The sequence below is a fragment of the Mesorhizobium sp. B2-5-4 genome (assembly GCF_006441095.1).
GTDB lineage: Bacteria > Pseudomonadota > Alphaproteobacteria > Rhizobiales > Rhizobiaceae > Mesorhizobium > Mesorhizobium salmacidum.
This window is the reverse complement of the sequence record NZ_VFUR01000004.1, coordinates 1-56820: the sequence shown is the minus strand read 5'-3', so window position 1 is coordinate 56820 and position 56820 is coordinate 1. Positions and strand designations below refer to the sequence as shown.

Annotated in this window: 55 protein-coding genes (1 of these 55 only partly in view); 21 read left to right on the top strand and 34 right to left on the bottom strand. The window is 62.7% G+C overall.

Annotated elements, in window-relative coordinates:
• The 6 genes from FJ492_RS06395 to hutI all read right to left on the bottom strand — a co-directional run.
• Positions 1-186: the start of a glucoamylase family protein gene (locus FJ492_RS06395; protein WP_140769068.1), read on the bottom strand. It extends 8403 nt beyond the left edge of the window; only the first 186 of its 8589 coding nucleotides appear in the window; its start codon is at positions 184-186; its stop codon lies beyond the left edge, outside the window.
• 286 nt (positions 187-472) lie between these two features.
• Positions 473-1051: a HutD family protein gene (locus FJ492_RS06390; protein ID WP_140769066.1), complete on the bottom strand. Its 579-nt coding sequence runs from the start codon at positions 1049-1051 to the stop codon at positions 473-475.
• A gap of 11 nt (positions 1052-1062) precedes the next feature.
• Positions 1063-2736: a urocanate hydratase gene (gene hutU, locus FJ492_RS06385; protein WP_181166591.1), complete on the bottom strand. Its 1674-nt coding sequence runs from the start codon at positions 2734-2736 to the stop codon at positions 1063-1065.
• Positions 2737-2761: 25 nt separating this feature from the next.
• The gene (gene hutG, locus FJ492_RS06380; RefSeq protein ID WP_140769062.1) at positions 2762-3577 is read right to left on the bottom strand and encodes an N-formylglutamate deformylase; all 816 of its coding nucleotides are present in this window, start codon (positions 3575-3577) and stop codon (positions 2762-2764) included.
• A complete protein-coding gene (gene hutH / locus FJ492_RS06375; RefSeq protein WP_140769060.1) occupies positions 3574-5109 on the bottom strand; it encodes a histidine ammonia-lyase in 1536 nt (511 codons plus the stop codon). The genes hutG and hutH overlap by 4 nt, the downstream gene beginning before the upstream one ends.
• Positions 5106-6338 carry an imidazolonepropionase gene (gene hutI / locus FJ492_RS06370; RefSeq protein ID WP_140769058.1) on the bottom strand — a complete coding sequence of 411 codons (1233 nt, stop codon included), beginning with the start codon at positions 6336-6338 and terminating at the stop codon, positions 5106-5108. Before hutI ends, hutH begins: the two co-directional genes overlap by 4 nt.
• 98 nt (positions 6339-6436) lie before the next feature.
• Between hutI and FJ492_RS06365 the strand changes: the two genes are divergently transcribed.
• Positions 6437-7801, top strand: a complete 1365-nt coding sequence (locus FJ492_RS06365; RefSeq protein WP_140769056.1) for a formimidoylglutamate deiminase — start codon at positions 6437-6439, stop codon at positions 7799-7801.
• Positions 7802-7803: 2 nt separating this feature from the next.
• Positions 7804-8544: a histidine utilization repressor gene (hutC, locus tag FJ492_RS06360; RefSeq protein WP_140507494.1), complete on the top strand. Its 741-nt coding sequence runs from the start codon at positions 7804-7806 to the stop codon at positions 8542-8544.
• Positions 8545-8595: 51 nt separating this feature from the next.
• Here the strand turns inward: hutC and FJ492_RS06355 are convergent, their stop codons facing one another.
• A complete protein-coding gene (locus FJ492_RS06355; RefSeq protein WP_027143113.1) occupies positions 8596-8940 on the bottom strand; it encodes a RidA family protein in 345 nt (114 codons plus the stop codon).
• A gap of 229 nt (positions 8941-9169) precedes the next feature.
• Here FJ492_RS06355 and aztA point away from each other — a divergent pair, with 229 nt between their 5' ends.
• From aztA to FJ492_RS06335, 4 genes are all read left to right on the top strand, one after another.
• Positions 9170-9976 (top strand): zinc ABC transporter ATP-binding protein AztA, encoded by an 807-nt coding sequence (gene aztA / locus FJ492_RS06350; RefSeq protein WP_140769053.1) that lies wholly within the window; start codon positions 9170-9172, stop codon positions 9974-9976.
• The gene (gene aztB, locus FJ492_RS06345; RefSeq protein WP_140769051.1) at positions 9976-10851 is read left to right on the top strand and encodes a zinc ABC transporter permease AztB; all 876 of its coding nucleotides are present in this window, start codon (positions 9976-9978) and stop codon (positions 10849-10851) included. The genes aztA and aztB overlap by 1 nt, the downstream gene beginning before the upstream one ends.
• A 27-nt stretch (positions 10852-10878) precedes the next feature.
• Entirely contained in the window at positions 10879-11820 is a 942-nt protein-coding gene (gene aztC, locus FJ492_RS06340) for a zinc ABC transporter substrate-binding protein AztC (protein ID WP_140769049.1), read from the top strand.
• Between the two features lie 150 nt (positions 11821-11970).
• The gene (locus FJ492_RS06335; RefSeq protein ID WP_027143117.1) at positions 11971-12309 is read left to right on the top strand and encodes a TIGR01244 family sulfur transferase; all 339 of its coding nucleotides are present in this window, start codon (positions 11971-11973) and stop codon (positions 12307-12309) included.
• Here FJ492_RS06335 and FJ492_RS06330 read toward each other — a convergent pair.
• Positions 12306-12773: an Lrp/AsnC family transcriptional regulator gene (locus FJ492_RS06330; RefSeq protein WP_140507272.1), complete on the bottom strand. Its 468-nt coding sequence runs from the start codon at positions 12771-12773 to the stop codon at positions 12306-12308. The genes FJ492_RS06335 and FJ492_RS06330 overlap by 4 nt on opposite strands.
• A gap of 133 nt (positions 12774-12906) precedes the next feature.
• Here FJ492_RS06330 and hppD point away from each other — a divergent pair, with 133 nt between their 5' ends.
• On the top strand, positions 12907-14022 hold the full coding sequence (gene hppD / locus FJ492_RS06325; RefSeq protein ID WP_140749080.1) for a 4-hydroxyphenylpyruvate dioxygenase: 1116 nt from the start codon (positions 12907-12909) through the stop codon (positions 14020-14022).
• Between the two features lie 64 nt (positions 14023-14086).
• On the top strand, positions 14087-14320 hold the full coding sequence (locus FJ492_RS06320) for a type II toxin-antitoxin system prevent-host-death family antitoxin (protein ID WP_246675914.1): 234 nt from the start codon (positions 14087-14089) through the stop codon (positions 14318-14320).
• Here FJ492_RS06320 and FJ492_RS06315 read toward each other — a convergent pair.
• The 4 genes from FJ492_RS06315 to hmgA are packed head-to-tail and all read right to left on the bottom strand — an operon-like array spanning position 14317 to position 18091.
• The gene (locus FJ492_RS06315; RefSeq protein ID WP_140769047.1) at positions 14317-14853 is read right to left on the bottom strand and encodes a DinB family protein; all 537 of its coding nucleotides are present in this window, start codon (positions 14851-14853) and stop codon (positions 14317-14319) included. The two genes, FJ492_RS06320 and FJ492_RS06315, sit on opposite strands and share 4 nt — an antisense overlap.
• A gap of 15 nt (positions 14854-14868) precedes the next feature.
• A complete protein-coding gene (locus tag FJ492_RS06310; protein ID WP_140769045.1) occupies positions 14869-15882 on the bottom strand; it encodes a fumarylacetoacetate hydrolase family protein in 1014 nt (337 codons plus the stop codon).
• Complete coding sequence (locus FJ492_RS06305; RefSeq protein WP_181166598.1) at positions 15879-16766, bottom strand: MBL fold metallo-hydrolase; 888 nt, start codon at positions 16764-16766, stop codon at positions 15879-15881. The genes FJ492_RS06310 and FJ492_RS06305 overlap by 4 nt, the downstream gene beginning before the upstream one ends.
• A gap of 11 nt (positions 16767-16777) precedes the next feature.
• On the bottom strand, positions 16778-18091 hold the full coding sequence (hmgA, locus tag FJ492_RS06300) for a homogentisate 1,2-dioxygenase (RefSeq protein ID WP_140769041.1): 1314 nt from the start codon (positions 18089-18091) through the stop codon (positions 16778-16780).
• A gap of 86 nt (positions 18092-18177) precedes the next feature.
• Between hmgA and FJ492_RS06295 the strand changes: the two genes are divergently transcribed.
• Positions 18178-18615, top strand: a complete 438-nt coding sequence (locus FJ492_RS06295) for a MarR family transcriptional regulator (protein WP_181166590.1) — start codon at positions 18178-18180, stop codon at positions 18613-18615.
• Between the two features lie 60 nt (positions 18616-18675).
• On the opposite strand, the gene tdh is transcribed toward FJ492_RS06295, so the two are convergent.
• Together tdh and FJ492_RS06285 are read right to left on the bottom strand one after the other, a co-directional pair.
• Positions 18676-19710 (bottom strand): L-threonine 3-dehydrogenase, encoded by a 1035-nt coding sequence (gene tdh, locus FJ492_RS06290; RefSeq protein ID WP_140507281.1) that lies wholly within the window; start codon positions 19708-19710, stop codon positions 18676-18678.
• A 52-nt stretch (positions 19711-19762) separates the two neighbouring features.
• Positions 19763-20950: a glycine C-acetyltransferase gene (locus FJ492_RS06285; RefSeq protein WP_140769039.1), complete on the bottom strand. Its 1188-nt coding sequence runs from the start codon at positions 20948-20950 to the stop codon at positions 19763-19765.
• Between the two features lie 309 nt (positions 20951-21259).
• On the opposite strand from FJ492_RS06285, the gene FJ492_RS06280 reads away from it, so the two are divergent.
• A complete protein-coding gene (locus FJ492_RS06280) occupies positions 21260-23332 on the top strand; it encodes an EAL domain-containing protein (protein ID WP_140507283.1) in 2073 nt (690 codons plus the stop codon).
• Positions 23333-23406: 74 nt separating this feature from the next.
• Positions 23407-24147, top strand: a complete 741-nt coding sequence (locus FJ492_RS06275) for a polysaccharide deacetylase family protein (protein ID WP_246675913.1) — start codon at positions 23407-23409, stop codon at positions 24145-24147.
• 18 nt (positions 24148-24165) lie between these two features.
• On the opposite strand, the gene FJ492_RS06270 is transcribed toward FJ492_RS06275, so the two are convergent.
• Positions 24166-24564 (bottom strand): MarR family transcriptional regulator, encoded by a 399-nt coding sequence (locus FJ492_RS06270; RefSeq protein ID WP_246673853.1) that lies wholly within the window; start codon positions 24562-24564, stop codon positions 24166-24168.
• Positions 24565-24739: 175 nt separating this feature from the next.
• Between FJ492_RS06270 and FJ492_RS06265 the strand changes: the two genes are divergently transcribed.
• Positions 24740-25147: a hypothetical protein gene (locus FJ492_RS06265; protein WP_140507285.1), complete on the top strand. Its 408-nt coding sequence runs from the start codon at positions 24740-24742 to the stop codon at positions 25145-25147.
• A gap of 100 nt (positions 25148-25247) precedes the next feature.
• Here the strand turns inward: FJ492_RS06265 and FJ492_RS06260 are convergent, their stop codons facing one another.
• Positions 25248-27293, bottom strand: a complete 2046-nt coding sequence (locus FJ492_RS06260; protein ID WP_140507286.1) for an NADH:flavin oxidoreductase — start codon at positions 27291-27293, stop codon at positions 25248-25250.
• Positions 27294-27349: 56 nt separating this feature from the next.
• Here FJ492_RS06260 and queF point away from each other — a divergent pair, with 56 nt between their 5' ends.
• The gene (gene queF, locus FJ492_RS06255; RefSeq protein WP_140507287.1) at positions 27350-27811 is read left to right on the top strand and encodes a preQ(1) synthase; all 462 of its coding nucleotides are present in this window, start codon (positions 27350-27352) and stop codon (positions 27809-27811) included.
• An 8-nt stretch (positions 27812-27819) separates the two neighbouring features.
• On the opposite strand, the gene FJ492_RS06250 is transcribed toward queF, so the two are convergent.
• The 5 genes from FJ492_RS06250 to FJ492_RS06230 all read right to left on the bottom strand — a co-directional run bounded on the left by FJ492_RS06250 (position 27820) and on the right by FJ492_RS06230 (position 34404).
• Positions 27820-28428, bottom strand: coding sequence for a hypothetical protein (locus FJ492_RS06250; protein WP_140749095.1), 609 nt, complete (start codon positions 28426-28428; stop codon positions 27820-27822).
• Positions 28429-28432: 4 nt separating this feature from the next.
• A complete protein-coding gene (locus tag FJ492_RS06245) occupies positions 28433-28912 on the bottom strand; it encodes a DUF3828 domain-containing protein (protein WP_140507289.1) in 480 nt (159 codons plus the stop codon).
• 145 nt (positions 28913-29057) lie between these two features.
• Entirely contained in the window at positions 29058-31040 is a 1983-nt protein-coding gene (locus tag FJ492_RS06240) for an FAD-dependent oxidoreductase (protein WP_140769038.1), read from the bottom strand.
• Positions 31041-31157: 117 nt separating this feature from the next.
• Complete coding sequence (locus FJ492_RS06235; RefSeq protein WP_140714234.1) at positions 31158-32807, bottom strand: ABC transporter substrate-binding protein; 1650 nt, start codon at positions 32805-32807, stop codon at positions 31158-31160.
• 46 nt (positions 32808-32853) lie between these two features.
• Positions 32854-34404: a trimethylamine methyltransferase family protein gene (locus tag FJ492_RS06230; RefSeq protein WP_140749104.1), complete on the bottom strand. Its 1551-nt coding sequence runs from the start codon at positions 34402-34404 to the stop codon at positions 32854-32856.
• A 91-nt stretch (positions 34405-34495) separates the two neighbouring features.
• On the opposite strand from FJ492_RS06230, the gene FJ492_RS06225 reads away from it, so the two are divergent.
• Together FJ492_RS06225 and mutL are read left to right on the top strand one after the other, a co-directional pair.
• The gene (locus FJ492_RS06225; RefSeq protein ID WP_140507295.1) at positions 34496-35398 is read left to right on the top strand and encodes a LysR substrate-binding domain-containing protein; all 903 of its coding nucleotides are present in this window, start codon (positions 34496-34498) and stop codon (positions 35396-35398) included.
• 43 nt (positions 35399-35441) lie between these two features.
• The gene (mutL, locus tag FJ492_RS06220; protein ID WP_140769036.1) at positions 35442-37331 is read left to right on the top strand and encodes a DNA mismatch repair endonuclease MutL; all 1890 of its coding nucleotides are present in this window, start codon (positions 35442-35444) and stop codon (positions 37329-37331) included.
• Positions 37332-37353: 22 nt separating this feature from the next.
• Here mutL and FJ492_RS06215 read toward each other — a convergent pair whose 3' ends face one another.
• On the bottom strand, positions 37354-38061 hold the full coding sequence (locus tag FJ492_RS06215) for a hypothetical protein (protein WP_140769034.1): 708 nt from the start codon (positions 38059-38061) through the stop codon (positions 37354-37356).
• A 159-nt stretch (positions 38062-38220) separates the two neighbouring features.
• Entirely contained in the window at positions 38221-39114 is an 894-nt protein-coding gene (locus tag FJ492_RS06210) for a DMT family transporter (RefSeq protein WP_140769032.1), read from the bottom strand.
• 90 nt (positions 39115-39204) lie between these two features.
• On the opposite strand from FJ492_RS06210, the gene FJ492_RS06205 reads away from it, so the two are divergent.
• Positions 39205-40131 (top strand): LysR substrate-binding domain-containing protein, encoded by a 927-nt coding sequence (locus tag FJ492_RS06205; protein WP_140749116.1) that lies wholly within the window; start codon positions 39205-39207, stop codon positions 40129-40131.
• 63 nt (positions 40132-40194) lie between these two features.
• Here FJ492_RS06205 and FJ492_RS06200 read toward each other — a convergent pair whose 3' ends face one another.
• Complete coding sequence (locus FJ492_RS06200; RefSeq protein ID WP_140769030.1) at positions 40195-40797, bottom strand: hypothetical protein; 603 nt, start codon at positions 40795-40797, stop codon at positions 40195-40197.
• A gap of 114 nt (positions 40798-40911) precedes the next feature.
• On the opposite strand from FJ492_RS06200, the gene FJ492_RS06195 reads away from it, so the two are divergent.
• Positions 40912-41145: a DUF2093 domain-containing protein gene (locus FJ492_RS06195; protein WP_027143200.1), complete on the top strand. Its 234-nt coding sequence runs from the start codon at positions 40912-40914 to the stop codon at positions 41143-41145.
• Here FJ492_RS06195 and lpxK read toward each other — a convergent pair.
• The 6 genes from lpxK to FJ492_RS06165 all read right to left on the bottom strand — a co-directional run bounded on the left by lpxK (position 41142) and on the right by FJ492_RS06165 (position 46734).
• Positions 41142-42167 (bottom strand): tetraacyldisaccharide 4'-kinase, encoded by a 1026-nt coding sequence (gene lpxK / locus FJ492_RS06190; RefSeq protein ID WP_140769028.1) that lies wholly within the window; start codon positions 42165-42167, stop codon positions 41142-41144. The genes FJ492_RS06195 and lpxK overlap by 4 nt on opposite strands.
• A gap of 1 nt (position 42168) precedes the next feature.
• Positions 42169-43485 carry a lipid IV(A) 3-deoxy-D-manno-octulosonic acid transferase gene (waaA, locus tag FJ492_RS06185; RefSeq protein WP_140714219.1) on the bottom strand — a complete coding sequence of 439 codons (1317 nt, stop codon included), beginning with the start codon at positions 43483-43485 and terminating at the stop codon, positions 42169-42171.
• Positions 43482-44273, bottom strand: a complete 792-nt coding sequence (locus FJ492_RS06180; protein WP_140714217.1) for a lysophospholipid acyltransferase family protein — start codon at positions 44271-44273, stop codon at positions 43482-43484. Before FJ492_RS06180 ends, waaA begins: the two co-directional genes overlap by 4 nt.
• A gap of 5 nt (positions 44274-44278) precedes the next feature.
• Positions 44279-44524, bottom strand: coding sequence for a DUF4170 domain-containing protein (locus FJ492_RS06175; RefSeq protein WP_015318348.1), 246 nt, complete (start codon positions 44522-44524; stop codon positions 44279-44281).
• A 76-nt stretch (positions 44525-44600) separates the two neighbouring features.
• A complete protein-coding gene (locus tag FJ492_RS06170) occupies positions 44601-45404 on the bottom strand; it encodes a 3'(2'),5'-bisphosphate nucleotidase CysQ (protein ID WP_140769026.1) in 804 nt (267 codons plus the stop codon).
• A complete protein-coding gene (locus FJ492_RS06165) occupies positions 45391-46734 on the bottom strand; it encodes a TldD/PmbA family protein (protein WP_140507310.1) in 1344 nt (447 codons plus the stop codon). The genes FJ492_RS06170 and FJ492_RS06165 overlap by 14 nt, the downstream gene beginning before the upstream one ends.
• Positions 46735-46907: 173 nt before the next feature.
• Between FJ492_RS06165 and FJ492_RS06160 the strand changes: the two genes are divergently transcribed.
• Entirely contained in the window at positions 46908-47318 is a 411-nt protein-coding gene (locus tag FJ492_RS06160) for a VOC family protein (protein WP_140507312.1), read from the top strand.
• A gap of 25 nt (positions 47319-47343) precedes the next feature.
• Here FJ492_RS06160 and epmA read toward each other — a convergent pair whose 3' ends face one another.
• Positions 47344-48390: an EF-P lysine aminoacylase EpmA gene (epmA, locus tag FJ492_RS06155; RefSeq protein WP_140769023.1), complete on the bottom strand. Its 1047-nt coding sequence runs from the start codon at positions 48388-48390 to the stop codon at positions 47344-47346.
• 198 nt (positions 48391-48588) lie between these two features.
• Between epmA and efp the strand changes: the two genes are divergently transcribed.
• Entirely contained in the window at positions 48589-49158 is a 570-nt protein-coding gene (gene efp / locus FJ492_RS06150; protein ID WP_084636569.1) for an elongation factor P, read from the top strand.
• A gap of 523 nt (positions 49159-49681) precedes the next feature.
• Entirely contained in the window at positions 49682-52819 is a 3138-nt protein-coding gene (locus tag FJ492_RS06145; protein WP_210241525.1) for a DNA methyltransferase, read from the top strand.
• 34 nt (positions 52820-52853) lie between these two features.
• On the opposite strand, the gene FJ492_RS06140 is transcribed toward FJ492_RS06145, so the two are convergent.
• Positions 52854-53753: an HNH endonuclease gene (locus tag FJ492_RS06140; RefSeq protein WP_140749130.1), complete on the bottom strand. Its 900-nt coding sequence runs from the start codon at positions 53751-53753 to the stop codon at positions 52854-52856.
• Between the two features lie 169 nt (positions 53754-53922).
• Between FJ492_RS06140 and FJ492_RS06135 the strand changes: the two genes are divergently transcribed.
• Positions 53923-54465, top strand: a complete 543-nt coding sequence (locus tag FJ492_RS06135) for a dihydrofolate reductase family protein (protein WP_140749133.1) — start codon at positions 53923-53925, stop codon at positions 54463-54465.
• 62 nt (positions 54466-54527) lie between these two features.
• Here the strand turns inward: FJ492_RS06135 and FJ492_RS06130 are convergent, their stop codons facing one another.
• On the bottom strand, positions 54528-55397 hold the full coding sequence (locus tag FJ492_RS06130; protein WP_140749136.1) for a patatin-like phospholipase family protein: 870 nt from the start codon (positions 55395-55397) through the stop codon (positions 54528-54530).
• On the bottom strand, positions 55394-56767 hold the full coding sequence (locus FJ492_RS06125; RefSeq protein WP_140769021.1) for a pitrilysin family protein: 1374 nt from the start codon (positions 56765-56767) through the stop codon (positions 55394-55396). Before FJ492_RS06125 ends, FJ492_RS06130 begins: the two co-directional genes overlap by 4 nt.
• Between the last annotated feature and the right edge of the window lie 53 nt (positions 56768-56820).

Below are 56820 nucleotides of genomic sequence, written 5' to 3'. Positions count from 1 at the left end.
GATACGGGCTTGAAAGTCGAACGGTATCAGGCCGAACAGATCCGTCAGATCGCCCTTGGCCAGGCTTTCGCCGAGCAGCCGGAGCCGTTCCTCCGGCAGGAATGTGGATCTTATCGGCTCTTCCGTGATGACTGGGAAGCTCGCGCTTGTCTTCTCGATCTGGGCTAGGTTCGTCTGAATATTCATTGAAAATTCCGTAAGCGGGCACTCAGCGGCGTCACCGCCACGGCAATGGCCCTAAAACCGGTTCGAATGCAATCGGTTGCATCAACCCTAAGCCGAAAGTTTACTTCCGCACCACGACGGAGCGTCATCTTTCGACCAATCCAAAGACGAGCGCCTCTTGCTCCCGTCGGGATCGATCGACGGAGAGGATTTGGGCTTTTTCGTGATGCCAGTGCCAGCTTACGCTATATTTCGCCAGCGTCGCGATCATGTTTGGAAACAGGCGGTAACCGTTGGGCGAAGCGCGTCAGGCGGCAGCGATTATCCGGATCACGAAAAGGGTCGCATCCGGCGCGGGCTGAACCCGCAAGACAGAGGCGTCCGGCCCGAGCAGCAGGGTGTCGAGCGGTCCGAGACGAACGGGCGCGGCGCCGGGGAAAATGGCATCGCCTCCGTGACAAAGGATGAGGGTGGGACCGGCCTCGGCCGGGATTTCCGCAGGCGTCGAAATCGCCAGACGCTCGACCGAATGCAACATGCGGCCGCGACGGGTCATAACGTTGAGATCGGTGATCGGGCCGGCGATCAGCGCGGCACTCGTCGGCTGGTCGGCTGGAAAGGAAAATGGCTGGGAAGCCGCTGTCACCCGCTCCGGCGGACGGCCCGCGACATCAAGCACGATCCCCTCGCCTTCCAGCACCGACAGCGTGCGGTCGATGCCGGCAAAATTGGAGAATGGCCCGCTGCGTTCGACCCGGGCCATCGAGACGCGCCAGTCGAAATCGTCGAGCCCGGCACCATCGGGCGAGACGGCGATCTCGGTCGTCGTACCGCCGCCGTTCTTCCACGGCATGACGCGGTAATCGGTGGCACGAAGGACACGCATCACGTCAGCCGCTATCCGAGAATGCCTGGCAGGTTGAGCTGGTGCTCCTTGGCGCATTCGATCGCGATGTCATAGCCGGCGTCGGCATGGCGCATGACGCCCGTCGCCGGATCGTTCCATAGAACGCGCTCCAGCCGCCTTGCCGCGTCCGGCGTGCCGTCGGCAACGATGACCATGCCGGCATGCTGGGAGAAGCCCATGCCGACGCCGCCGCCATGGTGCAGCGATACCCAGGTCGCGCCCGAAGCTGTGTTGAGCAGCGCGTTGAGCAGCGGCCAGTCGGACACTGCGTCGGAACCGTCCTTCATCGATTCCGTCTCGCGGTTTGGCGAAGCGACCGAACCCGAATCGAGGTGATCGCGACCGATGACGACCGGCGCCTTGAGTTCGCCCTTGGCCACCATTTCGTTGAAGGCGAGGCCCAATCGGTGGCGATCGCCAAGGCCGACCCAGCAGATGCGCGCCGGCAACCCTTGAAAGGAAATCCGCTCGCGGGCCATGTCCAGCCAATTGTGCAGATGGGTGTTGCCGGGGGTGAGTTCACGCACCTTGGCGTCGGTCTTGTAGATATCCTCTGGATCGCCGGAGAGTGCAGCCCAGCGGAACGGGCCGATGCCGCGGCAGAAGAGCGGACGGATGTAGGCCGGCACGAAGCCGGGGAACGCAAAGGCGTTTTCAAACCCTTCGTCCTTGGCGACCTGGCGGATGTTGTTGCCATAGTCGAGTGTCGGCACGCCGGCGTTCCAGAACGCGACCATCGCCTCGACATGCTCGCGCATGGAGGCGCGCGCCGCCTTCTCGACCGCCCGGGGGTCGCTGACGCGCTTTTCGCGCCACTCGGCCATAGTCCAGCCCTTCGGCAGATAACCATTGATGGGGTCGTGCGCCGAGGTCTGGTCGGTGACCATATCGGGGCGAATGCCGCGCTTGAACATCTCGGGCACGATCTCGGCGGCGTTGCCGAGCAGGGCGACGGACTTCGCCTCGCCGGCCCTGGTCCAGCGCTCGATCATTTCCATGGCCTCGTCGAGCGTCTCGGCCTTCTCGTCGACATAGCGGGTGCGCAAGCGGAAGTCGATCGAATCCGGATTGCATTCGATCGCCAGGCAGCAGGCGCCAGCCATGACGGCGGCCAATGGCTGGGCGCCGCCCATGCCGCCCAGGCCGCCGGTCAGGATCCATTTTCCCTTGAGATTGCCGCCATAATGCTGGCGGCCGGCTTCGACGAAGGTCTCGTAGGTGCCCTGCACGATGCCTTGCGTGCCGATGTAGATCCAGGAGCCGGCCGTCATCTGGCCGTACATCATCAGGCCCTTCTTATCGAGATCGTTGAATTTCTCCCAGGTCGCCCAGTGCGGCACCAGGTTGGAGTTGGCGATCAGCACGCGCGGCGCATCGGGGTGAGTGCGGAACACGCCGACCGGCTTGCCGGACTGCACCAGCAGCGTCTCGTCCTCGCCAAGCGTCTCCAGCGACGCAACGATTTGGTCGAAATCGTTCCAGGTACGCGCCGCCCGGCCGATGCCGCCATAGACGACCAGTTCATTGGGGTTCTCGGCGACATCAGGGTCAAGATTGTTCATCAGCATGCGCAACGGCGCTTCAGTCGTCCAATACCGGGCATTGAGCTTGTCGCCGCGGGGGCTGCGCACTTCGCGGATGTTGTGACGGGGGTCGGTCATCATTGTCCCTTTCGGATGAGGCGGCGCGTCAGCGCCCGGCCCAGTCAATGGCGGTTTGGAGAATCTGCGTCAGCGTGGCGCGGATGGGCGCGGCGAACGCGGCATCGTAGGGCGCGGGCCAATTGTCCGGTGTGCCCTTCCCGTCCGGCTCGCGCATGTAGCCGCGGTTGGAGAGCTCCATCTGCAGCGCATGCACGCCCTGGTGCGGCTGGCCGAAATGGCGCGTGATCCAGCCGCCCTTGAAGCGTCCGTTGACGACAAAGGTCTCACCGGTTTCTGCCATGATCTGGTTGACCATCGCGTGCAACGCCGGATCAGCGCTCCTGCCGTCGTTCGTGCCGAGGTTGAACACCGGCAGCGTGCCTTCGAAGAGGCGTGGCAGCACCGAGCGGATCGAATGGCAGTCGTAGAGGACAATCTTGCCATGCAAGGTCCGCAACCTGTCGATCTCGGCCTGCAAGGCGGCGTGATAGGGTGCAAAGAATTTCTCGCGGCGCTCGTCGATCTCCGACGGTCCCGGCTCTTCGCCCTCGCGATAGAGCGGATCGCCGTCGAAGGTTTCGGCTGGGCATAGGCCGGTGGTTGCCTGGCCGGGATAGAGCGAGGCGCCGGATGGATCGCGGTTGACGTCGATGACTGTGCGCGAGATCGCGGTGTGCACGACCGTAGCGCCGAGACCGCCGGCGAAATCATAGAGATTGTCGATCCACCAGTCGCAATCGCGGCGACCAAGCCATGGCGAGATAAGCCGGTTTTCGAGGCCGGCGAGGTCGACACCGGTGTGCGGGATCGACACCAGAAGCGGCGCCGTGCCTCGTTTTATTGTCAGCCAAGAAGGTGTCATAGCGCAATCCCCGGCAGCGCCACCGCGCTCGCGGCCTTCGCGACTGCACCGCTACGTACCATGGCGATCGCCTTTTCCATGTCGGGGTGGAAGTGCCGGTCATTGTCGAGATGCGGCACCTCGGCGCGAACCAGCTTGCGCACGGCTTCAAGCGCCGCACTCGAGGCGAGTGGTGCATGGAAATCGCACCCTTGCGCGGCGGCTAGCAATTCAATGCCGATAACAGCCGTCGCATTCTCGATCATGCCGATCAGCCGGCGCGCGCCATGCGCGGCCATCGAGACATGGTCTTCCTGGTTGGCCGAGGTCGGGATGGAATCGACGCTGGCCGGATAGGCTTTCTGCTTGTTTTCCGAGACAAGTGCGGCCGCCGTCACCTGTGGGATCATGAAGCCGGAGTTCAGGCCGGGCTTGGGCGTCAGGAAGGCGGGCATGCCTGACAGCGCGGGATCGACCAGCATGGCGATGCGGCGCTCCGACAGCGAGCCGATCTCACAGGCGGCAAGTGCGATCATGTCGGCGGCGAAGGCGACCGGCTCGGCGTGGAAATTGCCGCCGGAGAGCGCCGTGTCGTCCTCGGCGAAGACCAGCGGATTGTCGGTAACGCCATTGGCCTCGGTTTCGAGCGTATCGGCGGCCTTGCGCAGGACATCGAGCACGGCGCCCATGACTTGCGGCTGGCAACGCAGGCAATAGGGATCCTGCACACGCTCGTCGCCGAGCCGGTGCGACTCGCGGATGGCGCTGCCGGCCATCAGATTGCGCAACGCATCCGCGGTCTCGATCTGGCCGCGATGCTTTCTCAACATATGGATGCGCGGGTCGAAGGGGGCATCGGACCCCTTTGCCGCGTCGGTCGAGAGCGCGCCGGCGACAAGCGCCGACTGGTAGAGCACTTCGGCCTCGAACAGGGCGGCCAGCGCATAGGCCGTCGAAAACTGCGTGCCGTTGAGCAGCGCCAGACCTTCCTTGGCGCCCAATGTGACGGGCTCCAGCCCATGCGAGACGAACGCGACCTTGGCCGGGAAGCGGCCATGCGGGGTAAAGCATTCGCCGACACCGATCATCACCGCCGTCATGTGCGACAATGGGGCAAGGTCGCCGGAGGCGCCAACTGAACCTTGCGCCGGCACCACCGGGATGACGTCATTGGCCAGCATCGCTTCGAGCAACTCGATGGTTTGCGGGCGCACACCGGAGGCACCCTGCGCAAGGCTCGCAAGTTTCAGCGCCATCATCAGCCGGGCAATGGCAACAGGCATCGGCTCGCCCACGCCCGCGGCATGCGAAAGCACGATGTTGCGCTGCAGGGTCTCGAGATCCTCGGCGGGAATGCGCACGCTGGCCAGCTTGCCGAAACCGGTATTGATCCCATAGACCGGCTCACCCTTGGCGACGATGCGCGCGACAGCTTCGGCGCTTGCCTTGATTTTCGGGCGACAGGCACCGTCCAGTTTCGGCATGGCGCCACGGTAGATGGCGCGCCAGTCGGCCAGCGTCGCATCGCCGGGCTTCAGCGTCAGTTCTGTCATTGTCCTCTCCAGATGCGGGTATGCAGCGGGTTGAAGCCCATACGGTAGACGAGTTCGGCGGGGCGCTCGATGTCCCAGATCGCCAGGTCGGCGGATTTGCCCGGTTCCAGCGTGCCGGTCTCTTCGAGCAGGCCCAGCGCACGCGCGGCTTCGCGGGTGACGCCGGCAAGACATTCGTCGACCGTCATGCCGAACAGGGTCGCCGCCATGTTCATGGTCAGAAGCAGCGAGGTCAGCGGCGAAGTGCCGGGATTGTTGTCGGTGGCCACCGACATTTTGACGCCAAGCTGGCGGAACAGGGCGATCGGCGGCTTCTTGGTCTCGCGGATGAAGTAGTAGGCGCCGGGCAGGATCGTCGCCACTGTCCCCGCCTTGGCCATCGCCATGGCGCCCGCCTCGTCGGTGTATTCGAGATGATCGGCTGACAATGCACCATAGCGGGCGGCGAATTCAGCGCCATGCAGGTTGGACAGCTGGTCGGCGTGGAGTTTTACGGGCAAGCCGAGCGCCTTGGCCTTGTCGAACACGCGAGACATCTGCTCGGGCGAAAAGGCGATGCCTTCACAGAACCCGTCGACGGCATCGGCCAAGCCTTCCGCGGCGACGCCGGGAAGGATCGTTTTGGCGACGAGATCGATGAAAGCGTCCTTGTCGCCCTTGGCTTCGGGCGGCAGCGCGTGGGCTGCGAGACATGTGGTGCGAACCATCACCGGGCGTACACTGCCCAGTTGCCGCGCGGCGCGCAGCGATTTCTTCTCGTTTTCAAGATCGAGACCATAGCCCGACTTTATTTCAACGGTGGTGACGCCTTCGGCCATCAGCGCATCGAGGCGCGGCAGCGTCTGGGCAACCAGGTCGTCCTCGCTGGCGGCACGCAAGGATTTGACCGAGGAAACGATGCCACCGCCGGCCCTGGCGACCTCTTCATACGTGGCCCCGGCCAGCCGCATCTCGAACTCGTTGGCGCGGTTCCCGGCGTGGACGAGATGGGTGTGGCAGTCGATCAGGCCGGGCGTGATCCAGCGGCCCTCGCAATCGATGATCTCGCCCTGGGCAAACGCCGACGGCATCTCGGATTGCGAACCCGCATAGACAATGCGGCCATCGCGCGCGGCGAGCGCGCCTTGCTCGACGATACCCAGTCCGGCAGAATTTTCAGCCATGGTTGCCAGACGCGCGTTGCGCCACAGGCGAAGTCCCCCTGCCGGGTTTTTGCTCTCTACGGCCATCATCTTTTCCGTTTCAATCGGTGGCGATTATGTATATACATATTGAGACGCACTGCAAGTGTCATCATCGCACACGAGACCGGGAAGCGGAGAGAAAAGTGACCGATATCTTTGCGGAACAGGCGCTTCTTCCCAACGGCTGGCACGACAATGTGCGGATCACTTTCGCCAATGGGCGCATTGCGGCCGTAGAGCCTGGGAGCACCGCGTCTCCTGGTGACGAACGCCATGCCATTCTCCTTCCCGGCATGGCCAATCTGCACAGCCACGCCTTCCAACGCGGCATGGCAGGGCTCGCCGAGTTGCGCGGCCACTCCGCCGACAGTTTCTGGAGCTGGCGCGAGGTGATGTACCGCTTCGCGCTGTGGATGACTCCCGACCAGGTCGAGGCGGTGGCGGCGCAGCTCTACGTCGAAATGCTAGAGGCCGGTTTTTCGCGCGTCGGCGAATTTCATTATCTGCACCATGACCGTGATGGACAACCCTATGCCAACCCAGCCGAGATGGCCGAGCGCATCGCTGCCGCGGCCGGCGAAACGGGTATCGGCCTGACGCTGTTGCCTGTGTTTTACGCACATTCCTCCTTCGGTGGTGCCGCGCCAAACGAGGGCCAGCGCCGATTCATCAACGACGTGAATCGGTTCGCCCGGCTTGTTGAGAAAAGCCGGGAATCTGTCCGCTCTTTGAATCAAGCAATTGTCGGCGTTGCCCCGCACAGTCTACGGGCCGCGACGCCTGAAGAACTCACGGTGATTGCGGCCATGGCGCCAAACGGACCAATCCACATCCATGTCGCCGAGCAGGTGAAAGAAGTCGAAGACTGCCTTGCCTGGTCCGGCGCGCGTCCGGTCGAATTTCTGCTTGGGGCTGCCGATGTCGACCAGCGCTGGTGCCTGATCCATGCCACCCACATGACCGATGCTGAAACCATCGGCATGGCCAGGAGCGGCGCCATTGCCGGCCTTTGCCCGATCACGGAGGCCAATCTCGGCGACGGCACCTTCGCCGCGCCTTTGTTCAGGGAGCATGGCGGCCGCTTCGGTGTCGGCTCCGATTCCAACGTGCTGATCGGCCTGCCCGACGAATTGCGCCAGCTCGAATATTCGCAGCGCCTCGCGCACCGCGCCCGCAATGTGCTGGCCGTGGCTGGCGGCTCGACCGGCCGCGCGCTGTACGACGCAGCGCTTGACGGCGGCAGCGTCGCGCTTGGCGCCGGCGCATCGCAAATCGCGCCTGGTGCATCCGCCGATCTCGTCTCGCTCGACGCCGGCAACCCCTCGCTGGCCGGCAAAACCGGCGATGCAATCCTCGACGCCTGGATTTTCGCCAATGGCAGCAAGGTCGATTGTGTCTGGGTGCATGGCAAGAAACAGGTCAGTGATGGCAGACATGCCAAGCGCAAGGCCATCGCCGAACGGTTTCGCGGCGTGATGACAGCGCTTTCCGAGGGTTCATCCAGATGAGCATGGCTGAACCGACGGAGATAGACGACAGCGAGACCGTCTCGCTTCATCAGCGCATCCTTTCCGATATCCGGGAAAGAATTCTTTCCGGCACCTGGGTGCCCGGCCACCGTATCCCGTTCGAACATGAGCTGACCGCCGAATACAAATGCTCACGCATGACGGTGAACAAGGCTCTGTCCCAGTTGGCCAAGGCAGGTTTGATCGAACGCCGCCGCCGGTCGGGCAGCTTTGTCCGCCAGCCGCAATCGCAGGCAGCCGTGCTGGAACTTCACGACATCAGGATCGAAGTCGAGGCGCTCGGCCTGCCCTATCGCTACAAGCGGCTGGAACGCCTGAAGCGGCGCAGCAATGGGGAGGACAGGACGTTGCTCGAACTGTCCGCCGCAGGTCCAGTGCTATGGCTCGAAGGTCTTCATTTTGCCGGCGAACGGCCATTCGCGCTCGAGCAACGTCTGATCAATCTTTCGGCGGTTTCGGAAGCCGGGGACGAAGAGTTTCTGGAAATCGCTGCCGGGCCTTGGCTGATCGACCGCGTGCCGTGGAGCGAGGCCGAGCATCGGATACGCGCCATGAGCGCTGACGACGCCATCGCCGATGCGCTCGACATCGATCCCGGGGCACCTTGCCTAGTGGTCGAACGCCGCACCTGGAGTGCCGAGCACCCGGTCACCCACGTGCGCTTCATCTATCCGGCGGAAAGCCATACGCTGGTGGCAAGGTTCACGCCGTCGCAGGGGTGAGTGATCTCCCCCTGGTCGTGGGGGGAGATCGGCAGTTCTGACGTCGCGCCTTTACAGCGCCGCGGTGATAATAATCTCGACCAGATATTCCGGGCCGGCGAGCTTTGCTTCGCCGGTGGCGCGGGCGGGCGTGTGGCCCTGCGGCACCCACTTGTCCCATTCGGTATTCATCTCGGCGAAGGTGCCCATGTCGGCCAGCCAGATGATCGCCTGGACGATCTTGGTCTTGTCGGTGCCGGCCTTGGCCAGCAATTCATCGATGGTCGCCAGAATATCGCGGGTCTGCGCGGCGACGTTGCCGCCGGGTTCGCCGACCTGGCCGGCCAGGTAGACGGTGTTGCCGTGGATGACGATCTGGCTCATGCGCGGGCCAACATCGATGCGCCGAATGCTCATTGCGAGTTCCTTCCGTTGTGGTCGCGCCTCTTTAGAGTCGCCGTCCGCTTCGGGCAAGGCCGGCTGAACCGAAACCGCTTGAGCCAATTGCTCCATCCAGGGCCAGGCGCCTACACGGCGAGTTGACCACCGCGACGCAATTCCGCCGGATTGGCTTGTTGACTAATGTAATAACATCACATATCCAAACGGCCGCACCTTAGCCGGATTTGGTTTCCCACGGAACGATATGACCCAGACCTGCCTGACATTCCGTGATCTGACGTTGGGCTACAACAGCCATCCCGCGATCCATCACCTCGATGGCGCGATCCGCAAGGGCTCGCTGACGGCCGTGGTTGGGGCCAACGGCTCTGGCAAGTCGACGCTGATGAAGGGTATTGTCGGGGTGCTGAAGCCGATGGCAGGCGAGGTCATTCGCGCGCCGGCCGTGCGGGCGGCCTACCTGCCGCAGCAATCGGAACTCGATCGCTCCTTTCCCGCCCGCGTTGTCGATCTGGTCTCGCTCGGCCTGTGGCCGAAGCGCGGCATGCTTGGCCGCTATACCGGGGAAGATCGTGAGGCCGTCAGCCAGGCTTTGATGGCCGTCGGCCTCGGCGGCTTCGAGAAGCGGCCGATCGACACGCTGTCGGGTGGCCAGTTGCAGCGCACGCTGTTTGCCCGCGTGCTGTTGCAGGATGCCGACCTGATTCTGCTCGACGAACCGTTCAACGCTGTCGACGCCAAGACGGTCGGTGACCTCATTGCCTTGATCAAGCGTTGGCACGGCGAAGAGCGCACCATCCTGGTGGTGGTCCATGATCTCGATCTGGTGCGCCAGAATTTTCCCGAAACACTGCTGCTTGCCCGTCAGCCGGTTGCCTGGGGCGAGACCCGGGAGACGCTGAAACCGGAGAACCTGCTGCGCGCGCGCCACTTCCACGAAGCCTGGGAAGAGAACGCGCCCTGGTGCGAGCCTGACGAGCACGCTCATGACCATGGTCATCATGGCCACGACCACGATCATCACCACGGCGCCGGACCGAGGGCTGCCTGATGGACGCGCTCTACAGTCTTTTCATCGCCCCTTTCGCCGATTTCGGCTTCATGCAGCGGGCGCTGTTCGGCTCGCTGATGCTGTCGCTCGGCGCCTGCCCCATCGGCGTCTTCCTGATGCTGCGGCGCATGAGCCTGTCGGGCGACGCGATGGCGCATGCCATCCTGCCTGGGGCGGCGGCGGGTTTCCTGTTCTACGGCCTTGAAATCCTGCCGATGACCATTGGCGGCCTGATCGCCGGCGTCATCGTCGCGCTCGGCGCTGGCGCCGTCTCGCGCTTCACCATCCAGCGCGAGGACGCCTCGATGGCCGCTTTCTATCTGATTTCGCTCGCCATCGGTGTGCTGATGGTGTCGATCCGCGGCTCCAGCGTCGACCTCATGCATGTGCTGTTCGGCACGGTGCTGGCGCTCAACAACGAGGCTTTGACGCTGATTGGCGGCATCGTCGCGGTGACGCTGGTCAGTCTTGCCATCTTCTGGCGGGCGCTGGTGGCCGAATGCCTCGACCCGCTGTTCCTGCGTTCGGTCAGCCGCATGGGCAGCCCGGTGCATTTCATCTTCCTCGGTCTCGTCGTGCTCAACCTCGTCGGCGGCTTCCAGGCGCTCGGAACTTTGCTTTCCGTCGGATTGATGATGCTGCCGGCGGCAGCCGCGCGCTTCTGGACGACGCGCGTCGAACCGATGTGCGTGCTGGCCGTGCTGATCGGCTTTGCCTCCTGCATCGCCGGACTGCTCCTGTCCTATCATGCGTCGCTGCCATCCGGCCCTGCCATCATCCTGTCGGCCGGCGTCGTCTATTTCGCCTCGATCCTGTTTGGCACGCGCGGCATCCTGCGCGCCCGCATCATCCATCACCGTCACAGAACGGCCTGATCCCCCGCCCTAAAAGGAGACCCGCTTATGCTCAAATCGATCCGTGCCGCCCTGACGATGAGCGTTATAACATTTGCCGCCTTCAGCGCGTCATCGGCTTTCGCCGCACCGCTGAAAGTGGTCGCCAGCTTCACAGTCGTTGCGGATTTCGCCAAGAATGTCGGCGGCGACCGCATCGCGATCACCACGATCGTCGGCCCAGACGGCGACGCCCATGTCTACGAGCCGAGCCCTGCCGACGCGGTGGCCATGGCCAAGGCCGATATCGTGCTGGTCAACGGCCTGCACTTCGAAGGTTTCCTGCAGCGCCTGGTCGATGCCAGCGCCACCAAGGCCTCCATTGTCACCTTGACCAAGGGCGTGACGCCGATCGACTTCAAACCTGAATTCGCCGACGCCGATGCGGCCGAGGGTGTCGGCACCGGCGGCGGCAAGACCGTCGCCGATCCGCACGCCTTCCAGTCGATCGCCAATGCCAAGATTTATGTGAAGAACATCGCCGAGGCCTTCTGCGCGGCCGACAGCGACGGCTGTGTCAGCTACCAGACCAATGCCGCCGCCTACACCAGGAAGCTCGATGCTCTGGAAGGCGAAGTGAAGGCGGCGATCCAGTCGATCCCCGAGGCAAAGCGCGTCGTCATCACCTCGCATGACGCCTTCGGCTATTTCGAACACGAATACGGCCTGACCTTCCTCGCTCCGCAAGGCATCTCGACTGATTCCGAACCGTCGGCCGCCGATGTCGCCAAGCTGGTCGAGCAGGTGAAGCAGGACAAGGCCGCGGCCATCTTCGTCGAGAACATCACCAACCCGCGCCTGATCGAGCAGATCGCCAGCGAGACCGGTATCAAGGTCGGCGGCACGCTCTACTCGGACGCGCTGTCGCAGCCCGACGGCCCGGGCTCGACCTATATCGACATGATGCGCAACAACATCCGTCAGATCAAAGGCGCCATTCTAGGCAGCTGAATTTGATCCGCACCCAACCGGGCCGTATCGGCTTGGTTGGATTTTCTGGCGCGCCATGTCTATTTGGCAGAGAATTCCGTCGATGCGGATTGCCGTGCCCACCGGGCAATGGCAAGACTGCCGCCAAACCAGATTGCGAGGATATGAGCCATGGAATATCGCCAGATCAGCGAGGACTATTCGGTCTCGGGTCAGATCCAGCCCGAAGATGTCGCCACCATCAAGGAAGCCGGCTTCAAGAGCGTGATCTGCAACCGGCCGGACGATGAGCAGCCCGGCCAACCTTCGGCGGACACGCTCAAGGCAACGGTCGAAGCCGCTGGCCTCGCCTTCCGCTACATCCCGGTGATCAGCGGCCAGATGACCGCCGAGAATGTCGAGGACCAGGCAGAGGCGCTCGACGAGCTCCAAGGCCCGGTGTTTGCTTATTGCCGGTCCGGCGCGCGCTGCACCAATCTGTTCCTGGCGATACAGCAGTCGAAGGGTTAGATCGGCAGCGCCCCGGTTTCCTTCAGCGTCTCCAGCACGATCGCGGTCTTCACATGCTGCACGGATTCATGCGGCAGGAGTACGCCGTTGACGAACTCCGACAACGATTTGAGATCGGGCGTCACCACCTTCAGGATGTAATCCATCTCGCCGGTCAGCGCGTGCGCCTCCTGCACTTCCGGCAGGCGCGCCACCAATTCGCCGAAGCGCCGCGCATTGTCGCGGTTGTGGGTGGCCAGCGTCACTGAAATGACATTGACCAGCGAGAAGCCGAGCCTGTCGCGGTCGAGCACGGCGCGATAGCCCTTGATATAGCCATCCTCCTCCAGCCGCTGCCGGCGGCGCGAGCATTGCGATGCCGACAGGTTCACCCTTTCGGAAAGGTCGTTGTTGGTGAGCCGCGCGTCACCCTGCAAGAGCGCCATTATCTTGCGGTCAAACTGATCAATGCGCCCATTGTCCATGGTTTTCTCCCATATTATGCATGCTTCACGCATGACATCACCATTTCAAGCGTTTGAATGCAAGCACCATGCACAAGCCTCGCGCTATGATGGGATGGCCTTTTTAGGCCAAGCAGCTTCCGGAGGAATTATCATGGGTCCCTTCCCACACGACGCCCCGCCCGCCACGATCAGCAAGGACAACCCTGCCGGCACCGATGGCTTCGAGTTCGTCGAATTCGCGCATCCGGAGCCCAAGAAGCTAGCCGAACTGTTCACCCGCATGGGTTATATGGCGGTAGCCAGGCATCGCACGAAGGACATCACCGTCTGGCGCCAGGGCGACATCAACTATGTCGTCAATGCCGAGCCCGGCTCGCACGCGATGAAGTTCGCCGACAAGCACGGCCCTTGCGCGGCCTCGATGGCCTGGCGGGTGGTTGATGCCAAACATGCTTTCGAGCATGCGGTGTCGAAGGGCGCCACGCCTTATGAAGGCGACGACAAGGCACTCGACGTGCCGGCCATATCAGGCATCGGCGGTTCGCTGCTCTATTTCATCGAGGCCTATGGCAAAAAGGGCTCGGCCTATGACGCCGAGTTCGAATGGCTGGGCGAACGCGACCCGCGACCGCAGGGCGTCGGCTTCTATTACCTCGACCACCTGACCCACAATGTCTATCGCGGCCAGATGGACAAATGGTGGGACTTCTATCGCAATCTGTTCGGTTTCAAGCAGATCCATTTCTTCGACATCGACGGCAGGATTACCGGCCTGGTCAGCCGCGCCATCACCTCGCCCTGCGGCAAGATCCGCATTCCATTGAATGAGTCCAAGGACGAGACCAGCCAGATCGCCGAATACCTGAAGAAGTACAATGGCGAAGGCATCCAGCACGTCGCTGTCGGCACGGACGACATCTACGCCGCCACCGACAAGCTCGCCGAGAACGGGCTGAAATTCATGCCCGGCCCGCCTGAGACCTATTACGACATGTCTTATGACCGCGTGAACGGCCATGACGAGCCGATCGAGCGGATGAAGAAACACGGCATCCTGATCGACGGCGAAGGCGTGGTCGATGGCGGCACGACCAAGATCCTTCTGCAAATCTTCTCGAAGACCGTTATCGGGCCGATCTTTTTCGAGTTCATCCAGCGCAAGGGCGACGAAGGCTTTGGCGAAGGCAATTTCCGAGCGCTGTTCGAATCGATCGAGCAGGACCAGATCAAGCGCGGCGTCATCAAGGTTGACGGCAAGGCGGCGTAAAAGTGAAAGCTCGTTAGCAGTTCGATCAGCGTTGACCTAAGTTCCGGCCATAAGAGGTCGATCTGTGACCGTCTCCACAACTGCAGCCAGAGCCAAACTGTCGGAACTAGTGAGACGCGCGAAAGCTGGCGAGGAGATCGTGCTCACGCGGCGCGCGAAGGCCGTGGCGCGTCTCTTGCCACCGCCGGAGAAGGAAGACCTTTTGCCACGCATCGGCGCTTTGAAGGGCAAATTCGTATCGCCGATGATTTTGACGCCCTCGGCCCTGAATGGGCCGAGTATTCGAGATGACGGCTAGAGCCCCAGCCGCCCGACCTCTTTCTCCCTCAGCTTCATATCATAATCGAGCAGAAACTCGTCCAACTGGGGCGGCGCGACCGAGCTACCCGAGAGCATGGCGTGGACCTGGCCGCGATGATGGATGTCGTGCAGGAAGACGTGCGCCAGGATATCGCCAATGCGTTCTGGGATCATGCCGTCCTCGCGCCGGTCGGTGATGACGCGGCGATCGAGATCGGTCTCCGACAGGCCATCGCAGAAGGCGATCAGCCGCCGGTCGGCCGCCAGCTGAGCCACGCAAAGCTCCGGCGCAGCAGCGAAAGGCACGAAGTCATCGTAGGCAGCGGCACCGACGCCGCCTTCTTCGAGAAAATCGAGATAGAGCTGATCGACCGCGAGGACATGGTTGAGCGTCGCCTTGATCGACGGGAAAAAGCTGGTGCGCTCGGCCTCGAACTCACCGGGCTTCAGCGCAAGCACGGCGCGATAGAGCCGATCGTTCGACCACAAATTGTTGCGCGCCATGCGGCGAAGATGCTCGAGCAGGGTCATTCTTCCTCCTTGCGCTCACCGCTCGTATTTCTCCACCGTCTGCTCGATGGCGCCGAAAATCGAGGCTCCAGTCTTTGACTTCATCTCGATGCGCACCGTGTCGCCGAAGCGCAGGAACGGCGTCTTTGGTTCGCCTGACGCAATCGTCTCGATCATGCGCAGTTCGGCGATGCAGGAATAGCCGGCGCCGCCCGCCGAGACTGGCTTGCCCGGGCCGCCGTCGAGTTTGTTGGATACCGTACCCGAACCAATGATGGTGCCTGATACCAGTGGCCTTGTGCGGGCGGCATGAGCGATCAGGGCCGGGAAATCGAACGTCATGTCGATACCGGCATTGGCGCGGCCGAACGGCTTGCCGTTGATGTCGGCGAGCAGCGGCAGGCTGACCTTGCCGCCATCCCAGGCGTCGCCCAGCTCATCCGGCGTCACCGCGACCGGAGAGAAGGCGGAGGACGGTTTCGATTGGAAGAAGCCGAACCCCTTGGCGAGTTCCGACCCGGTGAGCGCGCGTAGCGTGACATCGTTGACCAGCATGACCAGCCGGATCGCGGCGCGTGCCTGATCGAGGCTGGCGCCCATCGGCACGTCGTCGATGATGACGGCAATTTCGGCCTCCATGTCGATGCCGAAGGCTTCATCCGCCATGCGGATCGGATCACGTGGCGCAACGAAGGAGTCCGAGCCGCCCTGGTAGATCAGCGGGTCGGTCCAGAAACTCGCCGGCATTTCGACGCCACGCGCTTTCCGCACCAGTTCGACATGGTTCACATAGGCGGAGCCGTCGGCCCATTGATAGGCGCGCGGCAGCGGCGAATGCGCATCGTGTTCGTGGAAGCGAGCTGCCGGCATCGCATTGTTCTCCAGCGATTCCGCGATTGTCGCGAGATGCGGCGAGATCCTGCGCCAGTCGTCGAGTGCCGCCTGCAGCGTGCGTGCCAGGAACGAGGCGTCGGTGTATTGCGTCAGGTCGCGCGAAACGACGACGAGTTTCCCGTCGCGCGTTCCGTCCTTCAGCGTGGCAAGCTTCATGTGGTTCCCTCTCCTTGCGCAGCTTTCTCGCTGCTTAGCTCCACAACAAGGCCGTCACGGGCAATCGTCAAGTCGCCGGCCCATGTTTTCCTGACGGCGGCAACCCAGTCCTCCTCGCCGATCCCGACATCATCGGCCGGAATGAGGTGGTTGAGCACCAGCCTTTTGACGCCGGCATCGCTGGCGATACGGCCTGCCTCCTCGGCAAAGCTGTGGCTGGCGAGCAGATGTTCCCTGAGCCGAGCGCCATTGCCGGTCCTGGCAACCAGCCGCTCGATGCCCTCCTCCAGCATGGCTTCATGGACGAGGATATCGGCACTTTCGGCGAAATCGGCGAGCGGTGGGAAGAAGGCCGTGTCGGCCGAGAACACCACGCTTTTTGCGCCATGCTCGAAGCGGAGGGCAAAGCAGTCGGTCACTGGTGGGTGGTCGACGCGCAGCGCCGTCACCTTCAGGCCGCGCTGCTCGACCACATGGCCTTCGTCGAATTCGTCGATCGAAACCAACTCGCGAATATCGGGCCGGCCCTCATCGACGATGCGGATCTCGATGTCGAATTCCATCGCCTGACAAAAGCGCCGCCAATAGTGCCCGACCCCAGGCGGGCCGAACACGGTGACCGGCGTCGCCAAGCCAGCCATCCAGGCGGTGTGGATCAGCGGCCCCAGCTCCAACACATGGTCGGAATGCAGGTGCGTGATGAAGATCAGGTCGAGCGCCTTCAGGCTGATGCCGGCATCGACCAGGCCGCGCGTCACGCCAAGCCCGCAGTCGACGACGATCGCTCGCCCGCCGATCTCGAGCAGCGACGAACTCGGCCACGGTCCGCCCGGCCGCAGCGCCGGACCGCCTTTCGAGCCCAACAACACCAACCGATCCGGCATTGACTTGCCGCTCAAGACCAGTCGCCCTCGGGCGTGCCATTGAAGCGTTTCTTCAGGTCAGCCCAGCAGTCGATGTAATTGTCCTGCCGGGTTTCGAGTTCGGCGCCGTAGCGGGTCAGCATCTGCGGAAAGCGGGTCTCGAACATGAAAGCCATGGTGTTGTCGAGCTTGACCGGTTTCAGGTCGGCGCGCGAGGCTTTTTCGAAGCCAGGCGCATCCGGGCCATGGGCCAGCATCAGATTGTGCAGGCTGATGCCGCCGGGCACGAAGCCTTCTTCCTTGGCATCGTACTGGCCGTGGATCAGCCCCATGAACTCGCTCATGATGTTGCGGTGATACCAGGGCGGCCGAAACGTATTCTCGGCCACCAGCCAGCGCGGCGGGAAGATGACGAAATCGATATTGGCGGTCCCTTCCTCGCCGCTCGGCGCGGTGAGCACGGTGAAGATCGACGGGTCGGGATGGTCGAACAGCAGCGCGCCGACCGGCGAAAAGGTCGCCAGATCATATTTGTAGGGGGCGTAGTTGCCGTGCCATGCCACCACGTCGAGCGGCGAATGGCCGATCTCGGTGACGTGGAAATTGCCGCACCATTTCACGATCAGCCGGCACGGCGTTTCCTTCTCCTCGAACCAGGCGCATGGCGTCTTGAAATCGCGCGGATTGGCCAGGCAATTGGCGCCGATCGGGCCGCGGTCAGGCAGCGTCAGCTTGGCGCCGTAGTTCTCGCAGACATAGCCGCGCACTTCGGTGTCGACCAATTCGACCTTGAAGACGAGGCCGCGCGGCAGCACGCAGATTTCGCCCGGCCGAAGCTCGATGACACCCATCTCGGTGACCAAGCGCAAGCTGCCCACCTGCGGCACGACAAGCAGTTCACCGTCGGCGTTGAAGAGATGGTCGTCGACCATCGAGCGATTGGCGACATAGACATGGGCTGCCATGCCGGTCTGCCCGAGCACGTCACCGGCTGTGGTGATGGTGCGCATGCCCTGGATGAAATCGGTCGGCTCGTTCGGCATCGGCACCGGATTCCAGCGGTACTGGCCAAGCGCCAGCTCGTGATCGCCGACATTGGGGGCAGTCTTCCACAGCGGATAGCTGGCGGCCTTGAACCGGCCCGTGTGCCTGACGCTCGGACGGATGCGATAGAGCCAGGAGCGCTCATTGGTGCCGCGCGGCGCGGTGAAGGGCGAACCGGAAAGCTGTTCGGCATAGAGGCCGTAGGCCGGCCGCTGCGGCGAGTTGCGTCCCTGCGGCAGCGAGCCGGGCAGTGTCTCGGTCTCAAAATCGTTTCCGAAGCCCGGCATGTAGGAAAAGGCCATCGCTTCCTCCCGGATTGACCAAACTTGTTTCGTTTGTAACCATTGAAAATGTAACTATCAATCTTCCGTTTTTCCGGATGCGGACAATGGACATTCTCGAACTCGAAAGCTTCCTGCCCTACCGGCTGTATCGCCTCGCCGATGCCGTCAGCCGCGAATTCTCGAAGGTCTACAAGGACCGCCATGGCCTGACCCGGCCCGAATGGCGCACGTTATCGGGGTTGGGACAGCGCGGCACGATGACCGCGACGGAACTTGGCGAACAATCGGCCATGCACAAGACCAAGGTTTCGCGGGCGGTAGCCGAGTTGGAACGCCGGCGCTGGCTGGTGCGGACGCCTGACGAGAACGACCGCCGCGTCGAGCACCTGACACTGACGAAGGCCGGGCTCGCTGCCTATCGCGAGATGGTGCCGCTGGCGAAGGCGTTTGAGAGAGAGTTGCTGGCGAAGTTTGGCGTGGACGCACGTGCGGCGATTATGAGCGGGATGGCGGCACTGGAGATGGCGTTGGAAGGAAAATAGAGTTGATAGGCTGGCAGGACAGAGGGGCGCGAAGGAACTCCACGTCTCTGTCGACGCGTCTCACCAGTCCATCACCACCTTGCCCGAACTGCCGCTCCTCATCGCATCGAACCCAACCTGGAAATCATCGACGCCGATGCGATGCGTGATTAGGCCGGTCACATCGAGCGGGCCCTGCACCAAGGCGATCATCTTGTACCAGGTCTCGAACATTTCGCGGCCATAGATGCCCTTCAAGTGCAGCATCTTGAAGATGACCTTGTTCCAGTCGATCTCGAAGCCGGTCGGCGCTATGCCGAGGATGGCGATCTTGCCGCCATTGTTCATGGTGTCGATCATGTCGCGGAAGGCGGGCGCGGCGCCCGACATTTCGAGACCGACGTCGAATCCCTCGGTCATGCCGAGCACCGGCATGACATCGCGCAGCTTTTCCTTCGAGGCATCGACGACATGCTGGACGCCGAGCTTCTTCGCCAGCGCCAGCCGCACCGGGTTGATGTCGGTGATGACGACCTTGCGCGCGCCGACGCACTGCGCGACCAGTGCGCCCATGATGCCGATCGGTCCGGCGCCGGTGACCAACACATCCTCGCCGACCAGATCGAAGGACAGCGCCGTGTGGACGGCATTGCCCAAGGGGTCAAAGATCGCGGCAATCTCGTCCGGAACATCGTCGGGAATCGGCACGACATTGTGCTGCGGGATCGCCAGATATTCGCCGAAGGCGCCAGGACGGTTGACGCCGACGCCGAGCGTGTTGCGGCACAGATGTCCCCTGCCCGCACGACAGTTGCGGCAGTGGCCGCAGACAATGTGGCCCTCGCCCGACACGCGCTGGCCGACCTTGTATTCGGTAACCGCAGCACCAAAGTCGGCGACCGTGCCGACGAATTCATGGCCGGTGACCATCGGCACCGGCACGGTCTTCTGCGCCCACTGGTCCCAATTGTAGATATGCACGTCGGTGCCGCAGATCGCCGTCTTCTTGACCTTGATCAACACGTCGTTGGGGCCGATCTCCGGCACCGGCACCTCTTCCATCCAGATGCCCGGCTCGGCCTTGGCCTTCACCAGCGCCTTCATCATGTTCGACATTCTTTTGTCCCTTGAATCTCTTGATCCGGAATCGCTTTTCGGCGCCGGCCGTTCAGGAAATCACACCCAATTCCCTACCGACCGCACCGAATGCCTCCACCGCGCGGTCGATATCAGCGCTGGAATGCGCCGCTGACATTTGGGTGCGGATGCGCGCCTGGCCTTTCGGCACGACCGGGAACGAAAAGCCGATGACATAGATGCCACGCTTCAGCATGCGCGCGGCCATTTCCTGCGCCAGCGTCGCATCACCGAGCATCACCGGTATGATCGGATGATCGGCGCCTGCCAGCGTGAAGCCAAGCTTACCCATCTGGGACCGGAACCGCGCCGCATTGGCATATAGGCGCTCGCGCAAGGCATCGCCATTGCGGATCAGGTCGAACACCTTGATCGAGGCACCGGCGATCGCCGGCATCAGCGTGTTGGAAAAGAGATAGGGCCGCGAGCGCTGGCGCAGCCAGTCGACGACCTGGCTTTTGCCAGAGGTATATCCGCCGGAAGCGCCGCCGAGCGCCTTGCCGAGCGTGCCGGTGATAATGTCCACCCTACCCTCGACGCCGCAATGTTCGGCCGAGCCGCGGCCGTTTGCACCGACGAAACCAACTGCATGGCTGTCGTCGACCATCACCATCGCGTCGTATTTCTCGGCGAGATCGCAGACACCTCGGAGATTGGCGATGATGCCGTCCATGGAAAACACGCCGTCGGTGGCGATCAGCCGGAAGCGGCAATCCTTCGCTTCCTGCAATCGCGCCTCGAGATCGGCCATGTCGTTATTGGCGTAGCGGAAGCGTTTGGCCTTCGACAGCCTGACACCATCGATGATCGAGGCGTGGTTCAACGCATCCGAGATAACGGCATCCTCTTCGCCAAGCAGCGTCTCGAACAGGCCGCCATTGGCGTCGAAGCAGGAGCCGTAGAGGATGGTGTCCTCCAGGCTGAGGAAGGATGAAATTGTCGCCTCGAGCTGTTTGTGCTCTTCCTGCGTGCCGCAGATGAAGCGCACCGAGGCCATGCCGTAGCCGTAGCGATCGAGCGCCTGCGTGGCCGCCGCGCGCAGGTCCGCGCTGTCGGCAAGGCCGAGATAATTGTTGGCGCAGAAATTCAATACCTTCTCGCCGCCGACCTCGATTTCGGCCGACTGCATCGAGGAAATCACCCGCTCGGACTTGTAAAGGCCGGCGGATTTCAGCCCTGCAAGCTCGCTGTCGATATGGGAGAGAAATGCTGCGGTCATGATCAGGCCTCGTTTGACGTGGGCAGACTGTCGTCCCGCCGGCGCAAAAAATCCATCGCAAAAGCGACCGGATCAGGTGGCCGGGCAGCATCAGCCGGGATGCAATGGACATTGCCCAAGTGACAGCCCGGGAACGCATGGATTGACGAATGCTCAAATGCGGGCTTGCGGCGAAAGAGCCCGATAACCATTTCGCGATTTCTCCCCGCCTCCCCCTTGCCGGCCGGCCGTCGACTTCCGGTCCTGTTAACGTTTGCAGTTCAATGGTGCTCATACAGAAATCCGTTGGCGAGAGGACCGCCCCCGAACATGTCTCAGCAGCCGGTGCAAACCGTTTCAGGCAAGCTCATACTGCTGATCAAAGCTGGCTACTGGCTGGCGCTGCTGATCATTGCCGCCATGGTGGCGGCCTCCTTCGTCCTGCTGCAGCAGACGATGGCCACGCAGCAGCACAACAACACGCTGCTCGACATCGTCGGCACGCAAAAAACGTTATCGCAGCGCATCGTTTTCCTTGCCAGCGCAACGGGCGCCGCCTCGCGCGACAAGCAGCCAGCGCTGGTTAGCGCGCTGAAGCAGGCCACGGCTGAGTTCGAGACAAGTTATGATCTGCTGCTCAAGCAGACAGGCGCGGATCCGCAATCGCCTGCCAAGCTCGATCCGAAGTCGATCGAGAGCGTGCTTTTCGCCAAACCCTTCCATCTCGACTATTTCTCGGTTGGCCTGATCGCCAATGGCGATCGGCTGGTCTCGGCCTTTGAATCGCAACTCAACCAGCTCGACAATGGGGGCTACAAGGGCGGCGCCGAACGAGTCAACCTCGATGCCTCGGTCGCCAATGCCACGCTGTCGGGCTATGCCGCGCTCGGCCAGCGTATCAGTGCGGATGCCGACGAGCGCTCCGAGAAGCTGCTCACCCTCCATCGCACGCTGTTCTACGCCACCCTCGGTGTCATCCTGCTGGTGGCGCTGTTCATCTTCAGGCCGATGTCCAACGCGATCCTGCGCAAGACACGTGAACTGGTCGATGCGCGCAATTCGATGGCCTTCATCGCGGTGCATGACGGCCTCACTGGCCTGCACAACCGCACCTTCCTGACCGACCATTTCGAGACGCTGATCAAGGGCGCGCATCGCCGGCGCGAACGCCTGGCCGTGGTCCAGCTCGACCTCGACCGCTTCAAGCAGATCAACGATACGCTGGGCCACGCCGCCGGCGACTATGTCCTGGTGGTGACCGCACAGCGCATGCGCGATTCCTGCCGGGCGTCGGATCTGTGCGCGCGGCTTGGTGGCGACGAATTCGTGATGATCCTCAACGGAGCCGGCAACACCGAGGACATCAACATGCTGGCACGGCGCATCCTGGTGCACATCAATGAGCCCATCGTGTTCCAGGGCACCACCATCCTGCCGGGCGCCAGCGGCGGCATCGCCGTCTATCCGATCGATGCCGACAATGCGCAAGACCTGCTCGTCCATGCCGATCTGGCGCTTTACTCCGCCAAAAAAATGGGTGGCGGCAACTTCTCGTTCTTCTCAGAGGAACTGCGTCGCGAGCTCGACTACCGCAAGCAGCTCGAACACGACATCAAGGTCGCCATTTCCGAAAAGGCGTTCCAGGTCTATTTCCAGCCGCAGGTCTCGCTGACCGACGGCACCATCAGCGGCATCGAAGCGCTCGTGCGATGGAACCATGCCGAGCGCGGCATGATCTCGCCGGGCGAGTTCATTCCGGTCGCTGAGAAATGCGGCTTCATGCCGGATATCGGCCGCATCGTGATCAGCAAGGCGATCAACGAGGCCGCTGAATGGAACCGTGCCGGGATTGCCTTCGGGCGGCTTGCCGTCAATGTCTCGGGCACCGAGTTGCGCGAGCACGATTTCGATGCGTTTCTGTTCGAGACGTTGGAGAAGGCCGGACTACCGCCACAGAAACTGTCGCTGGAAATCGTCGAATCCGTCATTCTCGACGACGAGAAGACAGGCATCGCGGCGAAGCTGCGCCACATCAGGGCGGCCGGCGTCCATCTGGAGCTCGACGATTTCGGCACCGGCTATGCTTCGCTCAGCCACGTCAATCCCAACGAGATCGACCGGCTCAAGATCGACCGCCGCTTCGTCCAGAACATCCATGAGAATGGAGACAACTCCAAGATCGTGCGCGCCATCACGGAGCTTGCCCGGGGGTTGGGCATCTCCATCGTTGCCGAGGGCGCCGAAACCGAGGCGGAACTCGATTCGCTGATGGCAATCGGCTGCGACCAGGTGCAAGGCTATTCGATCGCTTTTCCGATGCCGCATGACAAGGCGCTTGAATGGCTGACCGCCCGCATGCCGAAGAAAGCCAGGCTGACGGTATTGCAAGGAAGCCTGGCGTAGGCGGAGCCCGGCCAGCCTTGACAAGTAGCCGCGAAAATGGCGGCCGGCCCTGATCGCAACGGGATAGCGGCCGCATGACATTCCTTTGGCTTGCCCTGGCAGCCATGTTGATGCCGGCGTTGCCGGCCTATTGCGCGAATCGCACCATCTATCTCACCTTCGACGACGGTCCGCTGAACGGCACGAGCAACATCCTCGACGTCTTGGAGGCGGCGCAGGTTCCGGCAACGCTGTTCATGGTCGGCATGCATGCCGAAGCCAGTGCGTCCAACAAGGCGTTGGTACGGCGCGCCAAGGCGATGCCGCTGGTGACGATCGGCAACCACAGCTACAGTCACGCCTACAATCACTACCGGCACTTCTATGGCGATACGGAAGGCGTGGTTGCCGACATGCTCATGGCCAATGCCGTATTGGGCCTGAAGCCGGCGGTGCACGCCCGCCTGCCGGGACGCGATGTGTTCCGGCTGCCTTCGATGTCGAAGAACGACAATTCGCTTGGACAGGCGCAAGCCGGGCGTGAGGGTCCCGACTATGAGTTTGTCGCGGCGTCCGGCTTTTATCTCTATGGCTGGGATCGCGAGTGGTGCACAAGGACAGCGGCGAGCCGGTGCAGAGCGTCGACCATCTGGTCAGCGAGATCGATCATTTGTTCGGCTATGGCCATTTCGCCAAAACCGGGCAAGTTGATCCTGCTCATGCACGACGAGATGTTTCAGGACGGCTTTGACGGCAAGACGCAATTGACCAAGCTGATCACCGCATTGAAACTGCGCCACTATGCGTTTGGAATAATCCAGAGCTATGACGACTGAGCCATCAGGTCGGCACTGCTAGCTCCCCACATTCTCCCGCAACGCCGCGAGCACCTGTGCAAACTCAGCCAGACGCTCATCGGACAGTCCGGTGCGAAGCCGCTTGTCGAAGACGAGCGCGGCTTGCCGCAACGTCTCGAACAGCGCTTCTCCCGCCTCCGTCAATTCGACCATGTGAACCCGTCGGTTGACGGGGTCGCGCCGCCGCGTCAGCAGGCCCTGCACCTCCATCGCATTGAGATGATGGGTCAGCGTCGCACCCTGGATGCCGATCATGCCGGCAAGTTCGCGTTGATTGGCAAGCTCGCTCGACTTGACCGACAGCAGCGTGAGCCAGACCGGCAAGGTCCCCCCCGCTTCAACCAAGGCAGCGTCGAAGGCCTGGGCAACAAGCTTGGCGGTGCGGCCGAGATTCATGCCGACCGGCGGGCGTTCAAACGGTGTCATGATCTGACAGTAGAGCAAGCAATGGAAACGTGAAACTCGGCTTCATGATTGACATCTAACCGTTAGATATCTAACTTTGTCTTATTGATGGCATCGCGACATGGTTGCGGCGCGCAGGCGGCGGGCGAATGAGAGGAATGCGGTCATGCAATATGTTTATATCGTCGTCATCGGCCTGCACGTCATGGCCGGCGTCTTCTGGGCCGGCACGACCATCGCGGTTGCCCGCGATCCGGACATCCGGGCAGAGCGGTTCTTCCGGCCGCAAATGGGCGCGGCCGGTTTGGCTTTCCTGACCGGTTTGCTGCTCTGGTATTTCTTTCATGAGGGTGCTTTCGGCTCGATGGAGAAGGTACTGGCGCTCGGCATTTTGACGGCGCTGATCGCCGCTGGCGTGCAAGGCGCGCTTGTGGGCTCCTCCAGCAGGCAGCTAGCCGGCGCCGATGCCGCAACCCAAACAGAGCTGCGCGCAAAGATGACCAGGGGCGAACGCATCGCCGGCGGGCTGCTGGTCATCACCGTGCTTTGCATGGCGACCGCCAAGATGTTTTAGAATCGCACGGCCGGTGAAAGCCGACCATGCGCGGCGCGCAAAGGACCAGAGCGGTAGGTGGCTCTCCTTGCAAAGGCCGTTGCGCGCCATCTGGTCGTGATCAAATCCTGATCCCGAACCTTATGCCGTCATAGATGGCGGCGTGGATGTTGCGCGAGGCGACCGCATCCCCGATGCGGAACACGACGAAACCACCTTCCGAATTGCGTGATGGGAAGATATCGCCGCCGCTCACCAGCCGCTCATAATCGATCGCGCCGCCATTCCTCGACAGCGGCTTTAGCGACAGATAGAGGTCGTCAAGCGGCGCCGTGCCGTGCTCGACCACCACCTGGTCGACCCTGCGCTCCCCGCGCCAGCCATCGGCAAAATCCGAAGCGAGTTCCGCGACCAATTGATTGCCCTCGCGCCGCACAGAGCGCAGGCGTGTGTTGATGGTGATGGTGACGCCCCTTTCCTGGAAGGCGCGCATGTACGGCACGTGGTTCATGCCGCCCATTTCGGGGGCGAAGAACCGCTCTGGCGAAACCAGTTCCAATTTCGAGCCGCCGTTGGCAATCAGTTCGGCCGCGCCCATGCCCTGATGGCCGCCATTATCGTCAAAGAGAAGAACATTCTCGGCCGGCTTGACGCTGCCGGCCATGATATCCCAGCTCGAGATGACGAGATTGTCGCCGGAGGCCAGCGGCGGGTTCTGCGGCAGGCCGCCGGTGGCGACGACCACCACGTCAGGGCCCAGGGCCAGGACGTCGTCCTGCTCGGCCCAGGTGTCGTAGCGGATCTCGACGCCGAGCCGTTCGAGCTCGGCCAGACGCCAGTCGATGATGCCGATCAACTCCTTGCGGCGTGGGTTCTGGGTCGCCAGGCGGACCTGGCCACCCGCTTGTGATGATGCTTCCAGGATCGTGACCTGATGGCCGCGCTCGGCCGCGACGCGCGCCGCCTCCAGTCCGCCGGCGCCGGCGCCGACGACCACGACTTTCCGCCTAGGCCCTTCCGTCTTGGCGATGATATGTGGGATATCCGCCTCGCGGCCGGTCGCCGCATTGTGGACGCACAGCGCCTCGCCGCCTTCGTAGATGCGATCCAGACAATAGGTGGCGCCGACACAGGGACGGATCTCGTGCTCGCGGCCCTCCATCACCTTCCTGATGATGTGCGGATCGGCGATGTGGGCGCGGGTCATGCCGACCATGTCGAGCTTGCCGGTGGCGATCGCATGGCGCGCGGTGGCGACATCGGAAATGCGCGCCGCGTGGAAGGTCGGGAATTTCGTCGCCGCCCTCACCTCGCCGGCGAAATCGAGATGCGGCGAAGACCGCATGCCGGTCACCGGGATCACCTTTGTGAGCGCCGCATCGGTCTCGATCGAACCACGGATGATGTTGAGGAAATCGACCTTGCCGGAGCCGGCCAGCCACCTGGCGATCTCGACGCCCTCCTCCTTCGACAGGCCTTTCTCGAAATCCTCGTCGGCGACCATGCGGATGCCGACGACGAATTTCTCGCCGACCGCCGCTCGCACCGCATCAAGCACCATGTTGGTGAAGCGCAGGCGATTGTCGAGCGAACCGCCATATTCGTCACCGCGATGATTGGTGGCAGGCGACCAGAAGCCGTCCATCAGATGGCCGTAAGATTCGAACTCGATGCCGTCGAGCCCGGCTGCCTGGCAGCGCTGGGCCGCCGATGCATAGTCGGCGACGATGCGCTCGATATCCCACTCCTCGATGCTCTTGGGGAAAGCACGATGCGCCGGCTCGCGCACCGGCGAGGCTGACAGCACCGGCAGCCAGTCGGCCTTGTTCCAGCCGGTGCGGCGGCCAAGATGAGTGATCTGGATCATCACCTTGCAATCGTGCTCGTGGCAGGCGTCAGCGAGTTCGGCCAGCCACGGCACGATGCGGTCGTCATAGACATGCAAATTGCCGAAGGCGGCTGGGCTGTCGCGCGAAACGATGGCCGAGCCTGCGGTCATGGTCAGCGCCATGCCGCCCTTGGCCTTTTCGGCATGGTAGAGCCGATAGCGCTGCTTCGGCATGCCGTCCTCCGAGTAGGCCGGCTCGTGGCTGGTCGACATCACCCGATTCTTCAGCGTCAAATGCTTGAGCTGGTAAGGTTGGAGAAGCGGGTCGTTGCTGATCATCGTCTTCCTGCCGTTTTAATTTGTGCTAATGAGCGGCAAATCCAAGGAAACCGCTTATGATCGATACCAAAACCCTCACCCAGCTCGGCACGCACGTCGAGACGCCACAGAGCCCCGAAGCTGCGGTCCTGGAAACCGTGCCGTTTTCTCGCGGCGACGGACCGCCGGCGATCGTGCGCTTCACCTGCCCGGAATTCACCTCGCTCTGCCCGGTGACCGGACAGCCGGATTTCGCTCATATCGTCATCGACTACGCACCCGATGCCGCCCTGGTGGAATCGAAGTCGCTGAAGCTGTTCATGACCTCGTTTCGCAACCATGGCGCTTTCCATGAAGACTGTACGGTGATGATCGGACGTCGCATCGTGGCCGCGACCAAGCCGCTCTGGTTGCGCATAGGCGGCTATTGGTATCCACGCGGCGGCATTCCGATCGACGTGTTCTGGCAAACCGGCTCTCCGCCGGAAGGCGCCTGGCTGCCGGACACCGGCGTCGCCCCCTATCGCGGGCGCGGCTAGTTCGGCCATCATTCGCACTGGTACTGGCTTAACGCCCATTCGCCGGTCACCGACAAAAGGTCCGATATCTTCCATTCGCCGCCGACCTTCTTGAACTTCCATTCGAGGCGGTGCGGGTTGCCGCCGACGACGAAGGCGACGATGACCTTGGCCTGATCGCCATTGATCGCTTCGAGCGTCTTCAGGCTTTTGTCGATCTCGGCCTCGTCGTAGTCCGCATTGTCGAGCGCCATGTTGGGGTCCAGGCACTCGCCCTGCCCGGATTTGCGCAAGGCATCGCTCTTGTCGAGCACGGTTTTAGCCGGGTCGGTGAAATGGCCGCGCTGGGCCGGATCGACCTCCAGGCCGACCTGATCGTAAAACGGCCGCACCACCGCTGTCGGCGATCCCGGCTGGATGGGGGCGGCAGGCTCGCTCGGCGGCCATGCGACGGGCGGCGTCGCCGGCTCCGCGGCTCCGCCAGGCGCGGTTGCCGGCGGTATCCGGCCGTCATCAGGCGCGGTCCCGGCAGGCGCATTTGCCGGCGGCGCGCCCAACAGGCCCTGAGCGGATGCGCCGTTCAAGCCAGCCGCCAGCAGGCACATGGCCGACAATGACAGGAGCGCGCGACCGGCCATTGCTTCACTCCGGATCTTGGCCCGCCATGCATTCGAGCTGGCTCAGCGTCCAGTCGCTGGTCTTCGATGCAATGTCCGATATCTTCCATTTGCCGTCGACCTTCTTCAGCGACCAGTGCATTTCGCGCTGCGCATCGTCTCCTTCCGGAAAAAGACTGAAGTTCGCCACCACTTGCGCCGTGTCGCCATCCACCGTCTCAGACAGCTTCAGTGTCTTGGAAAGGGTCTTTTGGTCGAAATCCTGCGCATCGAGGCCGGGGTCGAAGTCGATACAGGCGACCTGGTCCGGATTCTTCTTGGTCGCCTGGTCGTTGAGGTCGAACAATTTCGTCACCGGCTCGGTGAAGCGATCGCGGTATTGTGCGTCGGCCTCGAACTTGACCTGCGGGACATAGAAGAACTTCACGGCGTCGGAAGCCGGACCGGCCACGGCGGCGGCGGGCAAGGCTATCGAAAGGGCGGCAAGGAGCACTGTCAGTCTCATGCAGAATCTCCGGCTTTTCATGGCTTGAAGCAACCAATACCACGCATCCTGCATATCGGCTTTTTTGCGGTTCATGAAGCCCGCCTGCGCACGCATCACGGCTGAAGCGGGTCATCTCGACGGGACGTGCAGGCGAAGCTTGCACTCAGAGGCCGAGCGCTGCCTTGCGTCCGTCATGGATGGCGAATGCCACCTGCCTGGAAGAGGTACAATCACCAATCGAAGTGTGGGCAATCTTGCGCCTTTCGAGTTCAATGGAAAGCATGTTGGCGGCCATATTCGTCGTGGCGAAGACCAGCGCATCGGCTTCGATCTCCTGCTCGGTTTCATCGAGCAGCGAAGCGACCCTGGCCATCCTGCCATCCCAGTGAACGACGGCGCTCTCGGTCACAAACCGCACCTTCAGCTTGGCGAGCGCCCGCCGCAGCGGCGCGTCGACGGCCATTCGCTGAAGCTCTTTGCCAACCAGGGCGTCCGGTGTCACAAGCGTCACATTGTGACCGTCCTCGGCGAGTTTCCAGGCGGTGCCGCAGCCTTTCCAATTGCCGCCATCGTCCAGCAACAGAACATTTTTTCCCGGCCTCGCCTCACGGGCCATCACCGCTTCGGCCGAGAGCACCGGCCCGCCGCCTGGAATGCTGTCCCACTGTGGCAAGGCCCGCTGGAAAGCGCCGTCTGGCGGCATCGAGCCGGTCGCGACGATGACGTGATCCGCGCCTTCGCGCTCGACATCGTCGGCTTCGACATACTGCCCGTAGCGGATGTCGACCTGAAGCTGGCCGAGCTGGCGCTCGTACCAGTCGATCAGATCCAGAATCTGGGCACGGCGCGGCTGCAGTCCCGCAAGACGGAACTGCCCCCCAAGGCGGTCGGACGCCTCGGCCAGTGTCACCCGGTGTCCGCGCTCGGCCGCGGCGCGCGCCACTTCGAGCCCGGCCGGGCCGCCGCCGACGACCAGCACGCGCTTCGGCTGGGCGGCCGGAGCGAAGCGATCTCCGCCCCACTCCCATTCCCGCCCCGCGGATGGATTGATGACGCAGCTGATCCAGTAATCACGGCTGCGCCGGCCCCAGCACATCTGGTTGCACGACAGGCAGCCGCGAATGTCCTGCGGCCGTCCGGCGGCGGCCTTTGCCGCAAGGTGCGGATCGGCGATCTGCCCGCGCACGATGGAAACGAGATCGGCGCGGCCTTCGCTCAACACGCTCTCGGCGTTCTCGGCGGTGCGGATATGGCTCTCGGCGGTGATCAGCGCATGACGCACGGTGGATTTGAGCACGGACGCCAGGTCGGCACCGAGCTTTTCGGGATAAACAAAGGTCGGCATGATCTTGTAGAAGTCGAAGTAGGAACCCGTTCCGCAAGTCACATAGTCGATCAAGGTATCGCGGTCGTGGAGGTCGATTATTTCGGCCAGCGCTTCGCGCTTCAGCGCCACTTCGACTTCCGGCTCATCACTGATCGCAAGACCGATGATGAAATCATCGCCGCATTCCCGGCGAATCCTGGTCATCACCTCACGGCTCATCCGGGTGCGGTTTTCAAGGCTGCCGCCCCATCGGTCGTCGCGGCGGTTCGACCAGGGTGTCCAGAACTGGTCCAGCATCGAATGGTACGCCGCCCAGACCTCGACGCCGTCGAAGCCGGCCTCGCGGCAACGGCGCGCCGCCTGGACAAAGCCGTCGATCGTTTCTTCAATCTCGGCTTCGTACATCCGATGCGAACCGTCGGAATCGTGGTAGCTCGGCAGGCCGGAAGGCGACCAACCGGGGTGAAACGAGTTGTCCGCGTCCGCGTGCTGGCCGACGTGGTAGAGCTGCTGGATGGCGACGGCGCCGTTGCCGCGAATTGCCTCCGTCACCTTGCGAAAATGCGGGATGACGCGGTCATCGGACGGGCTGAAGTTGCCACGGGTAAGCACGGCGGCCTGATGCACGGGCATTGGCTCGACCACGATCATGCCGGCGCCGCCGATGGCGCGTTCCGCGTAATAGCCGACATGCCGCGCGGTCGGCAGCCCCTCCACCGCCATGTTGGCGGTATGGGCTCCGAATACGATCCTGTTGCGTAACGTCTTGCCGCGCAGAGTGGCCGACGTGAACAGCCGGTTGAAGACCCGCCCAGACATGCACCGCTCCTTCAAAGCTTTGGCGGCGGCACCCAGGCGCCAGCGCTCGCAACCAAAGTCGATTCTTGCCGGAAAGCCGGCACCTCGGGGGTGCCGGCTTTGCCGCGATCCTTGAAGCTAGGCGTCCAGCCAGACGTTCTGGAGATCCATTTCGAAGGTCTGGTGGACGCCGTAGTTCTTCACCTTCTTGTTCGTATGGCTGTAGAGCTTCTGCCAGAACGGCTGGATGATGACGCCGGAGTCCTGCAGGATCTGCTCGACATCCTTCATCACCTCCTTGCGCTTGGCGACGTCGATCAGCGAGAGCGCCTGCTTGAGCTTGGCGTCGAAATCGGGATTGGAATAAGCCGATTCATTCCACGCCTCGCCGGTGCGATAGCCCAGCGCCAGCACCTGGACGCCGAGCGGGCGCATGTACCAGATGGTCATCGAATAGGGATATTTCGTCCAGTCATTCCAGAAGGTCGAGCCAGGCAGCACGGTGCGCTTGACCTTGATACCGGCGTCGCGCAGCTGGCCGGCGATCGCATCGCCGGTGTTCTTCTGCCAGTCGTCCTCGATGGTGATCAGCTCGTGCTCGAAGTCGGCTTGGCCGGCGTCCGCCATCAGCTTCTTGGCGCCCGCGGCATCGCGCTCCTTCTTGGGCAGGGCATAATATTCGGGATGGATCGGGCTGACATGGTGGTTCTCGCCGACCGTGCCCCGGCCATTATAGCCGAGTTGCAGCACCGCGTTGTTGTCGACCGCCATCTGCAGGGCATTGCGAACGCGCTGGTCGTCATAAGGCTTGTGCGTGATGTTGGTGCGGGCAACCAGCGTGGTGGCGGTCGCGACCTCCGATTTCTGCAGCCCCATCTTGTCGAGTATGTCGATGAAGTCGGCGGGCGACTCGAAGTTGAGGTCGATTTCACCGGAATCGAATGCATTGACCGTGGCGTTGAAGTCGGTGCCGTAATCGATGAACTCGACGCTGTCGAGCGGGGCTTCGCCACCCCACCACTTGCCGTTCTCGCGGCGCTTGACCACCGCCTTCTGGCCGACGTCGTAAGAGACCAGCTCGAACGCTCCCGTGCCGATCGGCTTCTTGATCGGATCGGCGCCATCGGCATCGAAATTCCGGTGCACGATAAGGGCGGGGTAATCGGTGAAGTTCGGAATGAGCGAAATGTCGGGCTCGCTGAGCTTCAGCTTGACCGTATTGTCGTCGACCTTGGTGATGGCACCGTCCCTGGCCTTGCCGGTCTTGGCATCGATCAGCGCACCGACGCGCGCCGCCATCGAGTTGCCGGCGACCCCCTTCTCGCACCAGCGCGTCACATTGTGCACCACGTCATCGGCGTTGAAGGCATCGCCATTGTTCCAGGTGACGCCCTTGCGCACATGCAGCGTGTATTCGGTGGCGTCGTCGTTGATGTCCCAGCTTTCGAGCAGCACCGGCTCGAAGGTGAATTGTCTGGTGTAGCGAACCAACGGCTCCAGCCAGCTGCGCGAGATGTTGGCCAGCTCCACCCAGTCGTAAGTACGCGGATCCTTCTGCGCCTTCACCGCCATCGAGACGTGCAGCGTCCCGCCCTTCTTCGGCTCCTCGGCCAGAGCTTGCGTCGGCGCGGCGAGGCCGATCATGCCATAGGCAAACGCCGTCGATGCACCAAGCGCGCTGGCCAGCGCCAGGAACTCGCGCCGGTCCATGCGACCCGCCCGCGCCTCCGTTGCCATCGCTTCGATAGCCTGCGGCACACGATCGCCATTACTTTTGAAAACCGTCATGTCACTCTCCCCTTGTTGTTCCCGTCAGGTCTTTGTCTGTTGTTTTTCAACTAACGCTGTCGGGCAATTTTTCCTCGCGCCGCGCGATCAGATCCTTGAGACCGTCGGCGATGCCTTCGTCGAGTTTCGGCTCCTCATAATCGGCGAGCATGTTGCGCGCCTTCTCGCGGCCGCGCGTATCGTGGTCCTTCGCCCCTTCCGCCTTCCATTGTTCGTAGGAGTTGAAGTCCATGATGCTCGGCATGAAGAAAGCCTTCTCGAAATGCTCGAGCGTGTGCTGGGTGCCGAGGAAATGGCCTTGCGGCCCGACCTCGCGGATCGCCGCCATCGCCTCCTTGAAATCGTCGAAAGGCAGGCCGCCCGCGTATTTGTACCAGCCGACGAGCTGTTCGCAGTCGGTGGCGAATTTCGAGTAACCGCAGGTGAGACCTGCTTCCAGCCAGCCGGCCGAATGCCAGATGTAGTTGGCGCCGGCAAGGATGGCGGCATGCATCAGCATGTTCGCCTCGTAGCCGGCCTGGGCATCGTTGAGCTTCGAGCCGACATGGAAGCCTGACGTGCGCCAGGGCAGTTTGTATTTCCGCGCCAGCGCACCCATCAGATACATCATCTGGGCGGCCTCCGGCGTGCCGCCCATCGGAGCGCCGGTCTTCATGTCGACCGTGACCATGAACTGGCCGTAGATCTGGGGTGAACCCGGGCGGATGAGCTGGGTGAAGGCCACCCCGGCAAGCGCCTCGGCGTTGACCTGCGCAACCGCGCCGACGGCCGACGCCGAGGTCGAGGCGCCGCAGAGCGCGAAGGGCGCCAGGATCAGCGGCTGATTGTGGCGCGCATACACCCTCATGGCGTCCAGCATGGTGGCGTCCCAGACCAGCGGCGAATTGCAGTTGGTGATTGCAACCAGCACCGGATTGTCGCGGACGAATTCCTCGCCGAACACGATGCCGGCCATCGCCATCGTATCTTCCGCCCGCTCCTTGGACGTCACAATGCCCATGAACGGTTTGTCGGAATATTTCAGCGCCGAATGGATGATGTGCAGGTGCCGCTTGGGCACGGCAATTTCCATTGGCTCGCAGATGATCGAACTCGACGAGTGCAGCGCCGGCGCCATGTAGGCGAGCTTGTGGAAATTATTCAGGTCGGCAAGCGTGCCGTAGCGCCTGTTGTTGTCGAGGTCGCGCACATAGGGCGCGCCATACATCGGCACGAAGATCGAGTTCTTGCCGCCGACGCGCACCGTGCGCTGGGGATTGCGCGCGTTGAGCGTGAACTCGGAGGGAACCTTGGAGACGAGTTCCATCAGCAGCGCGCGATCGATGCGGACCCGCGTTTCCCGGACATCGGCACCGGCCGCCTTCCACAAGGCGATGGCCTCGTCGTCGCGGAATTCGCAGCCGACCTCTTCCAGGATCGAAAGCGACTCCTCGTGGATCAGTTCCACCGCCTCATCCGGAACCATCTGGTACACCGGGATCTGACGAACCAGGGTTGGGAACGAGGCGACCGGTGCCCCACGGAGCGCCTTGCGCCCGAGACGGCCACCGCCACGGCGATGGGTCGGTTCGGTCAATTCAGCGGCGGGTGCGTTCATGAGACCTCCTAGCGTCCGTTCCAGCCAAGTTAGCGAGGCGAAACATGGCTGTGACGCTGGAAAATCCTGATCTCTTGTATAAGCTGTGCTTATGCGAAGCCTGCGCCACCTCCTGCCGTCCGCCGGCAGCCTGATCGTCTTCGAGGCGGCGGGCCGGCTGTCGAGCTTCACCGCCGCCGGGCGGGAGCTTGGCATGACGCAGGCGGCCGTCTCCTATGCGGTGCGCGGGCTGGAAGAACAGCTCGGCGCCAAGCTGTTCCAGCGCCGCCACCGGCAAGTCAGCCTGACGGAAGCCGGCGAGCGGTTCCATGCCGACGTCTCGCTGGGCTTGTCGCATATCCGCAAATCCGCCGAGGATCTGCGCCTGCAGGCGACCGGTGGCCATGTGACGCTTGCCGCCTCGACCGCTTTTGGCTCCTTCTGGATGATGCCGCGCCTGCAGCAGTTCCGCGACGAATTGCCGGGCATCGACCTGCGCATCCAGACCGCCGACCGTGATCTCGACATCATCGCCGAAGGTATCCCGCTGGCGGTGCGCGGCGGCGAGCCCAGGGAATGGCCGGACTACCACTCGCTGCCGCTCGCCGATGAGGAGATCTTCCCCGTCGCCGGAACCAGCTACTTGGCCAAGTTCGGCATGCCGGGAACCGTCGAGGAACTGGCCACGCACCGTCTCATTCACCTCGAGGAGCCGTATCGTGAAGCGGCAAGCTGGGACGAATGGTTTCAGTCGGCCGGCGGCAGCCTCAGCAATACCGCGCGAGGCCTGCGCATCAATGATTATGGCCTGGTGATCCAGGGGGTCATGGAGGGGCAAGGCATTGCGTTGGGCTGGCGGCACCTTGCTGAGCGGCTGCTGGCGACGGGCCTGCTGGTACCGGTGACGAACCACGTGCTCAAGACCGGCAAGGCCTTCTATGTCGTGTGGCCGAAGAACCGCGAGCTCTCGGACAATGCCCGCAAGGTAAGAGACTGGCTGGTCGCGCAGGCGTAAAGTAGCCTCGCACGCACCGACCGAATCCGTGTAAGATCTGATCATGCCCATCCGACAGCTTTCCGAAACGATGATCAACCAGATCGCCGCCGGCGAAGTCATCGAGCGTCCGGCGAGCGTGGTCAAGGAACTGGTCGAGAACGCGCTCGACGCCGGTGCGAGCAAGGTAGAGGTCGTCACATCGGGCGGCGGGCTGAACCTTATCCGCGTCACCGACGACGGCTCCGGCATTCCGGAGCAGGAGTTGGCGCTGGCGATCGCGCGTCACTGCACGTCCAAGCTTGCCGAGGACATCCACGACATCCGCTCGCTTGGTTTTCGCGGCGAGGCGTTGCCGTCGATCGGCTCGGTGTCGCGGCTGTCGATCCGCTCGCGCACGGCTTCGGGCGACAGCGCCGCCGAGATCGGCATCGAGGGCGGCCGCGTCCTGTCCATCAGGCCGGCTGCAGCCAATCGCGGCACCACCGTCGAGGTGCGCGACCTGTTCTTCGCCACGCCGGCACGGCTGAAATTCATGAAAGGCGAACGCGCCGAAAGCTCGGCCATCAGCGACGTGGTCAAGCGCATCGCCATCGCCTTCCCCACAGTGCGTTTCACCCTGGCCGGGTCCGACCGCACGACGCTGGAACTGCCGGCGACCGAGGACAGCGCGGAAGGCAGCCTGCGCCGGATCGCGCAGGTGATGGGTGCCGACTTTCCCGACAATTCCATTGCAATCGACGCGATGCGCGAAGGCGTGCATCTGACCGGCCATGTGTCGATCCCGTCCTTCACCCGCGCCAACGCGCTGCAGCAATACGCCTATGTCAATGGCAGGCCGGTGCGCGACAAGCTGATCGCCGGCGCCATTCGCGGCGCCTTCGCCGATGTCCTGCCGCGCGACCGCCACGCCGTGACCGTGCTGTTCCTTTCGCTCGATCCGACCATCGTCGACGTCAACGTCCATCCGGCCAAAGCCGATGTCCGCTTCCGTGATCCGGGCCTCGTGCGCGGCCTGATCGTCGGCGCGATCCGGCAGGCGTTGGCCGATGCCGGCATCCGCTCCGCCACCACGGGTGCCGCAGGCATGATGGCTGCGTTCCGCCCGGGCGCCGCGCCCTATGACCACGGCGGCCCGACAAATGGCCATCGCAGCTACGAAGCAGCTTTCCGCGCGTCCGGCCCCGCGGGTTTCGATCCTTCGCGCTCACCGCAGCGGCCGCTCGACATGCAATTCGCAGGAGCAGCTTTTGAACGCGGCAACGCAAGAACCGGCGGCTTCGGTGAACCCGACCAGGGGGCATTCGATGTCGGCCCGCTCGCCAGCGCCGATGCGCGCGCCGGGCAGAATGAGGCAACCGAGACGCTGCTCGGCGCGGTGCTGGGTGCCGCGCGCGCCCAGGTGCACGAGAACTACATCGTCGCCCAGACCAGGGATTCGCTCGTCATCGTCGACCAGCACGCGGCGCATGAGCGGCTGGTCTATGAAGCGCTGAAGAACGCCCTGCACTCGCGGCCAGTGCCCTCGCAGATGCTGCTTCTGCCCGAGATCATCGACTTGCCGGAAGAGGACGCCGAGAGGCTCGCCATGCATTCCGAAACGCTCGCCCGCTTCGGCCTCGGCATCGAGCGTTTCGGCCCGGGCGCGGTTGCCGTGCGCGAGACGCCGTCGATGCTGGGCGAGACCAATGTCCAGCAATTGGTGCGCGACCTCGCCGACGAGATCGCCGACAACGACACGGTCGAGACGCTCAAAGGTCGGCTGGACAAGATCGCGGCGACCATGGCCTGCCACGGCTCCGTGCGCTCCGGCCGGCTGCTCAAGGCCGAGGAGATGAACGCGCTGCTGCGCCAGATGGAGGCGACGCCGGGCTCAGGCACCTGCAATCATGGCCGTCCCACCTATATCGAGCTGAAGCTGGCGGATATCGAAAGGCTGTTCGGGCGGCGGTGAACCGGCCCCAACGGGCCAGCTCTCATTTCCTCTGCTGATATTTCCTTGTCCGTGAATTGAAGACGTAATCGACCGCGGTTCCGGCGCCGCCGCCTTGAAAATTCACGGAAATGATGTCCTTGCCTTGTTCCACCCATTTCTGGACGTTCATGTAGATGGTCGTCATCAGCATACCGGCACTGCAAACGTCGTCATCGAAGGTAATTTCCTGGACAACCTTGCGGCTGCTCTTTTTGATGACCTGCACTTTTTCCATGCAAAGGCCGGCGCTGGTATTCGTGTAGATTCCCGAAAACCTGTCGGTGGCTGTCTGCGCCCAAAAGGGAATCTCGACAGTGCCGTCGATCTTTGCCTCGCCGGTGTCATCCAGGCTCGCTATTTTCTTGAGGGTGACGGGATATCTGTCCGTGCCTTTGCTCCAGCTTCCTGTCACAGCATTTCCCTTGAGATCGAGGGAGAATGGGCACCTTGCAGCGTTGATGGGGGGACTCTGATAAAATTCCTCGTCGTTTGAAAACTCGCAAAGCACGAACCTGGTGCCGCTGACCGTGCCATACAGCGCAATCGGGATTTGCTTCGCGTCGTAGAAGTAGCTTCCATCGACCTTCGGCGCGCTGCCTAAGCTGTCATATGTCTGGATGGAGAAATGGATAGGAGATGCCCCGAGGAAACCCTCGTAATTTTCCACGTGGTACCAACCCGCAACGGCTTTTGCGTTGAGCAGCAACAAGCAAACGACCGTTGAGATAAAACGTCTTCCCATCCCAGCCCCGCTGCGCTCCGCGACGGCAATCCGCCAAGACTGCGTGACAGTTGCCTTGCGTCGCGGCAGCCGTCAACTGAAATCCGTGGTTCCTGATAAGTCAGGGAAAGATCGCAACCTTTTGAATTAGCGTTTCAAATTCACCACGATAACGCCGCCGAGCGCCAGCGCGCCGCCGAGAATGCCGAGCAGCGTCGGCACCTCGCCCAGCCAGAAGAAGCCGATCAGTGCCGACATCGGCGAGACCAGGTACAAGAAGTTCGAGGCACGCGCCGCCGGCAGACGCGACAGCGCAGTCGCCCAGGCCGCATAAGCGATCAGGCTCGGCACGATGCCGAGATAGATGACGGCGCCGAGGCCGGCGGTGTTCGCGACCGTGGCCTGCTGCAGAGCAGCGGGCAGGAAGGGCGCCAGGCAGAGCGCGCCGAGCACCATGTTGGACGCCGCGATGGTCAGCGGATTGTGGCGGGCAAACAGCGGCTTCTGGACGATGGTGTTGACGGCCGAGCAGAGTGCCGAGCCAAGCACCAGCAGCGCGCCGGCATTGAAATGAAGGCCATGCCCGTCGGCGATGGCGATGATACCGATGCCGGCGAAGGAAATGACGGTACCGATCCAGGCCAGGCCTGAGAAGCGCTCGCCAAGCAGGGCCATCGCCATGATGGCGGTGAAGATGGGACTGACATTGATGATGAAGCCGGCTGCTCCGGCCGAGACGGTCTGCTCGCCAAAATTGAGCATCGCCGTGTAGAGCGCGACGAAAATGGCGCCGCCGAAGGCGAAGCGCCAGAAATCGCCGATCCTGGGCAGCGCCGGACGCTTGACGGCAAGGAAGATGGCAGCCGGCACGGCGGCTATGGCAAAGCGCAGGGCGCCAAGCTCCAACGGCTGGAAAGCGGCGAGCCCGGCCCGGATCGCCGGGAAGGCAGAGGCCCAGCCGATCACCGTCAGCGCCACGGCGATGGCGGCCGTGGTGTCCATCCGCTGTGTCGAATTCAACGTGCCTGTGGTTGCGCTCATCTCATTGCCCTCGGATTCTTCGGTCTCGGCAGCAGAAAACGCCCTTTCAGGTCAATTGACAAACGACCAAATCAAGGGTCACCTGTGAGCATGGATCACAGCTCGAACAGTATGCTGCCGCTGGAGACATTGCGCGCCTTCGACGCGGCGGCCCGGACGGGAAGCTTTTCGGCCGCCGCTGAAAAACTCAACCTCACCCATGGCGCCGTCAGCCGGCAGATCGCCAAGCTCGAGGACTGGCTTGGCCTGAAGGTTTTCGAACGCGGCGCGCGCGGCGTGTCGCTGACCAACGAAGGCAATCGCCTGCATCTCAGGACCACCGAAGCCTTCGCGCTGATATCGGTCAATTCGGATCGGTGGGTGGAGCCGCGCGGCACCGCCGTGGTGCGCCTGGCCTCCATTCCATCGGTGAGCGGCTTGTGGCTGATGCAGCGCATGGCAACGCTGGAAAACGACCCTACCCGCCTGCGCATCGTGCTCGACGTCGACAACCGCCAGGCCGATCTCGCCGACGAAGGCATCGATCTGTCGGTCCGCTGCGGTCGCGGCCGCATTCCGGGCCGCGTCTCGGTGCAACTGTTCGAAGAACATCTCTTCCCGATCGCCTCGCCGGGCCTTGCAAGAGAGATCGGCGCTGGCGACCCGGCCCGGTTGCTCAAATTCCCGCTGATCAACGATTCCGACGCTTCGGGCTGGCGCGCCTGGTTCGCCGCGCAGGACATGGATTACCGGCCGCGCCCGCAGGACCGCCGCTTCGAGGACTACAATCTGGTGCTCGATGCCGCAGCCCATGGCCTCGGCATCGCGCTGGCGCGGCCGCCGCTCACCGAGCACCAGATAGAATCGGGGCGCCTCGTCGCCGTCGACGATCGCACCGCGCTCAATCCCGTTTCCTACTGGCTGGATCGTCCGGTCGGCCGACCGCGCGCGGCCGCCGCCGATCTCGCCAGGCGCATTGCCGAACAGGCCGGGCTTGCTTCGGCAAGGCTGGAAGCTTTCCTGCAGGATGACGATTAGGCTGCGACACGTCTCGGAGACAATGCGTGGCGGTCCCCTGTCGGAAATCGCGTGATACCTGCTTTAACGGAACAGAAAAAGCACAATCATGGTAGTCGCGGCCGAGACGATGGCCGTCACGATCGATATCGTCCACAGCGACGACGGAGCTGGCTCGGATCGTGGAGCATGGCCCGCCGGTCGGATGGAGGCGCCGCGCGGTTGCGGCGCGTTGGCGTTGGCCGCGACCAGCACCGCGGCGGAAGCGACCGCAGGCGAAAATGTGGACGAGGCCGAGGCCGGCGCCAGTTTGGGTGTGCTGTCGGTGACCGTTATCTGCGGCGGGGCGAAGCCGCGCGAAGCCTGATCGGTGTCCGTCCCTGTCCCACCCGTCGAGGCTCGTGGCGGTGCATGGTGGGTGGCGGCGTCAAGTTCCATGACGGCCCGGTAAGCATCCTCGATCTCGGAGGATGACAGGCGTTGCGACGTCTGAGCGGCCGGTCGCGGCAGCGAGCCTTGCAGCGCCTGGGCGGCGAACTGCGCCGATTGCACCATCGCGGGCGCCGGCGGCTGGACGAGCGCCTTGACCAGCGCCGCGGTCGCCGGGTCGGCCTTGAGGGAAGGCACCGGCTGGGGCGTGAGTGCTTCTTTCAGCAAAGACGGCATGCTTGCATTGGCGATGTCCATGGCGCTTCCTGACAACCATCGTGCCGAAGGGCAATATTACATGAGCATTGCGCCAAGCTTGACCTTGCCCACGATTTATGGCGATTGAATCCCAATGAACTCAAGTACCACCGCATGATGAACCGTTTCGAAGGCCCGGGCGGCAAGGAAGCCCGCATCCGCTATCTCGATGGCGATTTCCAGGTCACCAGCCCCGGCTCGTTCGTGCGCTGCGCCGTGACGGGCGAAAACATCCCACTGGACGAGCTGAAATACTGGAGCGTTGCCAGGCAGGAGCCCTACGTGAACGCGAGCGCATCGCTGCGCCGCGAAATCGAGGTGCATCCGGAACTGCGCAAGCGGGGCTAGCCTCTCAGCTTACGCTGGCGCCAGGCATCGAGCGTTTCCTCGATGATGCGCTCGGGAACGTGATCAAGCTCGAAAATCGTGTCGATTTCCAGCACGTCGAGACGGTCGAGAAAATCCTGCGGGGCGCCATGGCGCAACCGGGCGGCGTCCTTGGCGGTGGTGATCAGGCCAAGGCCTTCGGCCCGCGCCGTCGCGGCCAGTTCGGCGAGCTCGTCCTCGGCGTAGAAGTGATGGTCCGGAAAGGGCCTGGACAGGATCACTTCGCCGCCGGCCTCGCGCACCGTGTCGAAGAACTTTTCGGGATGACCGATGCCGGCAAAGGCCAGAAACCGCTTTCCGGCAAGCCCCGCCTCGCTGCTCGGCTCCGTGTGGGCCTCGAAGATCGGCCGGCCGGCACGCGCTGCCCGGCGGACCACGGCATCGGCGGCGGTGCCCTCGCCCATCTTCAGCAGCCCGCTGGTGAAGACCAGCTGGTCGACGATTTTGGCCCTGAGCGGACCGCCCGGGATGACGCGGCCATTGCCGATCCCATAACGGGCATCGACCACGACCAGCGCATAATCGATGTGAATGCGCGCGCTCTGGAAGCCGTCGTCCATGATCAGGAAATCACAGCTGTGCTTTTCCAGCAGCAGCCGGGCGCCGGCGGCACGGTTCGGCGTCACTGCAACCGGGGCATGTTCAGCCAACAGAAGCGGCTCGTCGCCGACGTGCTTGGCGCTGTCACGACTGATATCGACGACATGCGGTTCGGCGAAGGAACCGCCATGGCCGCGCGACAGGAAACCGGGCTTCAGCCGCATGCGCTTGGCCTGTTGGGCGAGCGCGATCGCCACCGGCGTCTTGCCGGTGCCGCCAACGGTGAAATTGCCGACGCACAGAACCGGCGCCTGGATCTTCTCGCGTCGGGCCCGCCGCATGCCGCGACCGGCGACCAGCGCATAGACAGCCGACAGCGGCGATAGCGCCAAGACTTTCCAGTCCGGCTCTTCCCACCAGAATGGTGGTGCTTCCGAGGCCACGCTAACGCCCGTTCGCGCCCTTCAGGCGCGCCTTGACCACCAGCGGCTGGATATAGGGTTCGAGCGATTTGAGTGTGCGTGCCAGTGCGCCGCGCATCTCATCGACAGTCGCGATTCCCGCCGCCATCATCTCGTGGCGAGCCACTTCGTTAGTCAGGAGGAAATTGACGGCGCCAGCCAGCATGTCGCGGTCGCGCACCAGCTTGGCGCCGCCGCTGTCGAGCAGGCGTTGATAGGCCTCGCGAAAATTCTGCACGTTGCGACCGGCGAGAACCGCCGTGTCGAGCATGGCCGGCTCGAGCGGGTTCTGGCCGCCTTCGGAGGTCAGCGAACGGCCGACGAAGGCGATTTCGGTCAGGCGTAGATAAAGCCCCATTTCGCCGATCGTATCGCCAAGCAGGATATCGGTGTCGGGACCGATACGGTCACCCTTGCTGCGCCGCGCGACCTTCAGTCCCATGCCGGAAATCTGCGCGGCAAGGGCTTCGGCCCGATCGGGATGGCGCGGGACGACGATTGTCAAAAGGCCGTGGTGACGCTTGTGCAGCGTCGCGTGGACTTCCGCGGCGACTACTTCCTCGCCATCATGGGTCGAGATCGCCGCCCAGGTCGGGCGAGCGCCGATCTGCCGCTGCAAAGTGGCAAGCGCCCGTTGGTCGACCGGCGGCGGGTTGGTGTCGACCTTGAGATTGCCCGACACCGTGACCGGCCGGGCGCCGAGCGCTCGAAAACGCTCGCCGTCGACGTCGGACTGGGCAACGACATGGGCCAGATTCTCGAACAACGCCTCGGCGATGTTGGCCCGCTTCTTCCACGAGGTGAACGAGCGATCGGAAAGCCGGCCATTGACCAGCACCTGCGGCACGTGGCGCGCACCGAGTTCGAGGATGGTCATCGGCCAGATCTCGGATTCGGCGATGATCGCCAGATCAGGTTTCCAGTGATCGAGGAAGCGGCTGACCGCCGGCTTCAGATCGAGCGGCACATATTGGTGGATGATGCGGTCGCCGAGCCGCTCGTCCACGACCTGGGCGGAGGTCACCGTGCCGGTCGTCAGCACGATGTTGACGCCGTAGTCGAGGATGCTTTCGACCAGCGGCACGACGGCCAAGGTCTCGCCGACGCTCGCGGCATGAATCCAGATCACCGGCCCCTCGGGGCGCGGGCGGCCGGCGACGCCATAGCGCTCGCGCCTTCGGTTGCGGTCTTCCTTGCCGCGCGAGGTGCGCCAGGCGACGTAAGGCCCGACCAGGGGATAGGCGGCTGCGCCGGCAAAACGGTATGCCGACAGCATGGTACGTGCCCAGCGGCCGCTCACCGCGGACCATCCACGAGACGGTAGGCCTCGGCGGTCGCGGCGTTGAGGGCGGCCGTCACTTCCTGGCGCTTGCGCTCCATTTCGGCATCGTCGGCATCCGCCGCCACAAAGATCGGCGTGCCGATGGTCACGGCGGAGCGGCCGAAGGGCAGGTTGATGGTGGTTTTGTCCCAGCTCTTTTCCAGCACCTTGCGGCGGCTGGTGGCGATGGCGACGGGCAGCAGCGGCCGGCCGGAAAGGCGAGCCAAAAGAACGATACCGAGCCCTGCATCGCGAGGGGTACCGTGGGGAATGTCTGCGATCATGGCGACGTTCTTGCCTGCGGTGAGCGACTTTTTGAGGGCGATGAGGGCCTTGGCCCCGCCCTTGTCGAGATGCCTGGCATTCTCGCGCCCGCCCGAACCGCGCACCGCCTCGATGCCGAATTTCTCCAGCATCAGGGCGTTGAGTTCGGCATCGGCGCTGCGCGACACCATGGCGACCAGCGGCTTGCGCTTGGGGTAATAGGCCGGCGTCAAAAGATGCTGGCCATGCCACAGAGCAATGATCCCCGGCTCGAACTCGGCATAGGCGCCGCCCGCAAAGCGGGCCGATCCGGCGACCAGGGGGCTGGTCAGGCGAACCAGCCGCACGAACTGCGCGAGCAGGCTGGCAATGGCGTTCTTGACGAATCGGGATTGCGCGAGCGGCTCGCGAATCCTGCGCCAGAAGGCCTTGGTCGTGCGGCTGCCGCCCCTGCCCGTGGGCGCGGCCTCGCTGGCTGGCTCTTTCGCCAGATCACGCTCCATCGAAGTCAACCGGCGGCCTTGCTATCGGGATCCAGCAGACGGTGCAGATGAACGACGAAATAACGCATATGGGCATTGTCCACGCTGGCTTGTGCCTTGGCTTTCCACGCGGTGTGCGCGGATTGATAGTCGGGATAGACACCAACGATGTCGAGCGCGTCGAGATCGCGGAACTCGGTGCCGCCAAGCTTCTTAAGTTCGCCGCCGAACACCAGATGCAAAAGCTGTTTCTTTCCGTCTTCCGCGGCCATGTCGGTCCTTCACATATCGTGAGTTTGTCACAGGTCTAGACCAAAGCCGCCGACTTTGGAACCTTCGAAAATGCTTTCAGCCATCCAGCCCGGCGATGACATCGACAAGCACCGCCAGCAGGTCCCCGCTGCCGGCGGCGAGCGCGCCGTGACGGATCACCTCGCCGGCATAGAGCGGCGCCCGGCCATTCGGGTCGAGCAGCTGGCCGCCCGCTTCGCGCAGGATGAGATCGGCGGCGGCAATGTCCCAGTCATGCGCGTTCGGCTTGACGAACGTTGCGTCGAGCGTCCCGTTGGCGATCATCGCCAGGCGGTAGGCGAGCGAGGGGATGTAGGGTGCCCGCTGCAGCCGCTTCTGCCAGCCGGCAGGCACCATGTCGATCAACTGCTTCAACCCTGAAATTTCAGCCTTGTCCTCAGGCTTGCGTACCGCGATGCGCTTGTCGTTGCGGAAGGCGCCCTGGCCGGGTAGCGCCCAGTAAGTCTCATCCATCGCCGGACATTCGAGCACGCCGGCGAGCGTGCGGCCAAGCTCAACGACGGCAACGCTGACGCACCAAGTGGGCTGGCCTTCGAGGAAGCCGCGCGTCCCGTCGATCGGGTCGACAACGAAGGTGCGGCGCGCCGAAAGCCGTGCCGGATCGTCGGTCGTCTCTTCCGACAGCCAGCCATAATCCGGCCGTGCCGCAAGCAGCGTCTGGCGCAGATACGCATCGGCGGCATGATCAGCTTCACTGACCGGCGAGGTACCGCCCTTCATCCAGACCTGCGGACTGTTGCCGAAGTAGCGCATGGCGATAAGACCGGCCTCGCGGGCGGCGTCGCGCAGCAGCGGCAGGTCCTGATCGGCACCGGCAGTGGTCAGGTCATGCTCCGGCAAGGGTCATGCCTTCGATCAGGAGTGTCGGGGCGGCAGTACCGAAATTGCGGTCGAGGTCATTTGCCGGCACCATGTTGAGGAACATCGTCTTCAGGTTCGAGGCGATGGTGACTTCGGCGACCGGATAGGCAAGAGCGCCATTTTCGATCCAGAAGCCGGAGGCGCCGCGGCTGTATTCGCCGGTGAGCATGTCGACGCCCTGGCCAAACACTTCGGTGACGTAGAAGCCGGTCTTGAGCGAGCCGATCAGGTCTTCCGGCGAGCGCTCGCCCGCCTCGATGGCAAGGTTCGTCGACGACGGCGAGACGGAGGAGCCGCCGCGTGCGCCACGACCGTTGGTGACGAGGCCGAGTTCCCGGGCCACCGATGTCGACAGGAACCAGTGGTTGAGGACACCCTTTTCTATCATCAGGAGCTTCTCGCCCTCAATGCCTTCGCCATCGAATGGGCGCGAGGCCTGGCCACGGCGCCGCAACGGGTCGTCGGTGACGGTAATGGCGGCAGCGGCCACCTGCTTGCCCATCATGTCGCGCAGGAACGAGGTCTTGCGGGCGACGGAAGCGCCGTTGATGGCGCCGGCGATATGGCCGGCAATGCCGCGCGCGACGCGCGGGTCGAACACCACGTCGACCGGTCCGGTCGCCGCCTTGCGCGCGCCAAGGCGGCGCACCGCCCGTTCACCGGCCTTGCGGCCGATGTCCTCGGGTGAGTCGAGATCGGCAAAATGCTGGCGCGAGGAGAATTCATAGTCGCGCTCCATGCCGGTGCCCTCGCCGGCGATCACGCTGGCCGAGCGCGCAAAGCGCGAGCCGACATAGTGGCCGAGAAAACCGTGCGAGGTGGCCAGAACCAGCCCGCCAAGCCCGGCGCTGGCATTGCTGCCGGACGAATTGGTCACGCCCTTGACGGCGAGAGCCGCCGCTTCGGCCGCAAGCGCGGCTTCTTTCAACTGGTCGGCCGACACTTCGGTCGCGTCGAACAGGTCCAGATCGCGCGTCTGCCTGGCGAGCAGCGCAGGGTCGGCAAGACCCTGGTAGGGATCCTCGGGAGACACCTTGGCCATGGCGACGGCACGCTCGGCAAGCGCCTTCGGATCGGACGCGGCGGTCGCCGATACGCTGGCCACACGCTGGCCGACGAAGACCCGCAGCGAAACATCGTCGCCCTCGGAAGCCTCGGTGTTTTCGACCTTGCCAAGCCGCACCGAGACGCCGGTCGAGCGGCCACGCACCGCGACGGCGTCCGCGGCATCGGCGCCGGCGCGTTTGGCGGCCTCGACCAGGGCCGCGACGCGGTCCGTCAATTTCGCGGCGTCCAGCTTGTCGGTCATGCACTTGATCCTGTTTCTTCAGCCTGTCCGGAAGGCAGGTGCTGCCGCACCATCTATTGTTCCAATGCCGCTTGTGCAATGGCAGAAGGGCAATCAGGATGTCGCGACCAACCGCCATCGAAGCGCCCGCAAAGAGCGGACGGCGCGGTTTTTGCCTATCTGGAGCCTTCGCCATGACGCCTTTCCATCTTGCCTTTCCGGTTCGTGATCTCGATGAAACCCGAACTTTCTATGGCGAGGTGCTGGGGTGCGCGATCGGCCGCTCGTCAGCGACCTGGGTCGATTTCGACCTTTACGGTCACCAGATGTCAGCGCATTTGCGCCCCGCGCAAGCCGCCAGTGACGGCAAGGTCGACGGTATCACCGTGCCGATCCCGCATTTTGGCGCTGTGCTCTTGATGGACGACTGGCAGCGCCTTGCCACTCGGCTGGAAGCGCGCGACGACATAGACTGGCTGGAGCGGCCAATGGTGCGTTTCAAGGGGGAGCCCGGCGAACAGGCGACATTGTTTATCCGCGACCCCTCTGGCAACGCCTTGGAATTCAAGGGCTTTCGCTCGCTCGAGCAGGTTTTCGCGCATTGAAGTCAGAGGGGCAGCAGCCTGTCGCTCAAGATGCCGCGACCGGCGTCCAGATCACGTCCTCGATCTTGTGAGCGCCGGTCGCCAGCATCACCAGCCGGTCGAAGCCAAGCGCAATGCCGCTGGCCTGCGGCATGATGGCAAGGGCGGCGAGAAAATCCTCGTCCAGCGGGTAGCGCTCGCCATAGACGCGCTCTTTCTCGTCCATCTCGATGATGAAGCGCCGGCGCTGCTCGGCCGCGTCGGTCAACTCGCCAAAGCCGTTGGCGAGCTCGACGCCGCAGCAATAGAGCTCGAAACGTTCGGCGACGCGTGGATCTCCGGGGCCCGGCCGGGCGAGTGCCGCCTCGGCGACCGGATATTCGCACAGGATGGTCGCCCGCCCCTGCCCGAGAAGCGGCTCGATCTTTTCCACCATCACGCGGCTGAACAAATCCGCCCAACTGTCGTCGGGCGCGGTGCGCAAGCCGGCCTGGATCAGTGCGGCATGAAGCGCGTCCCGGTCCGTGCCGCCATCGACGGCGACCGTGGCCAGCAGATCGATGCCGGCATGGCGGCTGAAGGCATCCGCCACGGTCAACCGCTCCGGTTCGGCAAACGGATCGCAGTCGCGGCCCCGGAAAGAAAAGCGCGCGGCTCCTGCCCTCGTCGCGGCCAACGCCAGCAGCGCGGCGCAATCGCGCATCAGCCTCTCATAGGTCTCGCCCACCCGGTACCATTCGAGCATGGTGAATTCGGGATGATGCAAGGGGCCGCGCTCACGGTTGCGATAGACCGGACCCAGGCTGAAAATGCGCTGTTCGCCTGCGGCGAGCAGCTTCTTGCAGGCGAATTCCGGCGAGGTGTGGAGATAAAGCGGCGATCGGGCGCCATCCGGCCCGACCGCCTCCGTCGCGAAAGCCGCCAGATGCGCCTCGTTGCCGGGCGAGACCTGCAACGCGGCCGTCTCCACCTCGATGAAGTCGTTGCGGGCGAACCAGTCGCGCAAGGCAGCCGTCAGCCCGTTGCGCAGCATCAGGCGCGGACGGCGGTCGGCATGGACATGCGGCGTCCACCAGGGCGACGCTGCGGTCATGAGCGGATTGAAGGCATGCAGGTGCCCCCCATGTCAGTTCGCCCCATGTCAGTTCGCCCCATCTCAGATCGCCCCAGGCCAGTTCGCCGGGGCCAGTTCGCATTGGGGGGCTGGCGGTTCGCGCCAAGATGCGCTAGGCCCCCATCCAGCGCCGCACAAGCCGGCAAACGCCAGTCAAACCTCGCAGGATTTAAAACCGTGGTGAAAGTCATCGCCAGTTCGCTCCGCAAAGGCAATGTCGTCGACAAGGACGGCAAGCTTTATGTGATCCTCTTTGCCGAAAACATCCACCCAGGCAAGGGGACGCCGGTGACGCAGCTCGACATGCGCCGCATCGGCGACGGGGTGAAGGTTTCGGAGCGCTACCGCACCACCGAACAGGTGGAGCGCGCCTATGTCGAGGAGCGTGAGCACACCTTCCTCTACGCCGACGGCGAAGGCTATCACTTCATGAACCCGGAAACCTACGACCAGGTGGCGGTGTCGGAAGCCGTGGTCGGTGACGCGGCGCCCTATCTGAAGGAAGGCATGCCGGTGCAGGTGTCACAGTTCAACGGCATCGCGATCTCCCTGGTGCTACCGCAGCGCGCCACCTTCGAAGTGGTCGAGACCGAGCCGACGACCAAGGGCCAGACGGCATCGTCCTCCTACAAGCCGGCCGTGCTCTCCAACGGCGTGCGCACCACCGTGCCGCCCCACATCGCGCCCGGCACCCGCGTGGTGGTGATGACGGCCGATGGATCCTATGTGGAGCGGGCGAAGGACTAACTAGCTACGTCCTTGAACCCCAAAAGACTTGCCGCAGAGGCGTCTACGCAACTATTGGATAGATGTGTGCTGAAGACCTCAGCATGCGCTGGCGATGATACTGATTGGACTATGTAGGCTGCGCGCCTGAAGCCATATCGAATGCTCCCTCAGTTGGAAGCATTTTTCTGGAACGCTGCTTTGTCGCGTTTTCGATCCAATGGTCAGCAAGTGCTTTGATGCGGCAGCAACACGGTGGGGCAACTCCTCGAGTTCGCAGAGCTGAGCTAGACGAGCAACTGAATCGCCCCCTCGATGCATTTAGGCAGTAGCCTCTTCGTAAATCTGATACCAAAGCTCGTCTGACAGTAACGCTCCCGGATCGAATAATTCTATCGCCAAAACCACGAACCTGCAACTCGTTTAACAAAGTAACTCCGGTCCCGATTCACCCTATTCCTCTCCTTAATTTGACTCCCTAGGAAATTTGCTCAATTGTTAGCGTTCCGCCTCAGTTAAAGGCGGTGGCGGAGGGGAGTTCGTCATGAGTTCGCGTGCTGGTGCGCTCGCACCAATGATGACGCCTATTGCGTTCATCAAGAAGTGGAAGAAAACCTCGCTGACTGAGCGCCAAGCAGCCCAGGAACACTTCATCGATCTTTGCGCGCTCCTCGGCCATCCAACGCCAACCGAAGAAGATCCCAAGGGTCAGTTCTTTGCCTTCGAGAAAGGCGCAACCAAGGTGGCGGGCGGACGTGGCTTCGCTGATGTCTGGAAAAAGGGCCACTTTGCATGGGAGTACAAACGAAAGAACGGCAATCTCGACGACGCCCTTCTGCAACTCGTCCGCTACGCACCGGCTCTACAAAGTCCGCCACTGCAGGTGGTTTGCGATATCGAGCGCCTCCGAATCCACACGGCTTGGACGAACACGGTGCCGGTGACCTACGAGATCACGCTTGACGATCTGGCCGCCCCAGCGCCACGCGAAATTTTGCACAATGTCTTTTATGATCCCGAAAAACTGAAGCCGACCAAAACGCGTGCAGCCGTAACTGCCGAGGCGGCCGATAAATTCTCGACCATTGCGCTACGTCTGCAGGGGCGCGGCACACCCGATGAAATCGCTCATTTCGTCAATCAGCTGGTGTTTTGCTTCTTCGCTCAGAGCGTGAAGTTGCTGCCCGACGGCTTATTCACCAAACTTCTGAGGCGTTCCGCCCAGAACCCTGAAAGAGCAAAGAGCTACCTCAGCAAATTGTTCGAGGCTATGGAAGGCGGCGGCGAATTCGACCTCACCGAAATCGCTTGGTTCAATGGGGGACTTTTCGACGGCAGCCGCGCCCTGTCGCTCGACGATGGCGATGTCGGGTTGCTGGTTGCTGCCGACAGCCTCGATTGGAGCCTGATCGACCCAACGATTTTCGGGACGCTATTCGAGCGCTTCCTTGACCCCGACAAGAGATCACAGATCGGCGCGCACTATACCGATCCCGATAAGATCATGAAGCTGGTGGACCCTGTCATTCTGAGGCCACTTCGGGCAGAATGGGAGGTCGCTAAGCATCAGATCGCTGCGCTGCTCAATGGCGACCACTTGCCGCCAATGCGCAAGAAACCACACAGGCGCATGACTCGGAAAGAGGCTGCCGAGGAGGTCCGTTCCCAATTTCTGGAACGCCTGCGCAATTTGCGCATTCTCGATCCGGCATGCGGGTCGGGGAATTTTCTTTATCTTGCCCTGCAGGGTGTCAAGGATATCGAAAACAGAGCCAACCTCGAATGCGAGATACTCGGCCTTAACCCGCAACTGCCCCTCGTCGGTCCCGAAATCGTTCGTGGAATCGAGATCAACACACCGGCGGCCGAGCTCGCCCGCACCACAATCTGGATAGGCGACATCCAGTGGCAGTTGCGCAACGGTATCCGTTCGAAATCGATTCCAATCCTTCGTAAACTCAAAGCAATCGAAAAAGGCGATGCGCTCGTCAAGGCTAGATTGTCCCCTCTCTATGACGAGACCACCGCGCCGAAGAATAGTGATCTAGAGGGTGCGGCAACCGGCTCAAAGTTCGTCGAGGCTGATTGGCCCGAGGCGGAATTCATCGTTGGAAACCCTCCATTCCTAGGCATACGACTAATGCGTCACGGTTTGGGCGACGAAACCGTGGATCGCCTGTTCGATGTCTATGATGGCCGCGTTTCGCGGGAAGCCGACCTCGTCTGCTATTGGTTTGAAAAGGCGCGCGCCGCCCTCAAATCCGGTCGTTCGCGGCGTGTCGGACTCGTCGCTACCAATTCGATTCGTGGAGGTGCCAACCGAAAAGTTCTTGATCAGATCGCAGCCGAGAGCCGCATTTTCGACGCTTGGAGCGATGAGCCATGGATCGTCGACGGTGCGGCCGTTCGTGTGTCGCTTGTATGCTTCGGGCAAGGTGAAGATATCTTGCGGCTTGATGGCAATGATGTTGCCGAGATCAATCCGGATCTTACCGCCGGCGTTACGAACCTCACCCGCGCCCACCGGCTCGCAGAGAATCTCAACGTTGCGTTTATGGGGGATACGAAGGGCGGCGCCTTTGACATTCCGGGTGAGCTTGCGCGTGAGTGGCTGCGGCTTCCCCTCAATCCCAACGGCAAACCCAATTCAGATGTCCTGCACCCTTGGCGCAATGGAATGGACGTCACGCGCCGTGCTCGCGATATGTGGATTGTCGATTTTGGTTCGGAACTGTCGGAACAGGGAGCCTCTCTTTACGAAGCGCCATTCCAGTACGTTAAAGAGCATGTGCTTCCCGAAAGAGCTCAAAATAGGCGAGATGCTTATCGTGAACGCTGGTGGCGACACGTCGAACCTCGACCTGCAATGTTGGCCAAGATATCATCACTAAGACGGTACATCTTGACGCCCCGTGTAGCCAAATACCGAATATTCGCTTGGGTGGACAGCACAGTTCTCTCGGATAGTGCGACAATAGCGATTGCGCGCGACGATGAGATGATTTTCGGAATTCTCCATTCCCGATTTCACGAAATGTGGTCCTTGCGGCTGGGAACATGGCTCGGGGTGGGCAACGATCCACGCTACACGCCTACAACTACGTTCGAAACCTTCCCATTTCCAGACGGACTCACGCCAAATATTCCCGTCAAGCATTACGTGGGCGACACACGAGCAATTGCCATCGCCAGGGCCGCCAATCGGCTTGATGAACTGCGAAATGCTTGGCTAAACCCAGTCGATCTTGTTCGCATCGAGCCTGAGATCTTGACTGGCTACCCGGATCGGATCCTGCCCAAGGACACCGTTGCGGCAGCTACTCTTCAAGAGCGGACTTTGACCAATCTGTACAATCGGCGCCCTCAGTGGCTTATCGATGCGCATCGCGAACTCGACGCTGCTGTTGCTACCGCCTACGGTTGGCCAACGGATATTTCAGAAGAAGACGCTTTGGCAAAGCTGCTTGAGCTCAATCTTGCTCGTGGCGCAGCAACTGTGGCATCCTTCCCGGCACGGCGGACAAAAAAGACTCGGCCCAGGACACCGGAAGAATTGCGCGCGCAGCCACAATTGCTGTTGCCAATTCCTGGCAAGATACGAGAGCAAGACGTCGACATTGAGAAAGTAGCAGGACAAAGCCCAGTAGTAGCGGTAGGCCTCGACAAGCGCCAAACCGGTTAACGTAGAGATACAAGCGTGGCAGCGGGGCGCCGCCTCATTGCTTAAAGCAGTGCTCGCGGTGCCATTGCAGGAAATGGGGATGCGGGCGTTCGAGCGGCCGGCGAGGCGGAAGCGCGCGGCGGGTCTTGTTTACGAACCCTCGCACGCTCTCAAGGTCATTGACCTGCCGCGAGATCAGGATTTCCAGATCGTCGGAGAGGCTGATCAGTCCGCGATCGAACATCCAATGCGCGGTACCTGATAGTGCGAGCCCATTGTTGACGATGTCGGGTCCTTTCTTTTCGACCGGTCGAATATGTGCCGCGGCAACTTCCGCCCGACCACCGCCATTTATCAATTTCAGTCCCGTGATCGCGCAACGCTCATCATAGGCGCGCAAGACGATGCGACGGAAAATGCCGTCCCGCACGATTCGCGATCCGATGTAACTTATGCGGTCGCGGCTGTGCTCGAACTGGAACGGGGCTTCTTCATCCTGAAACCCGGATGAAATGCCGATCTCGTCGACGCGTGGCAGCAGTGGCTCACGGGCGTCAAGGCCCAGATCGAGAATGCGGTTGAAGTCGCTCGGGCTGATCGGTCGGACGGCCGATTGAGCGCGACCAGAAATCCGTCCTTGGTCATTAAGCAAACCTCGTTCAACGAGCCCGTCCATCCCATTGAATGGAACGGGATTGGCGAAATCGAGGTATGATCCCGGCTCGATCAAAGCGAGATACATACCAGGCGCCACGGGATCAAGGATAACCTGCTGGACTTTCGCCAGGGCGAAATAGCCACGGGTATCGTCTACCTTGCTAGGTTCATAGTAGATGATCCAATCGCCGACACATGCTTCCACACGGCGCAGATACTGGCTGGGGAACTGATATCGCTCAGCGGGGCTGTCATCGTAGATCGAATCTGAGCGGTGGATGAAGACCCCGAATCCCATGATCTTCCTACAGCTTTGGGAATATCAGCTGAGATGTAGCACCAAAATGCGACTTTGGAGTCTGGTTCAGGCTAGGGAAACTCCTTCTCTGACAAACCACCCCCGATTTTTCAGAGCATGTAGCAAAAGGCCCATGCGGTTCGTCCTTTGAGCGAAGCAGGAGAACGCCATGCGAAAACTCATCGTCACGGAATTCATCAGCGTCGACGGCATTGCCGAGGTCGAGAAGCTGCCCGGCGTGACCTGGAACGACGAGATGAACAGGTTCAAGGAGGATGAACTTGCCGACAGCGGCGCCATGCTTCTGGGGCGCACGACCTATGAGATCTTTGCCGGCTCATGGCCCAAGGAAACCGGGGATTTTGCCGACCGGTTCAACGCTCTGCCGAAATACGTCGCCTCGACCAGCCTGAAGGCGCTCGACTGGAAACCGGCCGAATTGCTCACAGGCTCGCTGCCGGACGCGGTGAGGACGCTGAAGGAAGGCAGCGGCGGCAACATTTATGTGCATGGCAGCCTCAGCGTGGCGCAGGACTTGCTGCGCCACGGGCTGGTCGACCGCGTCAGGCTGCTCAGCTATCCCGGCGCCGTCGGCCAGGGCAAGCCGCTGTTCCCGCCGGGCGAACAAGTGCCGCTCGAGCTGATTTCGGCCACGCCCTTCAGCAACGGCGTTGTGGCGCTGGAGTATGCGCCGGTGACGGCGAAGTCATAGCGGGTTCCAGGCTGGATGACACAGAGTTCGACACAGGACTGCCAATTGCGGCGTCCCGTCGCTCAACCGGCCTTTTTCCCTCGCCTCCCCTTGATGGCAGCGCCACTGCGCGCCTCAATCACCCTTGCCACTTCGCGCTTCAGCTGATCCTTGATCTCCACCGTCTCGTTCATCAAGGCATCGATCTTCAGGAAATCGAGCACCCGGTATTTGGACACCGCCGGACGGACCAGTATATCGGGCTGGCACTGTTTCAGCTTGTTGGCGATGATCGACTGCATCATCAGCTGCGTGGCGCCGAACATCAGGTCGACGGAGGTCGGCTGTTTTCGGTCGGCCTCTTCCGGCGCGCCGACCACGTCGACGCCGATGATGATGTCGGCATCCTTCTCGATCAGATCGAACGGCACGGGGTTGTAGATGCCGCCGTCGATCAGCAGTCTGCCGTCACGCATCACTGGGCGGAAGACGGCGGGGATGGCGGCCGAGGCGGCAAGGGCCGAGTGCAGGTCGCCATCGTCGAACACGGCGAGCTTGTGGCCGAAATAGTCCGTCGCTGTCACCTTCAGCGGGATTTTCAATTCGGCGAAGGTTTCGGGAATGGCTTCGGGCAAAAAGGCCTTGAGGATGCGCTCGACATTGAACTGGCTGACCCGGATGCCATTTTGCATGGCTTCCGCGATCGTGCCTGGCCGCGCCCGCCACATGCGGCTCGCCACCTGGGCGCGCCGACCGAGGATCGAGCGGGCGTAGTCGTGCATGTCCTTGCCGGTCATGCCCGAGGCCATGCCGGCGCCCATGACGGCGCCGATCGAGGAGCCGGCTATCGCCACCGGCTTGATGCCGAGCTCGTTCAGAGCCTCGATGACATGGATATGCGCCAAGCCGCGCGCGCCGCCGCCACCGAAAGCTATGCCGAAAGTCGGGCTCACCCCTTGCCGGCTCCCGCCAGCGGCGGTCCGACCACCATGATGGTCGGCTCGGCGGTCAGCAGCTTCTTCGCCGCCGCCTTGACCTGATCGAGCGTCACCGCGTTGATATAGCCGGTACGGCGCTGCATGTAGTCGATGCCGAGATCGTCGAGCTGCAACTCGACCAGCGTCGCGGCGATGGCACTCGACGAATCCAGATTGCTGATGGCATAGGCGCCGATCAGATATTTCTTGGTCGCCGCCAGTTCGGCCTCCGTCGGGCCGTCCTGCGCTAACCGCTTGACGACGTCGCGTACGATGCCGAGCGTCTCGGCGGCGCGGTCGGAACGCGTTCCGGTCGTGACGATCAGCGCGTCGGCGTGGTCCTGGTTTACCAGCGAGGAATTGACGCTGTAGGCCAGCCCGCGCTTTTCGCGCACCTCCTGGAACAGGCGCGAGGTAAAAGTGCCGCCGCCAAGGATTTCATTCATCAGCGCGGTCGGGAAGAAATCCGCCGACTTGCGCTTCACGCCGGGCCAGGCGAGCTGCAGCGAGGTCTGCGGCAGGTCGTAATTGACCTCGATATGCTGCGCCAGCCTGGGCTCGATATCGGCGACAGGGGCGAGCGTCTGGTTCTGCGGCAGATCGCCGAACACCATGTCGAGCTTCTTCTTCAGCGTCTCGGCGTCGATGGCGCCGACCACGGCGACATGCAGGCCGCCCCGCCCGAACACCGCCTTGTGCAGAGCCTTGAGATCGGCCTGGGTGATGGCGGCGATGCTCTGCCTGGTGCCCTGATCGGAGCGCGAATAGGGGTGGTCGCCATACACGGCGCGCGCCCATCGGTTCTGTGCCACCGTGTCCGGGTCGTTCTCGTTGGCGATGATGCCGGACAGGACCTGGGCGCGGATGCGGTCGATCGGCGCCTGGTCGAAGCGCGGCTCGTTGACCGCCAGCCGCAACAGGTCGAAGGCTTCGTCGCGCTGTTCGGCCAGCAGACGCATGGAGCCGTAAATGCCATCGCGGGTCGCGTCGAAGCTCATTTCGGCGCCGGCATCGTCGAGCTTGATCTGGAAGGCTTCCGAATCGAGCGGGCCAGCGCCCTCGTCAAACAGGCCGGTCATCAGATTGGCCAGGCCTTCCTTCCCCACCGGATCTTGAGTCGAGCCGCCGCCGAAGGCGAAACGGACGGCGACGATCGGCACGGAATAGTCCTCCACCAGCCAGGCCGTGACGCCCTTCGGCGAGGTGACGGACTGGATCTCCATGGCGTGGGCGGCAAGCGCCGGCAGGATCAGGAAGAGGATGGAGAGGAATAGGGTGACAAGTGGCGCGAGGAAGCGAGCCTCCTTCCCTTCTCCCCTTGAGGGCCTGTTGCGCAATTCTGGCATTGTGATTCACTTCGATTATTGCTCGGAGGGATTTGCGATGGCGGTGAAGCGGA

Bases quoted from the DNA above. Each gene is read 5' to 3' on its own strand.
- hutG (WP_140769062.1), bottom strand. From the start codon at position 3,577: ATGACACCTTCTTGGCTGACAATAAAACGAGGCACGGCGCCGCTTCTG.
- FJ492_RS06230 (WP_140749104.1), bottom strand. From the start codon at position 34,404: ATGAACGCACCCGCCGCTGAATTGACCGAACCGACCCATCGCCGTGGC.
- hutH (WP_140769060.1), bottom strand. From the start codon at position 5,109: ATGACAGAACTGACGCTGAAGCCCGGCGATGCGACGCTGGCCGACTGG.
- hutC (WP_140507494.1), top strand. From the start codon at position 7,804: ATGGCTGAACCGACGGAGATAGACGACAGCGAGACCGTCTCGCTTCAT.
- FJ492_RS06305 (WP_181166598.1), bottom strand. From the start codon at position 16,766: ATGCCGGATCGGTTGGTGTTGTTGGGCTCGAAAGGCGGTCCGGCGCTG.
- FJ492_RS06240 (WP_140769038.1), bottom strand. From the start codon at position 31,040: ATGTCTGGGCGGGTCTTCAACCGGCTGTTCACGTCGGCCACTCTGCGC.
- FJ492_RS06295 (WP_181166590.1), top strand. From the start codon at position 18,178: ATGGACATTCTCGAACTCGAAAGCTTCCTGCCCTACCGGCTGTATCGC.
- FJ492_RS06275 (WP_246675913.1), top strand. From the start codon at position 23,407: ATGACATTCCTTTGGCTTGCCCTGGCAGCCATGTTGATGCCGGCGTTG.
- aztC (WP_140769049.1), top strand. From the start codon at position 10,879: ATGCTCAAATCGATCCGTGCCGCCCTGACGATGAGCGTTATAACATTT.
- FJ492_RS06245 (WP_140507289.1), bottom strand. From the start codon at position 28,912: ATGAGACTGACAGTGCTCCTTGCCGCCCTTTCGATAGCCTTGCCCGCC.
- FJ492_RS06195 (WP_027143200.1), top strand. From the start codon at position 40,912: ATGATGAACCGTTTCGAAGGCCCGGGCGGCAAGGAAGCCCGCATCCGC.
- hutU (WP_181166591.1), bottom strand. From the start codon at position 2,736: ATGATGACCGACCCCCGTCACAACATCCGCGAAGTGCGCAGCCCCCGC.
- FJ492_RS06310 (WP_140769045.1), bottom strand. From the start codon at position 15,882: ATGAAGCTTGCCACGCTGAAGGACGGAACGCGCGACGGGAAACTCGTC.
- FJ492_RS06270 (WP_246673853.1), bottom strand. From the start codon at position 24,564: ATGAATCTCGGCCGCACCGCCAAGCTTGTTGCCCAGGCCTTCGACGCT.
- hmgA (WP_140769041.1), bottom strand. From the start codon at position 18,091: ATGGCCTTTTCCTACATGCCGGGCTTCGGAAACGATTTTGAGACCGAG.
- FJ492_RS06125 (WP_140769021.1), bottom strand. From the start codon at position 56,767: ATGCCAGAATTGCGCAACAGGCCCTCAAGGGGAGAAGGGAAGGAGGCT.
- FJ492_RS06285 (WP_140769039.1), bottom strand. From the start codon at position 20,950: ATGACCGCAGCATTTCTCTCCCATATCGACAGCGAGCTTGCAGGGCTG.
- FJ492_RS06160 (WP_140507312.1), top strand. From the start codon at position 46,908: ATGACGCCTTTCCATCTTGCCTTTCCGGTTCGTGATCTCGATGAAACC.
- FJ492_RS06235 (WP_140714234.1), bottom strand. From the start codon at position 32,807: ATGACGGTTTTCAAAAGTAATGGCGATCGTGTGCCGCAGGCTATCGAA.
- FJ492_RS06330 (WP_140507272.1), bottom strand. From the start codon at position 12,773: ATGGACAATGGGCGCATTGATCAGTTTGACCGCAAGATAATGGCGCTC.
- FJ492_RS06265 (WP_140507285.1), top strand. From the start codon at position 24,740: ATGCAATATGTTTATATCGTCGTCATCGGCCTGCACGTCATGGCCGGC.
- FJ492_RS06225 (WP_140507295.1), top strand. From the start codon at position 34,496: ATGCGAAGCCTGCGCCACCTCCTGCCGTCCGCCGGCAGCCTGATCGTC.
- FJ492_RS06175 (WP_015318348.1), bottom strand. From the start codon at position 44,524: ATGGCCGCGGAAGACGGAAAGAAACAGCTTTTGCATCTGGTGTTCGGC.
- queF (WP_140507287.1), top strand. From the start codon at position 27,350: ATGATCGATACCAAAACCCTCACCCAGCTCGGCACGCACGTCGAGACG.
- FJ492_RS06250 (WP_140749095.1), bottom strand. From the start codon at position 28,428: ATGGCCGGTCGCGCGCTCCTGTCATTGTCGGCCATGTGCCTGCTGGCG.
- FJ492_RS06165 (WP_140507310.1), bottom strand. From the start codon at position 46,734: ATGACCGACAAGCTGGACGCCGCGAAATTGACGGACCGCGTCGCGGCC.
- FJ492_RS06355 (WP_027143113.1), bottom strand. From the start codon at position 8,940: ATGAGCATTCGGCGCATCGATGTTGGCCCGCGCATGAGCCAGATCGTC.
- FJ492_RS06210 (WP_140769032.1), bottom strand. From the start codon at position 39,114: ATGAGCGCAACCACAGGCACGTTGAATTCGACACAGCGGATGGACACC.
- tdh (WP_140507281.1), bottom strand. From the start codon at position 19,710: ATGTCGAACATGATGAAGGCGCTGGTGAAGGCCAAGGCCGAGCCGGGC.
- FJ492_RS06260 (WP_140507286.1), bottom strand. From the start codon at position 27,293: ATGATCAGCAACGACCCGCTTCTCCAACCTTACCAGCTCAAGCATTTG.
- FJ492_RS06145 (WP_210241525.1), top strand. From the start codon at position 49,682: ATGAGTTCGCGTGCTGGTGCGCTCGCACCAATGATGACGCCTATTGCG.
- epmA (WP_140769023.1), bottom strand. From the start codon at position 48,390: ATGACCGCAGCGTCGCCCTGGTGGACGCCGCATGTCCATGCCGACCGC.
- hutI (WP_140769058.1), bottom strand. From the start codon at position 6,338: ATGGCCGTAGAGAGCAAAAACCCGGCAGGGGGACTTCGCCTGTGGCGC.
- aztA (WP_140769053.1), top strand. From the start codon at position 9,170: ATGACCCAGACCTGCCTGACATTCCGTGATCTGACGTTGGGCTACAAC.
- FJ492_RS06140 (WP_140749130.1), bottom strand. From the start codon at position 53,753: ATGGGATTCGGGGTCTTCATCCACCGCTCAGATTCGATCTACGATGAC.
- mutL (WP_140769036.1), top strand. From the start codon at position 35,442: ATGCCCATCCGACAGCTTTCCGAAACGATGATCAACCAGATCGCCGCC.
- FJ492_RS06315 (WP_140769047.1), bottom strand. From the start codon at position 14,853: ATGACCCTGCTCGAGCATCTTCGCCGCATGGCGCGCAACAATTTGTGG.
- FJ492_RS06280 (WP_140507283.1), top strand. From the start codon at position 21,260: ATGTCTCAGCAGCCGGTGCAAACCGTTTCAGGCAAGCTCATACTGCTG.
- FJ492_RS06135 (WP_140749133.1), top strand. From the start codon at position 53,923: ATGCGAAAACTCATCGTCACGGAATTCATCAGCGTCGACGGCATTGCC.
- FJ492_RS06205 (WP_140749116.1), top strand. From the start codon at position 39,205: ATGGATCACAGCTCGAACAGTATGCTGCCGCTGGAGACATTGCGCGCC.
- FJ492_RS06180 (WP_140714217.1), bottom strand. From the start codon at position 44,273: ATGGAGCGTGATCTGGCGAAAGAGCCAGCCAGCGAGGCCGCGCCCACG.
- FJ492_RS06335 (WP_027143117.1), top strand. From the start codon at position 11,971: ATGGAATATCGCCAGATCAGCGAGGACTATTCGGTCTCGGGTCAGATC.
- hppD (WP_140749080.1), top strand. From the start codon at position 12,907: ATGGGTCCCTTCCCACACGACGCCCCGCCCGCCACGATCAGCAAGGAC.
- FJ492_RS06200 (WP_140769030.1), bottom strand. From the start codon at position 40,797: ATGGACATCGCCAATGCAAGCATGCCGTCTTTGCTGAAAGAAGCACTC.
- FJ492_RS06390 (WP_140769066.1), bottom strand. From the start codon at position 1,051: ATGCGTGTCCTTCGTGCCACCGATTACCGCGTCATGCCGTGGAAGAAC.
- aztB (WP_140769051.1), top strand. From the start codon at position 9,976: ATGGACGCGCTCTACAGTCTTTTCATCGCCCCTTTCGCCGATTTCGGC.